Here is a 55534-nt window from a genome sequence, read left to right on the forward strand (position 1 = left end):
ATTTGCCAGATATGAACAGCTTCATGTAAAAGCAATCCATAAACTTGAATTTGATCTTTATCCGCCGTATCACCAATTTGGACGATTGCATATGCGCCATCAGAAAAAGTACTAACTTGTGCATCCGCTCCCATATCCAAAAAATGATCGGCTTTATCCATATCTTCAAATAACAAATCCATGTGTAGTTGATTTCGAGCAAGCGTGTACTGCACATGTTGGAAAGGCGAGATATACCATTCAGGAATATAATCAGTATTAACCATTTTAGCCCCTACACTTTTCGAAGCTGACATTTCCAGATTGTACTGGCTGGATCCTGCTGAATATGAATTACCCGGAATGAGCCTAAGGCTGTTAGCCATTCATCATCAATTTTTGGGGCCATAGTCACTTCATTTTGAAGTACGGTCGCTTTTTTATCTGTGGCAAGTACTCCAAGCGTTTGTATTTCATATTGACTGTATGAGCCAAACAGAACACCACGGCCGGAATAGTTTTCTTTAACTTCAACATACGTTTCAGTTTTAGGATCCCAATTCGTTTTTGAAATCCGCTCACATGTAAAGGTATGAACGGCGTCCGCTAGATCATCATTAAATGCTTCAGCAATGTCTGCCTGAATTTCGTCACGTAAGCCCATATCATGCCCTGTAAAGTGGTATGCCAAAGCCATTAAAACTTGCATTTGGATCTTTCAAATCAAGTGAATCAATAAAATCAATTGCTATCTGTTCAAAGCTAGAGATTGCTTCAGATCCGTCTTGATATTCTTTTTCTGACTCAACAGAATCAGCTTTAACTTTCTTTCGTTTAAGCAGCTGCTCTTTACCGTTATAAATTACTTTGGCCAGAATACCCTTAATGATTTCACAAGCAGCGTCTTTAAGAAGTGAATCAATAGGATCCGGCACGAAACCTATACGTTTTTTCATCCAGACATTTGCAAGTTGAACCAGACGAGCTTTATCACTGGCTGGTGCAAAATCGCTGCCCAAAATTGAATTTGCGTCATTTACAGTAATAAAGCTCATTTCATTATTCCTTTGGGATCAACTTAAGTAGTTCTGGTTTTGTTGCAGATGGTTTGTAGCCAATGTCTTTACTAGCCAAATATTCTTTTAATTGATCATTTGACCAATTTTCAAAATCATTTGTCGCCGTTTCTGTTGTTGAATTTTCTGCCGCTTTTCCAGTTTCCAATTCAGCAATACGCGCTTGCATAGCAGTAACATCATTTTTAAAAGCATCAAATTCTGCTTGGATGCTAAATACCTTTCCTTCGGCCGTTTTAGTAGCTTTGTCAGCTTGGAGTGCAGCATCTTTTAAACGTGAGTTTTCAGAAATTAACTCTGTACTATCACCATTAGCTTGTTCCAAGATTTCGATTTTCTGTTTAAGTTGCCCGTTTTCTTCAATAACCTTTTCACAGTCAGCTTTTGCTTGATCAATGACCTCTTGCAGCTCTGGAGTAATTCCAACCGCTACATTTACAGTGGCCAAAGTTGTTTTTGCAGGTTCTTCCAATTTGCGAACTTCAACTGGAATATCCAAAGCTTCATAGTCATTTTGGATTTTTGGATAGTCACCATAAATGATTACCTCTTCAGCACTTCGATTTGGATATTCATAATAGTCAGGGTTTGCAATAGTCCCGACTTCTAAAGCTGCTGCTGCGGCAACACGTGTATAGATTAGCTTCATGACGCTTTACTCTTAATAATAAAAGAGGACTCTATGGCCCTCTCAGATTTAAATTAATGTGTTATTTAGCTTTTTAAGCACCAGATAAATCAAGCAATGTACCAGCGGTCATTTTGTTACTAGTTGCATGTTTCTTCCAGTTAGCACTTGAACCAAGTAAAGTAAGATCAGGGTTTTCACCTTTTGATGTATCCCAGCTGTAACCAAGAATATCTAGGTTAAACGCACCTTCGGCACGCATGCCAATTCCTAAGTTTTCTTCATCATTAATGTCGTACGCTCGGAAGCCAGGTACTTGTGATTCAGTGACAGTAACGGCTCCCATTTGCAAACCAAAGGCATCATCATCACCTACAGCATCAGTAACCAATACCGGCTTACCCAAAGTACCCGGTAAACCACCATAGATAACAATTTCAGATTCGCCATAAATCTGCTTAGTGATTGCATCATCAACAATATCGAAGTAGGTATCTGAGTTCATTACCCACAAACTAATACGGCCAAACTTATCACCAAACTTACGCATACCACGTGTTAGTGCTTTACGGCCATCTACAGCGATACTACCTTTTGCAACCATATCAATGTTGCTAGAAATAGCGGCTTTTAATGAGGCTAAGCTGTACTGTAAACGTCCTGCAACTAATGCATCTGCTAAATCATAACCAAGAATCATTGCGAACTCTTCAGGTGTACGGGCACGGCGCTTGAATGCCTCTTCTGTAGAAGCATAAGGACCATATTTATATGGTACTTTCACACCTACAGACTCACCAGAACCAATTTTCTCAGGAACCACTTTGGCCGTTGAATTCACATCACGATGTTTAATGCTACCACCAACTTTATAGAAGGCTTCTTTATTGAAATCACCTTCAATAATTTCGTTACGGTAGATAATTGCGCCGTTTGAAGCTTGGTTAAAGACATTCAAATTGTCTTGCAAACGCTCTAAATAAGCAGTTTGAGCCAATTGGTTGTAGATGATCATGTCGCTATTAACAGTTGTAGTCATAACTGCTTATCTCCAAAATATTTAATGATTAGTTCGGTAGTTTTAGGAAGGATTCTTGGCCATGTTCTTTGATGTAATCGGCTCTTTGAGATACTGACATCTCGCTGCGCTTCATACCTGCAGGTGCTCCACCTTTGCCCCCGCTCTGAAAGCCACCGCCATTTCCTTTACCACCTTTAAGGATTAAGTCTTTATGCTGGTATCCGCCAACCAAGGACTCTAAAGCTTCATCAACATTTGCAAGTTCACCAGGTCGAACACGTGAATAAATCTTTTCGCCATTCGGATCATATGCGACCACCTTGCCCTCTTCGATTTTGAAGTGATTACCAAAGGTTGCCTGAACCATATCAACTGGAACCGCAATGTTGTCTTGAATGTACTTAGAACGAGCAAAACCACCGCCGATAAGTTCTTTATGTAAAGAAGCTTCTAGAGCATCACGCTGCTGAACAATAGGAGCATATTTTTCTTCAACTGCTTTGATAGCTTCAGCTTTGACTTTCTCAACTTCACCAGCATCCACCAGTTTTTTATCGTCAAGGTTTTGCATTGTCTGAATTGCTTTCTTAGCTGCTGCAGGATCATCGATTCCTTCAAAAGCTTTTAATGCTTTTTCTGCAGCTTCCTTCGCTTCACGATTCGTTTTTGCTTCATTGTTTAGACGTGCAATTGTTGCTACAGAATGAGCAGCATCATGTGGCATTTCTTTGCCATCATCATGAATATAGATAGGTTTATCACCTTCTACTTCCGCATATACCTTACCGTCGATCGTTACTGTTTTAAGTTTCATTGGTCATCCAACCTATATTTTCAAAATGGGCATCCACCCGGATTCGCCGTCTGCATCCACTTTCGGCAGGCAATAAAAAAGCGCCCCGAAGGACGCTTTAATTCAATTTAAAATTTCGAAGCAAACAAACGGTAGCCTTCAAGCTCCCATAATTTGTTTTCTGCATTCTTTTCTGCATTACCTCGGGCCATACGTTCACCAATTTCTGCATCAAAGTTTTCAGCATTCACACATGCACTAAAACCCGAAGCTAGAAAAAACTTTCCATCTAAAAATGCATGAATAAAAGTAGAGGTTGAGCCTCCGGGACATTGCTCAACCGTGTAAGTAACGCGCTCCATTAATGCATCAATTTGAGATTTAGTTACTCGAGGTGCCACGGACTTTTCAACTAACTCTTGCTCTGTTACGTCTTTGGTCATTTTCTTCTCACAAAAAAAACACCCGAAGGTGCTATTGAATTAATAAATTGGTTTAATTAGAAATTGAGGTTTTAATTGTCACACCAGTTAGAAAGTATTTTTCTGAACCACCCAAGCATGTGGCACTAGAAAAATTCGCATAAACATCTTGAACATTTACGCCTGTATCTTTTTCAAATTTACTGATCAATTCAGCAATATGGCCTGTTAGTGTTCTTTCTAACTCTTCTTTTCTCTTTACATATTCAGCAACTGATATTTCAGACATTTTTACCACCTTTCGCTACGTTTACTTTGTTAAAAGTGCTCTTGGCTCATCACCTACTAAGCGGACTCCATTCTCACCATAAGCCTCGAATGTTACGCTAATCGTTGTTGGTCCATCTTGAGCATCACTATTCATATGAACCGCTTTTTGCCCTGCCAGTGGCATTCCAGTTTCTTCATCACACACAACTAAAAAGCCTTTTAAGATTGGGTGACGCTTAAGTACTAAATGTCTAACTTTTGATTCACTCATAAGCCAAACTCCATAAATGACAAAAGCGCCGTTTGGGCGCTTATATGGGTGAAAATTGTGTCTTAAGTGAGTTTAGGATTGCCTGTCATCAGCAATAATTACTCACAGTTAAATCCAGTACCAACAAGGTCTTTTTTCAAATTTGAAACGAGAGTTTGCTGTTCCTGCTGTTGCCCACTAAGATAATTTTTATCTAGAGTCTCTGCACCATCAATAGATTTATAAAGCTCTTTAGATTCCTCTAAATTGTCTTTTAAAAACGTGGTGAGGTTTAGTTTCGCCTGGGCAGCTCTACATAAATTATTTTTAGCTTCTAAATATTGAGTAGCCTGTTTTACTTGACCAGTTGTAGGATCAAAAGAATATGCATTTGCCATTGCTGACTCCAAAGCTTCAGACAAACGATCATATTCTTTAAGATATTTTTGACTTGGTTCAGCTAAACAAGTGATGGAAATTAGAGTTAGACATATAAAAGCTATTGTTTTCATATTGTATAAATTCTGATGTTTTAAAAAATATAACATAAGAAAAAATTACAGATCCAACTTTTTAATAGATTTTTCATCCAACTTTCTTAACTCAGCTAAGCTATACAAACGGCCTTCAGGATCAAAGAACTTTTCAAAATCAAACTTTCCTTCTTTATAAAGCTTGTACCTCTTTGGTCCTAGCCATTCCTTTTGAAAGAAATCATCTGTTTTCTTAAAGAACTCTTTGAATGTGGTGTTTGCGTCCAGTTGCCCTATTAATTGGCTACGCTCATCTTTCGGGATGTCCTTTACTTTGCGCTCATCCATTACAAATGGACGTTCCCCTAGGAGTTTCCCATCTTTCTCAACTGGTACCAAAATACTGCGGCAATGAGGATGCAACGGCGGTACACATTTAGCTGGGTCGTTTATTTCCCAAATTGAGCCATCCAGCGAAGCACACAACTTAGAAGTTCTTCCATCTAGAACACTAACAAATCGTACATATTCAAAGCCTAATTGATTAAAGCTATTTAAATAAGCTTGATTGGCTACATGACTGCGTACAGTTCTAACAGTGCGGTCAATATCAGTTTTGGTGCCATTTAAAATTCCATCCTCATAATTGAGCCGTTTAGTACCGCGAATACGCTGAACAATTTCCTGATTGGTTTTGCCAGAATTGATACCGTCCCGAATCGCATATTCAACTTTTTGGCGGGCACTTTCTGCAATTCGTGATAGAAGGTCGTCAACAAGAGCACCGCCTGTAAGTGGAACCTTTTTGGCAGCAGAATAAAGCTTTTCACCTTCGGGCTTATTTATTTTTTCGCCGAATAACTTTGCCATATAGCTGGCTTCATATACGGCCATTGCAGTAGCTGAAACGGCGAAAGCTTCCGGCAAGCTCGTATTTACACTACTAAACCATTGAGAAATTAAATCTCTTATTTCCCTGAGGTTTGAAGTTGTGTGTTTCCCCCCGGCTAAAGCAACCTTTTCTGAATCACTTAGTTCATCCAATAGGTCACGAAGCTTTGAAAGCATTGCGTTGGTATCATCATTGAATAAACCTAATAATTCATTTACTGATTGCGAAGAAGTACGATAAAGATAAGCCTGGTGTTGAGTGAGTACCTCCAAAAGATTTTTATTATCTTTAGCCATATCACTTTACCTATAGATTCAAGGTCCCGTCTTTTTCACCTTCGACATTGACCAGCTCTTCTTTATACTTTTGTTTTGGGAACATTCCAGTCTGGTTATATTCCCACCAAGATTTAAATGAAGAACGGCCTTGTAAAGCTGCCTCATATAATTGTCGAGCTAGTTCAGCTTGATACCCTTGTTTATTAAATTCCTGACTAATTTCGAACATCAGTTCATCTTTAGTCAGAACATCAACATTAGGCGTTACAAACTTAGCTGCCCATCTTAAAGCCATCGAAAAAGCTTCATTCATATTCACAACACATAATGAAAGAACTGAATGCTGAACGGCGTCATCACTGTTTGATTCAGTAGCTGTCTTTTTAGCTGCCGAACCCTTTTCAATTAAGCGAGCACCCATCTCTTTCATCTGTTCCCATTTATCCTTCATAGCTTCCCGAGCTAAAGTGTTTGGATCTGCTTGTACAATCCCCAAATCGCCGTTTTCAGGTAAAGGTAAAAGGACTTTTGCACCGATATAAATGCCACGCTTTTTAGCCTCGTCGTACCAAGCCCAATTGACTCCCTTTGCATAAAACTGTGGTTGGCCCATATAAAAAACGGACTCTTGAAAGTCCGCACTATCTCTATAATGAGCTAAATTAAGATTAGCTAATGGGAGCAATGGAGGCTTCTTAATCTCTTCGGAGTTATCAATAGCTCCTACAAAAGTGAAAGGAATATATGACCAGGTATCACCGTTATAATCAGTTGGTGACTTCTTTTCTCCCCCCACCCAAGTCCCTTTATCCCCTTTGGTGTAAACCTGAACTGTATAGATGTAATTTCCTTCACTATCAGGTTCTAAACGAAGAACTCGGTATTGCTCCACGTCTGTTTTACTAAAGCCATCATTGCCACGTTCAGAAGTAAATTCACGGATGACCACCAAGCAAAGCTTTTTCTGGTTATCGATCATCATTGAATCCCAATTGATCACATCAATCGCATTCAATAAGTGAATCATCGGATAGGCTTTTTGCTGTTTAAATTCTGCAAGATTTCGTGCCGGTGTAACTGCTGGGTAGTCAACATATAGCGCGCATCTATAATGCTTTAATAAGTGTCGAATACCCGTTTGTGCCAATTGATAAGCACTTAAGCCTGCGCCGTTAGCATTACGCTCTAAATGAGCGAGCTGGGATGGAAACTTAAAGCTTGGATCTGTAGCAAATGCAGCACCCACTAAACTGTTTGATGTTGTACCTGTAACTTCATAAAACACAGCACGTATCAAATAAGCTAAGTAAGCACTCTTATTTGCTGGCGTTTTGTCATGTGCATTAGGCTTAGGTAAATATTTTTCACCTTTAGCCTTAACTGCATCCTCACCTTCACAAACATCATCTAGCTTCTGCCAGTATGGCAAGTTCTTAACATACTCAGGATGTTTAAAAGTTACGTCACTCATCGAGCAAATCCCATATCAGCAAAGAAGGCTTCAAAACCTCCATTCAATTCATTAAATGCATCCGAACCAGCATCAACCTGATCGTCATGCGTTCCATTCGGAAAATTTCGAAGCTCTTCAATAAAGTCTTTATTCCAATCACCTCTCAGCATTCTGACGTTACCCACGTTAACTTGAGCCGCAAAAGGTTGTGCTCGTGTGAGTTTGTCACCCGAAACAGGTTTAGCTTTGACGTCATATCCTGCAAGAAGTTTTACGAATGAACTGGCTTGTGATTTACCAGCTTGTCCAGGATCTTGAGGAATCCTTACCGATACACCCATCCCATCTAACTCTGTGACTTGTTTTAAGCGTTTATTGACATTGTCTGGACCAAGTTGCCCTTTGGTTACATCGACAATATAAGTAAAGCCATCTGCACCTAAAGCTTCTCTCACACCTGCTGTAAAGTCGCCTTCATTCTCAGTTGCACCAAAGTCCCAAGCTCTTACTTGCTTCACAATATCAGCAGGTAAAGCATCAACAATTTCAATATTGTCAGGCTTAAAAAAACCGCCAGCTGGCGGTGAAGGCATTTGACGGTATTGCCCGGCAAAAACATACGGCGCAGCTTTCTCCATTTGCTGCAACTTTTGAATATTATGTTTAGCTGGCCATAAAGCAGAACCATCTTCTTGAATTGCTGAAAGGCAAAGATGATCCCACACCTCACCGTTACCACCCTCAACTGGTAAACCGTCTTCTCTCTTTCCTAACAACCAGCCAGCCAAATCGTCTTCATGCAATCGCTGCATAATCACAATAATCGGTGTTTCTGGTGAGTTAGTACGAGACTCGAGTGTATTTTGGAACCAGTCAATTACACCTTCACGGATAGTTTTTGATTTGGCTTCATCGGCCTTATGCGGGTCATCAATAATGATGCAACCACCAAAGCCTTCACGCATTTTGCCAGCACCAAAACCGGTAATGGTACCGCCCGTACCAGTCGCATAGCAGACACCACCAGCTGCTGTACGCCAGAAATCCTTAGCTTTACTATCATCACGCAATTTAAGATCAGGGAATACCTTTTTATAAGCCTCTTCTTGAACCATATTGCGAGTCTGAAATGCATTATTAGCAGCAAGCATTGCCGAATAGCTGATATGAATAAATTCAGAATCAGGATTCTTTCCAAAACACCAAGCCATAAAATTAATTACAGCAATTTCAGTTTTTGAATATCGAGGTGGCACATTAATAATTAACCGCTTTATCTCTCCGCGATAAACTTTCATTAAAGCTTCGCATATTTCTAAGTGATGCCAGTTCTGCATCCATTTATAGTTACGGCGCTCCTTAAACATGTACCTTGTGAAGAAATATAAATCTTCTTGCGCCTCGATCTGAATTGCTTTATCCCGAGCCGCATCAGTACTCATCTAAGACCTCCCTCCGCGCTTTTAAATACTCTTCCATTGGAACAGGCACATCTGAATTAACAGTTTGAACTGGCCCGCTATCTTTGCCTGTTATTTCTTGGCGATTAGTAAATTGTCCACCAATGTCTTTTGCAGCTTGTTCTAGAATTTTTAGCGCTGTTTTAACGTTTCTAGTTCTATCAAGCTGTCTTTGATATTGCTTCAGACGGTAGTACTTATTCACAATAGGAATATCAATTAAGCCTTCATCAAATTTATCTCTGGTCGATTCAAAAAGCTCAACAAATTTCTTACTTAAGTTTCTGCCCGAATATTTAGTTGGGTCATAGCATTCACATTGGCTACGACTAATATCAATACCAAACTCTTGCTTGACCTGTTCAACCACTTCTTGAGGGGTATCACGGCATGCAAGAGCTTGAACTATAAATATTTTCACAGGCTCTTTTAGTGCCGCCATAAATTCCCCTTCGTACAGCTACGTACAGCAAAAAGGACAAAAAAAAGAGCCATTCGGCTCAGTTGATTACGCAGTTTCCGCAGCATTTTGAAATATCAAGATTTGAAACAAACGGCGGATTCTTCGTAGCTTCAACAAGACGTTTTACGCTCTTACTTGCTCCCCACCGTTTGACAACACCAATAAACTCTTCAACATCGTGCCCAGCAAGATAGTGCTTAGGTAAGCCTGTATTGTCGCTATATAGGATCTCGCCATCTTCATCTTTCATAACGCCTATGTGATACAACTCGTGCTCAATCAAATAGCAGAATTCTGTATCATTGGCCCGCTCGCAAAAAGAAGCATCGACAGTAATTAAGTATGTTGGAACAGCCCCGAACCAATCGCGCATTTGTTGTTCCTGGCGAGCTTTCTTCCAACCACCAACATTGAACATGACTTTTTCACATTGCCCCAGCACCATCGCCTGCTTGCTTTTATATGCAGAAGAGGCCCAAGCAAATGCTAAAAATTCTTCATTATCGTGGAGCAGCTCAGCTATGTGATCATGATCGGGATTATGTAAAGGTCCACCAAGCGTAAGAAAATTAGCAACAACCCATTTTTTTAGATCTGGTGCTGGTGTTAGTCTAATTGCTTCTTCTTCATCTGCTTGATCAATAAAATCAGTCGGTGGAAATGGTCTGATCTGCTCCATCTTCAATTCTCGCTAATTCGTCTTTAATCCAGTTAATGACATATCCCGACAAAACAGAGTCTGGATGAAAGCGCTCTATTTTGTAACCCATCTCTTCAGCATGATCATATCGATCAAGACTCCATGCTTTATTTGACAGTTTTCCACCACGCCCACCAGACCAGGGACTACCCTCAATTTCAATGAGCAAACGCAATTTCACAATATGAAAGTCAAAGCGCCAGTGTTTGGTATGGATCGGTTGAAACTTCTGTTCAAATCCAATCGCCAAATCCTCAAGCTCTTCCTTAAGTGTTGCCTCAGCCTCTAAATAATTTTGTTTAGCCTTAGGCAATGGTCTGCTTTTAGGTTTAGCTTTGGGTTCTTTTTTTCTAGTAAGCCAAAAGTATTCTGTAGAATCCATTATTCTTACCCATAAAAAAACCGCCCTTAGGCGGTGGCTAAACTCACTGGTACTTAATGATGATTTTTTTTCTGTCTTTGCATCTTTCTGGGCTCACAAATTTTTCCAATAAAGTTAGTTAACCACAAAATACTTTCTTCACGATCTTCAAAATGAGGTATAAGACTTAAATCTACTTTTATCTTGCGATCAGCTAAAGGCAAACTTAAACAATGTTCAAAGTCTATTGAGCTGTACTTCAATTTGAGTCTTTTTTCTGCAGCTTGATTCTTTATCTCAGCCATAATGCGATTTAGATTAACAATCAAATTATTTGAAATTTTATTATTTTCATATACCCGTTCGTAAACTGTCTCAGCTACATCAATGTAATTTATTAGCTCTACATTCTTATTCATGACATTTGTACTCCGTTTTTTATAATTATCCGTCTAAAATAATGTTTATTTGAGTTACTAAATCCTTCGCCTAGGTAAAGATTGTTTAAATTCTGTCACCTTGATTTTAAGTAAATATTTGAATTTATTATGCAATTACTGAGTTTTATAATATTTATATACATCATTCTTCTTAACGCCCCTCTTTCTATCTTTTGCCCATCAAGTTCACCACCAACACAGATATTCATTTTATTAACCAGTTTATAATCTGACTGGACTATATAGCAAAAAATAAAAAAAATCCGCACCTTGGGGAAGGTACGGACTATAAACTGAATAACTACATAGGAAGTAGAATACCCGTTTAATATAAATAAATTTCACGTTTTTATCAAGTCATATATTAAACTAGTAACTTATAAAAACGTATTGGCAGACCTTTGTAAATCTATTTAATACAGTCATATAAAATTTAAAATAATTCTTTAATCGCATCTTTAGCAATCAAAATCCTTTGATAAAAAAATTACTTTGCTTTCTTCTACTTCGAAACAATTATCTTAGTTGATTTAAATACTCATTTAATAAATCCATTTACAATTAAAAGCTCTTGCAATAATCGATATTTAGCATGGCCATTTTGCGCAGATACGTCCAGCAAACCATAAAACTAACTTTTAGATTTACTTAGCACAAAACAAAAAAGCCCACCAAATGATGAGCTTTAATACTAGTGCATTACTTATACTTCGTCCACTATATCAAAAATATGCCATAAAGCGTCTAGACAGTCAACAAGTCTAAATTATGCTTTTCTACTAATTGAGAAGCTTTTAAACGTTCAACGATTTTAATCATTAGATCATTGGCAGTTATAACGTCGATTCCTTCAAATGCTTTTAGTGTTAATTGCAATTTATTATTAATTACATTTGTAATTATTGATATTTTACCAAAATAATCAGGGTAGTATTTCAAAGTTTCATTAACTTTCTCCCGACTAACGCCTTCATATAGTTTTACAGTGTATGTTTTCATTTGAACCTCCATTTTGTCTTAATCTTTTATCATGACCTAATAAATAAAATCTAGCGCAACTCACCATAATTGCGACCTGAGCTTTAGATTGGTTTGTTTCTTGAGCAACCTTCAACAATCCTTTATTTTCAACCTTATTTTTAATTAAACAAATTAATGCAAACTTAGTTGTAAAATCTGTTTTATCAGAATTTAATAGACTTCGTAAAAGTGCTTGAATTTGATCCGCCTCATAATCACTGATCTCACATCGAATATAAGATTTACTTTTTTGTACTTCTTTGCCAGCTTCACGCATCAACCAGTAAATTTGATTGATATGAAGCCCATCTGGCAAATCACCCCCTTTCATTCTAACTGTTTCACACCATGCGCCAAACTGCTCTAACCAACCGTCAATAGTATATTTAGACCAATCCATTTGTTGTGTTTTTAAAACTGCACTCATTTTTCACCTACCAATTGCTCAATTTGTTTAATCGCCACGCCTGCTTTCACTTGCTCTGTGCTGAACCGTAAAACTGTAAAACCCATCATTGCTGCGGAGTTGTATTTCTCCATATCCCCTATATAGCCTTTGCCCCTTGTATGACGGCCTCCACTCCAGATCCCGCCTTCCACCTCAATCAAAATCTTTGTACCCGTTATTAAAAAATCTGCTCTCCATTTACGTTCAGGATGGAATTTATATTCCTGTTCAAAACTGATCTTGCATGCTTTTAAATGTGTTGCTAATACCGTCTCGCCTTCACTCGGCTGTCTTGTACCTTGCTTTGCTGAACGGCGCTTTTTATTTTTCTGAATAGGAAATAATTCACGATATTCAGCAAGGCTCATTGATGACATTAAGCACCGCCCTTTAATAAGTGATCTAATTGATTAGCAATGCCGTTATAAACACGTGATTTATCTAGGTCACCCAAAAGCGTTAATGCATGGGCATCGTTTATAAATTTATCTCTTAACTTTGTTAAACCAGCTTTTAACTTGATTAAAGGATCTATCTCATTTCCATTAACTGCTTCGTGGTCTGCTATAGCCTCCTGAACTCTTTTTATATGAACAACAAAATCTTTATTACCTATTAAAAATTTGATCATTTTGAAATCATTGAAATCAGCAATAAATACTTTGCCTTTAGCAACTTCAACTCCACCAATTTGCTCTATTAGTTCCAACGATTGAACCAATTTTTTAAGGTCTAAAATCTTTGGGGTTACAACACCACCTACTTCAGCAGATCCAATAACAAATCGAGCCTTTTCGATTCCATGTTCCTTCATAAACTCAACTGCATTCATACATTCGCCCCATCAATTAACTGCAGAATATTTCGAGGAATAGGCATACCCTCCCGACGGCACATCTCAGCGTATTCATGCGGATTGTCAAAAGGATCTGGCCCTAACTCTTGTTTGAGTTCTGGCTCTTTTTCCTTTGCCTGTAGCTTTTGCATTGGTGCAGGTTTACGCCCATTGATTTTTAGACGGTCCATTAATGAATTGAGGTGTTTTTGTGCCTCATCATTTGAAACCGGCTTATGTACCTTCTGCTCATTTTTCTGAGCTAATAAAATTGGTTCTTGGTACCAAGCTTGGGTTTTACCCTTCAGTTGTGCTTCAGCCTTGTATTCATCATAGATCTTGATAAATTCCATTTTGGCTTTGTACATTTCACCATCTTGGATTAGTGAATAAACTTGGTCTAAAACAAATTTGGTCAAGGTGGTAATTTCTTGGTTCTGCTCTCTTCCGTCTGGCAATTTCACTTTTTTGTGTTGAGAGATCTGAGTATATTCACAAGCCTTAACCCAAGCCTTCTCGGCGCTCCACCAATCGTCACCCATGCACATAGCACGGAATTCAGCGAAGTTAGGCATGTAGGTATTTGTACTTGCGTAAAATAGCGCTAAGCCTCTTTGAAGTTGGTTAGGTGTAACCCCAACCAATGCTTTAGCAAGCTGCTGTTCAACGATTTGCATTGGAACGGCATTTTTCCCTTCTACTGGAAAATTCTTATTGAACTGAACCGCGTATTTAGTTCTGTAAGCCGTAACCAGTTCTTTCAAAAAACTTTCAAATGGTGCTAATTCATTCATGATTAATAGCCTCCAAAATCATGTGACACTGGTGTAACGTCAATCACGTTTGAACGGTTGCTTTCAGCGTACATTTGAGTGAAATAACCCGGTTCTTCAGGAACGTTGTGAGAATGTGTGTTTTCCTGAATCTGGTTTTGTCGTGGTTCAAACACACCTTGGTAATTTCCGATAATTGAGTTCTCAAGTGATTGGTTAGCCAAAGGGCCAAACGAGATAAGTTTTTTAAGGATTAGCTTTACTGCATTTTCAGAAAGTGGTTTTTTGATGCTGATACGCATATCAACAAAATTGTTCCACAGCTCTGGATCTACACATGCTGGTAGTTCAACTAAACGTGGATTAAATACAGTTGGTTTTTCTGATTTAGTTTTTTCAGAAACAGACTCTCTTTTTTTATTTATTTTTTTATTACTTTGAGAGTTGTTTTTGATAGTGATACTTTGTGTGTTAAAAATTTTTACTAGTAGCGGTAAAAAATTTTTACTAGTGTAGTTAAAATTTTTAACTAGCAGTGGTAAAGAATTTTTACTAGTTTGGCCATAAATCTCAGGTAGTAAAAATTTTTTACTAGGGAATTTAAGTACTAAACCAACGCTAGTATCGTTACCTAATTTGAATGTATTTCCATGAATTGTGCTCGGTTGTTCCACGACTAAGCCTACCTTAATTAATTCATTAAGGCACTTAACAACAGTCGGTCTACTCTTCCCTGTAATCTCTTCAAATTGAGATAAAGAGATGGAATCCATCTCCTTATTCCAACCGCGAGTTTTACGGCAAATAACCAAGTAAATTTTGCATGCAGCATCAGAGATTTTATTTAAAACCTCGTCAACGAATGCATTAGGTACTTGAAAGGAATTAGGTACAAAATTACTCATGTGATTTTGTCTCCAATTTTACAAGACCGCGCATTTCCAACTGACGAATAATTCTTGGTGGGATAAACTCGTTGTTGATTTTGTAGCGTGTACGTGACTTTTCTTTCACCTGAATTAGTTTGTGCCCATCCTCCATGAGACGGCGAACTGCTATAGCCTGCCCCCCCATATGGGTTAATTCTTCAAGTTGATAAAATCTTTCCTGAGCTTCAATTGCGGCATTCATGACTGAAAGTGGCATGGCTGCTAATTCTTTAGCCGAATAGATCTTTACTGGTTGTTCCAGTGGAATCACCACCTCTAGCGGTGTGGTGGAAACGGAAATATCCTGTTTTCTTCTTACTGCATATCTCACTTTTCACCATCCTTTGGCTTAACATAGCCTCCAAAAGAATCAACCAAATACGCCTTGGTTAAGCTAGTTACAATCTGCTGTGCTAACCACTGCGTTATGCGGAATTGACGAGCCATAGCTTCTGAAAATTCAACTTTGGTTACCGCTGCATTATTTTCGTCATAACCTTTGTTGCGTAAATTTTGCTTTTTTACCTCAAATAGGTGCCCAAGTACTCGCAATGCAGGCTCATAAAAAGATTGGATTTCACTTTGCTGACGAGAATCTTTGATTTGCTGAAAGCTATTCATGACACCTCCGCTAATGCTTGCTCAGCTTTTGTTAGGCGGCGTTTAGCGTTGAGCTCTGCTACTGTTGCTGTGCGGATTTCTTTTGAAGAAACCAGAATCAAATGATTCTCTGATTTGATGGTCCATAAACTAGTCAAAGTTTTGTTTTTAACTTCAAACAAATCATTTGATTTAAAAGTACGGCACTCTTCAGTAAGCACCACCATATCACCCACTAAAAACTCTAGATCGTTGCTATTCATTGATTGATTTGATAAATTAGTTTTATTCATTTGATTCACCTCGACTGAATGCCTAAAAGCCTGATCTTGACCATCAGGCTTTTTTAATTTCTAAAATATGTGAATCTGGGTTTAATCCAACTTTCCCGCGTATGCCCAGACGCTCCCTCTTCTGCCTATTTTTATCTGCTCTTTCAAGCATTAAGCTAACTTCATGATATTCACCCATAAGGGCTTTTTCTAAGAGGACTACAGCTTGATGCGCATACTCATTGCCACGGACATCCGCGATCAATCTCAAACGCTCCATCATGTCTGGAAGCATCTTCAATCTAAGGTCTTCTTTTTCGAGGCTCATGAAAAATTCCTTATTCAGCAACGGCTTTGTGTTTTAGTGGCACTTTTCCTTCGGCTAAATCGCGAATTTGGTACTCGCGGGCTAATGGGATTTTTTCTTCAGGCCACTGATAAACCGCAGAAGGCTCAATACCTAACAATCCGGCTAATTCAACCCCATTCACCCCAAGCAAGTTAAATGCTTCTTGTTTAGTCATAATCACACCAAAAGTAAGATTTCTTATCATTAAATCAAAGAAAACTTATGAAAGCAATATGTAAGATAACTTATATGAAGACAGATACTATTGGTCAGCGCATACGTGCGCTTAGACGTGCAAAAAAATTAACTCAAATGCAATTAGCTAAAATTGCAGGAGTAAGTTCGCCCGCTGTAACTGAATGGGAAAAAGATAGCTATTTACCGAAAGCTGCTTCATTAGAGGCTATGGCAAATGCATTTGGAGTTACGACAGAATATATATTAACTGGCAAAGGTGAATTTCCTGATCAGGAGTCAACTAATGTAGCTCCTGTACAAGCACGCATGGCCCCAGTTCTCTCATGGGTTCAAGCGGGAAACTTTACTAATGTTGAATCTGTTGATATGTCTCAAGTGACAGAATGGTTCCCTTTACCTGAAGATTGCGATAAATGCTTTTATTTAAAAGTTCGCGGTGTAAGTAATGAACCAGATTTTATTGAGGGTGATTATATTGTTGTAGACCCAACAGTTTATTATTCGGATATGCAATCTGGAGATATTATTGTTGTTCGAAAAGATAAAGATGCGACATTTAAAAAATTAGTAATTGAATCAGATGGATCTCGTTTTTTACAAGCATTAAATCCTAACTTTCATCCCAATATCATTCCCATAGATGAAGATTGTTATTTTATTGGTCAAGTTATTGACTCTATGAGATATACATATCGAGGAAAAAGAAGAGTACGTAAAAGTTAAAAATGAAAAGTTTAAAGTTATATTCAATTCTATATTTTTTGCCCATTATTAGTTTAATAGGTTGTAAAGGACCCATTAGCCAAGCTGAATATGACGCTATGGTTTTCGAAAAGGATGCAAAAATTGCTGAACTTGAAGAAAAAGTTGCACAGTTAGAAGAGCATATAGTTAATTTAGAAACAAAAACAGAGGAAGTTAATGATCAATTTGAAAGACTAGAGAATGAGAATTGGCGCGATGTAGTTCCTGATGCGGATAATGCTCTTGAAAATTTAAATAGTGAAATAGAAAACAATCCAAATTCAAATTATTAGGCTTAACAACTTTAAAATTACTAGCAAAAAATATAAGGAATTTATTTTGATACTTAATAGAGAATTGCAACTAAAGTTATTAAAAAAGATGAGTTCAGCTTATCCTAATTTCTATGATTTTAATAAAGAATATAATCGCGAAACTGTTGAATATGATGCAGCTATTGCTAATTTATACTACCTAATGCAGCACAAACTTGTAGAACCCAATAGTGTAATCGTTTCGACATCTATCGGGGATAAAGGTATTAAAAAATTTCAATTTGGCAGTTCCACAATCAACCAGAATGGGCTGGATTTTCTGGCTGATGATGGCGGCTTATCTGCAATTCTCGGGGTTGTGACTGTTAAATTTGAAGCCGTTCAACTGAAAGCTATTCTTGAATCTAAAATTATGGCAGCCGACTTACCGCCTGCTGATAAGCACAAATTGATTGATGGGCTTCGATCGCTTTCTGGCGAGAGTATAAAACACCTGACAACGAAAATTGTGGATTTGGGTTGGGATAATCTAGGGACACTAATTCGGATAATTCAAAGCAGCCTTTCCTAGCTATTTTTTTAAACTTTAGAAATCCAATTAGTTTGGTGTAATTGCCAACTGGCACATAGAACTCATCGCATTCTAAAGGTATATCTTCAAAATAAATTTGAGTAGAGTTCGAAAAGAGCCTGTTTTTAATAAATATTAAATTTTCGATTTTCATATACACCTAAACTGTGAACCCGACACAGCACTTCAAAACTTATCGGGCGGAGAAGAATCTATGACAATTTACTCAGTAACTTATGATCTTATTAAATCTAAAGACTATGCAAAAATGATAGATGGTATTAGAAAAGTTTCAGGAGACAACTGGGCTAGACCTACCAAGTCACAATGGATTATTTATTCAAATAAAACAGCTGGTCAGATCAGAGATTTCCTAAAAGATTATATGGATGCCGATGATGTTTTATTTGTAATTGAAGTTAAAACTAACAATTGGGGATCATGGAACATACCTAAAGATGTGGCTGGTTGGCTGAATTCATAAATCTAGAACCACATATTCTTATCTCCTCATCAAAGTCTTTTTGTGCTTTTAAAATATCATTAAGTTGGGATTGATATCCTTCCACATTAGCCTCTTCAATTAATGTGTAGGTGCATCCCATAATCTGCACTTTTGCGCCTTTAGGAATAAGTGCTATTTCTTTCATAACAAACTCCATCGAACCCACCGTCCAAGTGGGTTTTCTTTAAACTATTAAAACACAGGAATAAGTTTTCTTAAAATAAAATTTAAGATTACTTATTTTTATATTGACTAAAAAACTAAGTTTTCTTATATTTGTCTCACGAACAACAAAAAGCCCCGAAACTTTGGACGGCGACGGGGCTTTGCATAACGCGAGGCAAGTATGAAACAAAACCCTATTCCTAGTCAAACCACATCACGCTTATATCAACACCCTACTGTTGAAGAACAGCGCCCTTCTCGTTTCGCCACTATTAAAGCCAATGCAATCGACTTTATTAAGTTTATTGCCCTCTCATTCATTCTTTGGGTCATTGCTATAACTGCAGCATCTTGGATGATGGGAGGCTAATCATGAATGCTCAATTCAAACCACATCCAGATGGTATTAAAGCCTATATCGGCCATGACCGCTTAACAGATCTCTACTCTGTACGTATCGGGTGGACTGTTTATGCAGCTAATGCAAACGGCAGTGTGCTGTACACCGTAAAAGGCGAAGTGAAAACTCCTTTAAATGTCGAAGAGTTTAAGGCAAAGCGCCCTAAGGTTTACGCAAGCTTAATGAATGAAATTAGCTTCCAGCGCAAAAAAGCATTAGCAACTGCCCTAGAACTTAACAACATCCCTTCATATGACCGCAAAGCTTATAAGAAGAAGCGCGGCTTTACTGGTTCAAAATAAGGATAAGAAAAATGGCTCTACCGATTATTACTGCTGACCAAACTTTATTGGTTCAAGCAATTATTGTGTATCTATACGCTGATCCGGGTTTGGGTAAATCATCAATGGGCTTTACTGCGGAAAAAGCAATTTCTTTTGACTTTGACCGTGGAGCTCACCGTACTGGTGAATTACGTCGTGGCGCGGTTGTGCAGGTTCAACAATGGAGTGATGTAGCAAACCTGACTCCTCAAGAATTAACACCTTATAAAACTGTAATCATTGATACCGTTGGCGCAATGCTTGAATGCATTAAAACCCATCTATTGCTAACCGCTAATAACCGTCAAAAAGATGGCTCTTTAAAGTTAAAGGCTCAAGGTTTAGCGAATCAAACCTTCAAGCAGTACATCAACACTTTAATCAGTCTAGGTAAAGATGTCGTTTTCATTGCCCATGCTTCAGAAGATCAAAACGGTGATCAAATTATTTACCGACCAGATCTAGGAGGTAAAAACCGTAATGAGCTTTATCGTATTGCAGACATTATGGGCTATCTAACAACCGTTACGACAAGTGAAGGTAAAAATGCCCGTGTAATCAGTTTCAAACCTTCTCCTACTCACCACGCGAAAAACTCAGGTGCATTAGGTGGTGAAACTGGTGAGGTATGGGTTCCGGATCTTAAATCTCATCCAACTTTCTTAGCTGATCTTATCGCTCAAGCTAAGGACCACATCAACACTTTAACACCGGCACAACTTGCTGCAGCTAAAGCTCAAGAAGAGTTAGAAAATTGGAAACAAAGCTGTGAAGAAGCTGAACATGCTGGTGATCTAAATCAATTAACTGAGTCGCTTGATAAAGAACAAATGTATTACCAGAACATGCGACAAGCAATGTTAATGAGAGCTAAAGCATTGAATTGCACGTTTGATAAACAACGTGGCACTTGGATTAGTCCACCAGAATTTAACGGTATCTCAGATCAACAAAGAGATGAACTTCAAAACTTTATTGCTGAACGTGGCCTCGATGTGAAAACAGTATGTGAACACTTCGGTATTGATGCACTTACTCAAATTGAAGCGGCAAAACTTACGGCAGTTAAACAAGACATTGAAACTTTAGCAAAAACGGGAATGACAGCATGAATAATATAATTACAGCTTCAGAAGCTTTTGATGCTCTTCTAAATGGCTTCAAGGTTCTATGTAGACCAGTGGGTGACATGCTGGAATTTTCGGAATTAGACCAATTCCCTGCAACCATCTTTGCTAAATCTGGCTATGAATTCTGCATCAAACTTGAAACTATTGAATTGGCAGGCATTACCTTCACTAGACCATTGACAATTGATGAGTATAAAGAGGGTCAGGATGTTTTTGTAATTAATACATATTTACCTTCCATTTATATTGTTGGATTTAAAACCTCTGCACTCATTGAGGCTATTAATAGTGGTTTTGTGCAGCGTGATGCAGAAAATGCCAAGCTTCAATTAAAAGCTATTTCAAAAGCACTCGGTTATGAAATAAATAATGATCTTAGTGTTATTCGTCTTGGTGATGAGCCTAAAAAACAAAGAGGCAAAAAAACAAAAGCTGAAAAGACTAGTGAAGTTATTCCTGCAGAAACTCAGCCTGCAATTGTTATTACTGAACAAACTAATGTCACCACTTCTAAGGACAAGTTAGTTCCAGATACTAATGACCCGATATTAGATCCTGAATATCAAAAAAACCTTGATACCCTTCTGCAACGAGTTAGGGAATCAAAAACTCCTGACGAAGTGAATGCAGTTTATCGCTATACCCGTACGTGGTCAGATAAACAAATGGAACCTCTTTTATTGGCTACTCACAAACGACTTGAAGAGTTGGAAAAAGAAAAGTCTCCTTCAGGTGAACCACCTTCTCTAATGGTTCAGATCCAAAATGCCCCAGATCTTACTACCTTGGATGCACTTGAAATTGATGTGGCTGCACGAGATCCACAGATTCAACCGAAGCTTATGGGGTATGTGAGAAAACGCCGCTTCGAGTTAGAGAATCCAGCAGGTTCTCAACCAGATGCTGAACCTGATTACTTACTGGAGGAGCCTTTCTAATGTCGAAACAGACTACTCCAGAGTTTCTTTTCGAACCAAAGCTGCTACCCCAGCAGCTTTTCGAGAAATTCATTGTTTTCAATGTTAACGCTGGTTATCGCGGAAGAGGCACACCGCACGGCGTGAACCTGATTAAAGGCAATAAAGCTACCCTCACCTTGACTGATAAGGGTGTGATGAACAAAGCAGCTCAAGAGCGCTACAAGTTAATGCTGTTGAAGTATTTCAAAGAAGGTCGCTCAGCAATGGATGAGCTTAATCATGAAGTTAAACGTATTTATAAAATGGTGGCGTGAATGATTAATTTGAATAAGGAAAGAGAGGCTTTTCTAAATACCTTCCAATATTACAAAGGAAGAAGAGACATTATTTTTAGTCATGAGCATGAACTGTTTATGACTAGATCAAACAATCCTTCTGAAGTTGCTCAAAAAGAAATAAGCAACATGAATAGCCGTTGGGATGCTTGGCTTAGATGTGCAAAGCATCGTGATGCAGAGCTAGAAAAAGCCAAAGCTCAGGCGGTGCCTTCATGGATTAGTGTTAAGGATGAAGAGCCACCAATAGATACCATGGTTTTAATTTGTTGGTCTGACTCACCTGAGGTTCAACCAGAAATTGACTACATGACTTGTGATGAAGAAATTAATCACTATTGGGCAAATTTTGAGAGAGATCCACCAACTCATTGGATGTACTTTCATAAAGTGCCAAGTGAATCGGGAGCTGAGGGATGATTGACTTTATTGAGGATGCTGAACGTCAGTATGAAAACTATTGTGATCTTGCTGAGGAATATGGATTTTTAGATCGTGAAGCAGCTCGAAGTGGATTTAGATGCACATCTAAAAAAAGTGAATTTAACGCAGGTTGGATAGCTTGGAATGGTGCAATAGCGAGTTGTCGCGATGAGTTTTATAGACTTAAGGCGAGAATTGCAGAATTAGAAGTTAAAGCGGAAAGTAAGGAGAGATAAAGTGGATAAATATCTGACATCCAATAGTGTGTGTGAGATGTTTCATATTACTAAGCGCACTTTAAATCGCTGGGAAGAAAGAACCCCTTGGGGCATTCCTTTTCCTGCGCCTGCTTTTGGTTCAGAAGGCGGAACAATGAAACGATATCTCACTTCTGATGTGATTGAGTGGGAAAATGAATGCCAAAAGAAAGAACAGTTAAAGAAAGCAATATAAGTAATATAGAAGCTAACAATCAGCAAACTTGATGAAATTAGTCCAGATCAATGATTGTTAGCATATTTACGTTACTATATACTGTCCGCCGAATCACGGCTTGCTAGATAAACTCAGCAATTTCATTTATGTACATAATGGTGTACATATAATGAAACCAAGGAAGCAAGAATATACTTTTCCCGTTTAATTATAAGGGTTTAGGCGATATGGCATTAATCGTTCAAAAATATGGCGGTACTTCTATGGGTACCCCCGAGCGCATTTTAAATGTTGCTCGTCGTGTGAAGCGTTGGCATGATCACGGTCACAAGGTTGTTGTGGTCGTATCTGCAATGAGTGGTGAAACAAACCGCTTACTTGCTCTCGCTAAAGCCATTACCGAAACACCTGACCCACGTGAGTTAGACCAAATGGTTTCAACCGGTGAACAGGTGACGATTTCCATGTTAGCTATGGCACTTAATTCGATTGGTGTGGAAGCTAAATCCTATACCGGACGTCAAGTCGGTATTAAAACTGACAGTGCATTTACCAAGGCGCGTATCGAGTCTATTGATACAGATGTCATGACCAATGATCTAGATGCAGGCCGTGTTATTGTAGTTGCTGGTTTCCAAGGCTTTGATGCCAATGGAAATACTACAACACTAGGTCGAGGTGGTTCAGATACTTCTGGTGTTGCTCTTGCTGCTGCTTTAAAAGCTGACGAATGTCAGATTTATACTGACGTAGATGGCGTTTACACCACTGATCCTCGTGTTGCTCCTAAAGCCAAAAAAATCGATCGTATTTCTTTTGAAGAAATGCTAGAAATGGCATCATTAGGTTCTAAAGTTTTACAGATTCGCTCAGTAGAATTTGCCGGAAAATATCAGGTTCCTTTACGCGTATTATCAAGTTTTGATAATGATGACGACGGCGCATTTGACGACGAATTTAAAGAAAATGTAGGTACACTCATTACTACTGAGGCAGAAGACACTATGGAACAGCCAATCATTGCAGGTATCGCTTTTAACCGTGACGAAGCAAAATTAACAATTTTAGGTGTACCTGATGAGCCAGGTATTGCTTCTAAAATTTTATCACCAGTAAGTGATGCCAACATTGAAGTGGATATGATAGTCCAAAATGTTGAAGAAGATGGCACAACAGATTTTACTTTCACTGTAAACCGTGTTGATTTAGCGAAAGCTGAAAAAATCTTAAACGAAACTGCTAAAAATATTGGCGCACGTGAAGTTTCAACACGTGACGACATCGTTAAAGTGTCTATCGTTGGTGTAGGTATGCGTTCACACGCAGGTGTAGCGAGCAAAATGTTCACTGCCCTTGCTGATGAAGGTATCAACATCCTTATGATTTCAACATCTGAAATTAAGGTTTCTGTCATTATCGACGAGAAATACCTTGAGCTTGCAGTTCGTTGCCTACATACCGCTTTTGGTTTAGATCGTGAACATGGTGAAAGCAGCGCACGCGCTTAAATTTACCGAACGGTCAAGAATTCATTAAAAAATGTTTACTTGTCCGACAATAATCAAAGAAAACACAGAGCCGCTATAGTTTTTTTTATAGCGGCTCTGTTATATTAAACGGAAAGTTTTTTGGCAGAGATTATCAAAATATGACTTTGTTCTCATATTTCTGTTAGAATCTGACTGAAAACTGAGGTTGAGCTTTTTATTTGGGTACCAATATTGCAGTTTTAAGCGTTTAGCAAGGAGATAAACATGCTGATTCTGACCCGCCGTGTCGGGGAAACATTAATGATTGGGGATCAAGTCAGTGTTACTGTGCTTGGCGTCAAAGGAAACCAAGTTCGAATTGGTGTGAATGCACCAAAAGAGGTTTCTGTTCATCGCGAAGAAATTTATCAACGTATTCAACATGAACGTGCAATGCATGAACACCTTCAACATCTTGATCAAGATTATCAAGTTTCTTATGAAGATGATAATTATGCACAGAAAAACTTCAATCGTTAGTATGAAGTTGTTCTCTCCCTAATTAAAGCGACTTTATAGTCGCTTTAAATTTTTTAAGTGTTTGTATTTATAGACCTAAAGCACGTTTAACAGGTGCATAACTACGGCGATGCTGATCAATCACACCATGCACAGCAATCGCTTCAAAGTGCGCTTTGGTTGGATATCCTTTATGTTTGGCAAAACCAAATAACGGATATTGCTGATCTAATTCTGCCATTTGTCGATCTCGTGTCACTTTTGCCAAGATACTCGCCGCACTAATCTCGGCATGGCTTGCGTCTCCACCAACAATGGCTTCACAAGGAATAATAATTCCTTTAGGAATTTGGTTGCCATCGACAATCACTTTTTGTGGTTGGGTTTTCAAACCATCAACAGCACGCTGCATAGCCAAAAAAGTTGCCTGTAAAATATTTAGTTCATCAATTTCAGCATGTGTTGCTTCGGCAATTGACCAAGCTAAAGCTTTTTCTTGTATTTCAATAAACAACTTTTCACGTTTCTTTTCAGTTAATTTTTTAGAATCATTTAATCCTAAAATTGGATTATTCGGATCTAAAATCACAGCTGCTGCCACAACCGAACCTACTAAAGGCCCCCGTCCTGCCTCATCTACACCAGCAATAAACATCGACTCACTACCTTTAAATAAAAGAGGCTGATCAATAGTAATCAGCCTTCTTTAACACATAATTTATTAATTACTTTTGTAAAGCTTCTGCCACACAAGCGTTTACAGTTTTAGAAACCACTTGGTTTACGATTGTAGCACGTGTGTTTACATCAAGTGCAGCTGCTGCTAATTCTACTGCAGTCACACTGTTTGGAGCTTTTTCGCTCACACAACCACACACATTGGTTTGGATGCTATCACGTTGCTCAGCAGTCATATATTTTGTTGCTGTTTTCCAAGCCGCAACATTATTAATCTCTGTAATACATTTTGCATTTACAGCAACCTTTAACGCAGCAACGCCTAATTGTTGAGTTGTCGTTTGCGCAGAAGCAGCACCTGTACCAGTGCCTGTAGTTGTTGCACATGCTGTTAAAGCTAAAACAACTGGTGCTAGAGCGAGCATCAATTTTTTCATCATTTTTTCCTTTGATTGAACCTTGGCAGCGCGTATTGTGCCTAAACTCGACTTTAGAAGAAACAAATAATTTGATGCATTTATGCAAACTGTTTTACGGAACAAAACTCAGCTCATCAATTGCTTTTTTAGCTTAATACGTTCTGTTTTTAGCACGCTCCGTTACATTTAAAATATTTCTCAAAATCTACGATTTCACCTAAAATCACGAATCAAAACGACAAAAAAAGGGCCTTCTATGCCTGCTGTTTCCTCTCAGTATTACACCCGTACCGCACAAATCCTGCATTGGGTGATGGCAATCATTTTCATCGTCGCATGGGTTATTGGCTTTTATAGTGGAAATTTTTTAAGCTATGACGTTGATGGCACCTTTAAAGGTGATGTGATTACGTTGCACAAGAACATTGCAACCACAATTATCTTTTTAGTCATTATCCGGATTTTATGGCGCTATACTCATCCAGCTCCAAAACTACCTGACACCATGTCTCCAATGATGAAAACTCTGGCACACGTGGGTCATCTATTCCTTTATGTAATTTTGGTGGCTTTACCTGTCACTGGTTGTTTGTTTAGTTGGAGTGCTGGTCACCCTGCTCCAGTTTTATATTTATTTGAAATTCCACGTTTAGTGCAAGATAATCCAGAACTTTTAGCTGTTGTTAAACCATTACATATTTATATTTCTTGGTTTGCAGGTTTTCTTATTGTTGGGCACGTACTTGCAGCTTTGAAACATCACTTTATTGATAAAGACAATATTTTAAATAGTATGACCAAACAACCTAAATAAACCTTATGTATAAAAAAACCGCCTGAGATAGGCGGTTTTTTATTTAGATCTTTTGGATTTCTGCAATCCACTTTTGTTTCTCTTCATCTGAAATGAAAGAAGCTTCAAAAGAGTTAATTGCAAGTTGCTTCAACTCATCATTGTTTAAGTCTAAAGCTTGCTGAATGGCAAAGAAATTGTCATTCATATACCCACCGAAATATGAAGGGTCATCTGAGTTAACCGTCACGTGTACGCCTTTTTGCAATAGACGACGGATATTATGATCTTTCATATCCTTAACAACACGTAGCTTTAAGTTACTTAAAGGACAAACCGTTAAAGGCATTTTTTCATTAATTAAACGCGCCATTAATTGTTCATCTTCTTCAGAACGCACACCATGATCAATACGATTCACTTTAAGTAGATCTAAAGCTTCCCATACATATTCAGGCGGACCTTCTTCGCCAGCGTGAGCAACGATTAAAAAGCCTTCTTCACGTGCTTTAGCAAACACACGTTCAAATTTAGCTGGTGGATGCCCTACTTCACTTGAATCAAGTCCTATAGCAATAATATCTTGCTTAAATGGCAACGCTTGCTCAAGTGTTTCAAATGCAGCTTCTTCACTTAAATGACGTAAGAAACACATAATCAATTGAGAGCTGATACCAAACTTAGCTTTGGCATCTGCACAAGCACGTTTTAAACCATTAATCACAGTTGAGAACGCAACACCACGGTCAGTGTGGGTTTGTGGATCAAAGAACATTTCTGTGTGAACAACATGATCTTCGGCACATTTCTCAAAATAAGCCCATGCTAAATCATAAAAGTCTTGTTCATGTACAAGAACATTCGCACCAGCATAATAAATATCTAAGAATGATTGAAGATTATGAAAGTTATAAGCTTGCTTTACTTCTTCAACAGATTTGTAAGGAATCTGAATCTGATTGCGCTGGGCAATTGCAAACATTAATTCAGGTTCAAAAGTCCCTTCAATATGTACATGCAATTCGGCTTTTGGTAAGGCGCGAATCAGCTCGACTTGATTCATATTAACTCCACGTCTAAAGAAAAAAGGGTGTGGTCAAAATCACACCCTTTTATAATTTTCTTCTTATTGAAAACTATGTCTAAGATAGCTCAAGAAGAAAATTATAAAAATCATATTAACCGCCAAACGCGATAAATTTAAATACCCAAAGCGCAGCAATAATCCATACCATGTACGGTACAGTTTTTGCCTTACCTGTGAATAATTTAACTAATGCATAGCTAATAAAGCCCATTGCAATACCATCAGCAATTGAATAGGCAAATGGCATAAATACAATGGTTAAAAATGCTGGAACAGCTTCAGTAATATCGTCCCAATCAATGTGAGTGATTCCTTGAATCATCAACACACCAATGAACAATAAAGCTGGCGCAGTTGCAAAACCTGGTACAGATTGAGCAAGAGGTGCTAAAAATAAACAGCAGATAAATAAAACTGCAACCACAACAGCAGTTAAACCAGTACGTCCGCCTGCTGCTACACCTGAAGCTGATTCAATATATGGCGTAGTTGAAGATGTACCTAATGCAGCACCAGCAACAATTGCAGTAGAGTCTGCAAATAATGCCTTTTTCAAACGTGGTAATTTACCATCTTTTAAAAGACCGGCGCGATGTGAAACCCCAACTAAAGTACCTGTACTATCAAACAAGTCGACAATAAAGAATACGAAAATGACGCCTATCATACTTGCAGTAAATAGACCTTCAAAGTCCATTTGCATAAAGGTTGGAGCAATTGATGGAATTTCTCCAACAACACCTTTAAACTCGTTCAAGCCTAAAACAGTAGCAATTGCAGTAACAACCAAAATACTAATAATGATTGCGCCTCGAACTTTTAAATGGTGTAAAACCACAATCATTAAAAATCCAAATAACGCTAACAATACTGTAGGTTGTTTGATATCACCTAAGCCCACTAAGGTTGCTTGATTGGCAACAATAATGCCAGCATTTTTTAAAGCAACAAGTGCGAGGAATAAGCCAATGCCCCCACCAATGGCAAATTTAAGCGACATTGGGATTGCATTGACAATCGCTTCACGAATTTTAAAGAAGCTAATTGCAAGAAAAACAAGGCCTGAAACAAAAACAGCCGCTAAAGCTGTTTGCCATGGCACGCCCATCCCCATACAAACCGAGTAGGTAAAGTAAGCGTTTAAACCCATACCAGGGGCCAGTGCGATTGGATAATTAGCAATGATCCCCATTACTAGACATCCGATTGCTGCTGCCAAACAGGTCGCAACGAATACGGCACCATGATCCATGCCGGTTTCAGATAAAATGAGTGGATTGACAATAATGATGTAACACATCGTTAGGAATGTAGTTACACCAGCAAGAACTTCAGTTCGGAAAGTGGTTTTATTGTCGCTTAACTTAAATAAACGCTCTAACCAGCCTGCCGAAGAATTGGGCGCCGCCATAAGTAGCCTCTATGCAAAATCTGAACTGTGGAATATTTACGCCTATGTAGGTCGCTGAACAATATTGTTTTTCTGTTCAGCCCTATAAACAAGAATCTCAAACTTATGAAGCAACAAATATGCCACTCATTTGCTTTCTACTTTTATGCATAGAAAATAACCACAGCCCCTATTGAAACACAAAAAAGCTGCATAACCCCTATGCAGCTTTTTTACTATACGTTCAATAAGTTTAACAGATTCAACAGAAACATGATCAAAATTTATGAAAAGATATGACCAATGACACTGTAAAACTTAGAAATTTATAGCTCAATACTACTAGAAAATAATTTTTTATCACCGATATATTCTTGCATATTATAGGAAGCTAAATTGCTGTGATGAGCATGATTTGGATTACGTTCGATACTTTGTAGGTTTCTTTCAGCTTCTTGTATGATCCGCATGAGCTCTTGATGTCTTTTATTTTGACTATCTAAATAGGCCCAATACCCTAATACAAAGACAATACTCACACACAACACTATTAATACTTTATTGATCATTATTATTATCTCTATGTTTTTAATGTTAATGATCTTAACAAAAAAAATTAGCTTTGTGAATATTTTCACATTTATTTACAATAACACACTCTCACTCAAATATTTGAAAAGAAAGGTGATTTTTTAATTATTTATGAGAAAATTAATAATTATTAAACTTTTCCATTGAAAAGTATCTTTATTTTATAACAGCTTATTTTAGTTATTTTTAATATTAGCTTTTTATCAGTTTTAATTATTAAGTTATTTTAAAGATAGAGCATAGACAAATGTGTATAGAGCTTAAAATTTCTTTGTATTTATTAAGATTTAAATAAAATAAAAAGAATTTATTTTTGTCGATGAAGTTTTCTTAAAAATTGTTTATTTAGCGACTAATTTTTGTGCTCCTGTTTAGCTTATAAACAAAAAACTTCTCTCCAAAGAATTCTTCATTTTTATTTAAGAAATAATTCTTTGTTTTTTTACTTTTCTATTTATAAGCAAAACTATGTCTCATTTTGATCGTTCTATAAATCGCACCAAGCTTTCTATTTTCAGAGCTTCAATCCTATAAACGCTACGATAAACTGTGCTCAGATAAAAAATTAAATGAGGAGAATACATCATGTTTGATATGCGTTTATCTCACGAGCGTGGTGCAGCACATCATGGTTGGTTACAATCAAAACACAGCTTTTCATTTGCTAACTATTGGGACCCTAAACAAGTTGGCTTTTCAGACTTACTTGTAATTAATGATGATAACGTTGCTCCATCTAAAGGCTTTGGTACTCACCCTCACCGTAATATGGAAATTATTTCCTATGTGCTTGAAGGTGCATTAGAGCATAAAGACTCGATGGGTACAGGTTCGGTGATTGTACCGGGTGACATTCAGCTAATGAGTGCAGGTCGTGGTGTTGCCCATAGTGAATTTAACCATTCAGCTCAAGAAGGCGTTCATTTCTTACAAATTTGGGTTGTTCCAAATGAAGTGAATACAGATCCGGGCTATCAACAAGTTCATATTGATGAAGTAGACAAACGCGGTAAATTGCATTTGATCATCTCACCAAAAGGTGGGGAAAAAACTTTATCAATCAAACAAGATATTAATATTTACTCAGGTCTTTTTGATGGTGAAGAAACTGCTGAATTTACGATTCCTGATGGCCGATATGTGTACCTACACGTTGCCAGAGGTCGTGTTGATGTAAATGGTAAAACCTTTAACACTGGCGATGCGGCACGTATTCGCGATGGTGGAAGCTTATCGTTTACCAATGGTGATCATGCTGAAATTTTGATTTTCGATATGCGTCCAGAAGAAGTTCCAACCATGCCATAATGCAACTAAGCCCTCGCATAAAAATTATGTGAGGGCTTTTTATTGTTGATCGGACTTATAAAAATTCTAACTCAGCTCAATGTTCTTCTGAACGTGCCATCTCTGTATTGATATAGCTCATAATCATCGTGGTTAGCCCCTGTACCATTTCATCAAAACTAATATAAGGGTTTGGCAAAATAAGATGCCGCGCTACATTAAAAATTCCACTATTGATACAAATATAGGTAATTACAGGCAAATTATTGATTTTTAGATATTTAGGATTATGCATCATATATTTCATGATGACTTCCATTAAAGCCTGCTCAATTTTGGGAATGTATTTGTCGTACTGTAACTCTCCTGCATAACGCAAAACAGTCAAATAGCGGTCGTTATTTTTCTTTAATAAATCACTAAAAGTATAAAAAATCATTTCAATAACAGGCTCTAACTCCAACTGTAAAATCGTCGGTGTAAGCTCTGTAATCATGTCCAGAATTTCCCGAACAAAAAAGTGATTCATCGCATCATAAATTTCTTCTTTATTTTTAAAATATTCATATAAAGACCCGACACTCACCCCTGCAATTTCTGCAATATGACGTGTCGTGGTTCCACTCGGTCCATGAAGTGCCACGGCAATAAAACCTGCTTCAATAATCGTGTCGACAGTGACTTTAGCTCGAGTTTGACGAGGTTTACGCGTAGTCATACGATCTAATCAATAATCCGAACATAAAGTCAGATTAGCATGTAATTTGACTGGGTAGAAATAAAAAAACAAAATCCGAATAGTTGTCAAACTTAAGTGAAAAAATTCAGAAAAGCAGAGCTTAATTTCTCAATCAATGCATGGGTTAATTTATTACTTTTTTAGAATCATTATAGATTTAAATCATTATTTTTCAGTAATATAAAACCAAATAAATTAAAAATTATATTGCAAAAAATGTCTATAAAATACTTTTATATATTTAAAAATTTACCCGAATTGAATCCGAACATAATGTCAGATTAATATGAAAAAATTAAAGAAGAGTCATTCAGCAGCTCTTGCCTGCCTCGGTTCTTCTTCCGTTATTCAGCCAAATAATCAAACAAATAACGGAGCAACAACACCGTAGTCAATGCAGAGAATCATCTGTTTTTGAAAATGGAATTTTACAGTGCTTTGTTGATCATTGAGTTTATTGATTTTCATCAAAATGCACCACTACTTTGCCTCAGGGTGTCGCCATGATCTCGACCGCAGTTAAAAAATCATTCAACAAACTTAAATTTCAGCGTGAAATTGAGCTACCCGATTTTGCTAGCAAAAGCTCAATTCCAATCAGACATTTAAATATTGGTTTTGATGGTAAAGAAATTGATGTCAGATTCTATATGGACAATCAATTTGCTACTTTGTTTTTTGCCACACTTTCGGTGTTTTTAACTTACGGTGAAGATCTAGTGATTGAAACCGCTCGCCATCACCGTGAATTTATTAAAGATCCAATATTAAAGCAGCGAGTAACGTCGTTGATTGGCCAAGAAGCAATTCATTCAAAATTGCACAATGAATATAACGATGCCCTTCAAGATGCTGAATATCCCGTTGCGCTATATCGTTTTCTTGGCTCAAACTTCTTTAAGTATGTTTTCTTAAAGTTTCCACAGCCACTCAAATTATCAATGATGGCAGGTATTGAGCATTTTACTGCAGTACTTGCTGAATACATGATGAAGCATGAAAAGAATTTCTATTATTCAAATGACGAAAAAAGCCGTGCATTGTGGATGTGGCATATGCTTGAAGAGTCTGAGCATAAAGATATTGCCTACGATGTCTATCAACTTTTAAATGGTAGCTATGCACTACGCGCGTCTGGTTTCTTCCTCGCGCTATTTACAATCTTAGGATTAATCCCTGCGACTACATTATTTGTCCCTGTTTTAAGAAAGCCACAAGAGATGCTGACTTTGAAATTCTGGAAAGATGCTCGTCGCGGTGTAGGCTTAATCTTTGGTCCAAAAGACGGAGTTTTCGGCAGTACGATTGGTCAAATTCTTGACTACTTACGCCCAGATTTTCATCCAAATGATCATGATACAACTGAATATCTTGAGTATTACAAAAAGAAATTGCTGACCGAAGGCGGTGCAATTGCTCCTTACTTTGTTAAAGAATTTACCCCACCAGTACGCATGTCTTAATCGTCCTGTATTTCCAGCTATCAAAAAGGTAGCTGGTATCTCTTCAAGCTATTTATGGATGAATCATGATTTTATTTGGCAAAAAGAAAGTTAAACCAAGCCAAAAAGCTTATGCCGTAGTGACGGGTGCAGGCAGTGGGATTGGTCGAAGTTTTGCACTTGAACTTGCAAAACGTGGTGGCAGCGTAGTGTGTGCAGATATTAATCTGGAAGCTGCTGAAGAAACTGTAAAACTTCTTGAACAAGAAGGCGCCAAAGCTTTTGCTATGCGTTGTGATGTGGGTAATGCTGAACAGGTTAATCATCTAGCTGAAACTGCTGAAATCTTACTTGGGCACCCTGTGACTCTTGTCATTAATAATGCTGGTGTGGGTTTAGGTGGCAAGTTTGACGAGCTAAGCCTAGAAGACTGGAACTGGGTCATGAATATTAACCTTTGGGGTGTTATTCACGGTTGCCATGCATTTGTTCCCAAGTTTAAAAAGCTAGGTTACGGCGCGATTATTAATGTGGCATCTGCTGCATCTTACACTGCTGCACCAGAAATGACTGCTTATAACGTGACTAAAGCGGGTGTACGCGCGCTTTCCGAAACGCTTTCTGCCGAACTGCGTAAGTTTAACATTAAGGTAAACGTACTCTGCCCGACGCTGGTCCCTACCAATATCATTAAAAATGGTCGAATTCCCGGACGCTATTCAAAGCTAGCAGACCATGCGCTGATGAACTATGCGCTCACCACAAGTGACGATGTTGCAAGATTAACCCTTAATCGCCTTGATCAGGATGAGATGTATACCATTCCTCAAATTGATGCGAAGTTATTCTGGCTTATGAAACGCGCATCCCCAAGCTTGTATACCAAGTTCCTTGGTACATCGTACAAATTATTTAAATAAAAAATTTATAGGTAGTACACATATGACTGCGCAAATGAAAACAAATGCATCAGCAAAAAAAGCTGTCAAATCACCAAGCCATATTTTCGATACTTTTATTGTGGGTGCGGGCATTTCAGGGATCGCTGCTGCCATTCGCCTAGATCAAGTTGGTTATACCAATTATAAAATTATTGAAAAAGCTGGCCGCGTGGGTGGAACATGGCGTGAAAATACCTATCCAGGTTGTGGTTGCGATGTACCGTCTGCTCTTTATTCTTACTCATTTGCACCAAGTGCAAAATGGAGCCATTTATTTGCGCGCCAACCAGAAATCTTAAGTTATCTGGAAGATGTGAGTAACGAATTTAATGTGACCTCTAAAATCGAATTTAATAATGAATTGCTGAATGCCGCATGGGATGACTCACGTCACGTGTGGGTACTGGATACCACGACTGGTCAATATTTGTCTAAAACCGTTATTTTTGCCACAGGTCCAATTACCGAAGCTCAAATCCCACGTCTTGAAGGACTAGAAACATTTAAAGGCGAAATGTTCCATTCGGCTAAATGGAACCATGATTATGATTTGACAGGTAAACGCATTGCCGTGATTGGTACTGGCGCATCTGCCATTCAGTTTGTGCCACAAATTCAACCAAAAGCGAAAGAGCTTTTTGTATTCCAACGTACAGCACCTTGGGTACTACCAAAACCAGATACGGACTTGGGCGAATTTAGTAAATCAGTCATTGCGAAATATCCAGCTATTCAGGCGAGCTGGCGTAAAAGTGTAGCGTTAACACTCAATGCAATTAACTTTGGTTTACGTAACCCCCTTGCCCTAAAACCAGTAAATGTTTTGGGTAAGCAATTACTTAAATTGCAGATTAATGATCCTGTGCTACGTAAAAATGTCACACCAAACTTTGATATTGGCTGTAAACGTATTTTATTCGCTAACAATTACTACCCTGCGCTACAAGCACCAAACACGACTCTCATTCCTCATGGTTTAGTGAAAGTTGAAGGGAATACGGTGGTTGCTGCGAATGGTGAACGCCACGAAGTTGATGTGATTATTTGGGGTACAGGCTTTGAAGTGTCTCACCCACCCATTGGTAAACGTGTCCACAATGAAAAAGGTCAATGTTTACAAGATATCTGGAAAAATAGTTCGCCAGAGGCTTACTTAGGCACCAACATTGAAAATGTACCTAATGCATTTTTAGTTTTAGGGCCTAACGTACTGGTTTATGACTCTTTCATTGGTTTGGCAGAAGCGCAGCTCGACTATATCGTAGATGGCTTATTGAAAATTAAAAACAAAGGAATTAGCAAATTAAATGTTAAATCTGATGTGATTAAAAAGCATAACGATTTAGTGCAAAAACACTTGCAAACGACCGTATTTAATAGCGGCGGCTGTAAGAGTTACTACCTTGATGCCAATGGGCGTAACTTTGCTGCATGGCCTTGGTCATTGAAAAAACTTAAACAACGTTTGAAAAAAGTAGATTTGAAAGATTATGAAGTGACGTATCAAACGACAAAAACTCACTAATTTGTATTTTCGATCAAATCAGTTGTAAGAAATAGGCAGTGTATTTTAGGTTTTTATGAAATACACTGCCTTCTTCGTTGAATATCTTCAAGAAATAAAAAAATAGGATAAAGATGAAAGAAGGACAATCAAGTCGTACTGCTGAAGCTGCTGCTGCCTTACGAGCCAATCATTTTCAAAATACGAAGAACCCTGTATTTTCTGACCCTTATGCTTTTGAGCTGACCAGTAAAGGCTGGAAAAAACTTCTCTCTAATTCACTGATTGTTAAAGTGATGAATTCTGCGGTTTTAAACCGTACTTTAGGTCTACTTACTGGACAAGTGGTCGGTCGCTCTCGCTATGCCGAAGATTTACTTGCTCAGGCAGTTCAACACAATATTGAGCAATATGTATTAGTGGGTGCTGGCCTAGACTCTTTTGCACTACGTGAATCACACCATTATCCTACTTTGAAAATTTTTGAAGTGGATCATCCTGATACTCAAGCGGCCAAACAGACTAAGCTAAAAAAGTTAGGGAATATTCCTGCTAACGTTGAGTTTGTTGCTATTAACTTTGAGAAAGAGTCTATTTCAGAAGCATTAAACAGAAGTCTCTACGATTCATCTGCTCCTGCATTTTTTTCATGGTTAGGCACAACTCATTATTTAAATCCGCAAACGACCTTACAAACTTTAAAAAGTATTGCCAACTTTGCTGCAAACGGTAGTGAAGTGGTACTCGACTATTCGACTGATTTTCAGGAATTAAAAGGTATTGAGCGACTTGGGAGTATGGGCGTTGCACAGTTTACCCATTTGCTGAAAGAGCCTTTATTGGGCCAATTTAAACCAAGAGATTTACATCAGGCCGTGGAGCAGATGGGATTTAAAGTGGTCGAAGATCTTTCCGGTGAAGCCATCACTGAACGATATTTTAATGCACGTATCGATGAAATTCGCCACACCTCAGCAACACGGTTATTGCATTTGCGTTTAAATAAATAAAGATACTTTGATCATTGGTTACTTAGCCGCATGGCATGAGGTGTTTTCCCATGCCATCTTTTATAAGCATGAATAAAACTGGCAGGTTCGGCATAACCTAACCACTCGGCAATTTGCTCAACCGAAGCTTTTGGTAATGCCAAATATTGCTCAGCTAGAACTTGCCTGACCTCTTCACGAATTTGTATAAAAGTCATTCCCTCTAATGCCAAGTGACGGCGTAGGGTCCGCATATTTAAATGCAATCGGTCAGCGACTATTTCCATAGAAGGCATTTCCCCTCGCACATTCATAAGTTGCTGTTGCACTAAGGTTGTAAATTTATTTTGTGATTGGCGTTTTTCTAATATTTGACGGCACTGTTCTTCGGCTGTATGTAAAACCAAATCATTTGCCATAAGCAACTTTTGGTCTACTTTTTGCGGGTCAAGAATTACAAAGCTTTTCGCAGCACCAAATTCAGGCCTCACGCCAAATAAATTCTGATAAGGCTCGGCATCACCCTTGAGTTGGAAAGAAAAAGCCAAATACTGGCAAAAGTTATCCTGCACCAAATCTCGTTGTACCGTAATGAGCGCAGCGGCATCGCGTTCAATAATGAATTGACGCACTGAAGATGGAATATCTTGCTCATCAATTTCTATGCGAATTCCTTGCGGTGTATCCGACACATCAAAGCGGGTAAAAGCAAAGGTTAAAGTAAAATAGGTCAAGGCCAAATCCAGTGCTTCGCGAATGCTTGCACTGCTCATCAGAGCCATACCTAATGGTCCAAATGTGGTGAAATGATAACGCGTGCCCACTTCTAAACCTAATGTAGATCTGTCTCCTAGTTGCTCAACCAAGTTATGAATGAGCTGTAATTCCTGATGGCCTGTCACCACCATATTAGGGTCAAGTAATTGTTGTTGGCTAAGCCCAGTCCCTTTTAAAATCGTCTCATAAGAAATGCCTGATTCCACCGCAAAATCAGCCATTAACCGAACACTATGTACACTGCGTTCAAAAGCCCATGCATACTTCACTGTATTGCTCAGAATGTCCTAGAATCACAATATTTTGTCCTCATCCATCCTCTAAATCAAGTTAATAAACGTCTATTCTGCATACAGGAAATTGCGATTTTTTCGCTCACTGTTTTTAAGGATTTAGAGCAGCCCATGTTTAATTCGACGTCTAATTCAAATAAAAATGTACGTATCGCTATTATAGGTACTGGTTTCGGTGGCTTAGGTTTAGCCATTCGTCTCAAACAAGCAGGTTTTGAACAATTTACGCTCTTTGAAAAAGCTGCCGATGTCGGTGGTGTCTGGCGTGATAACACTTATCCGGGCGCTGCTTGTGATGTGCCTTCTCATCTATATTCTTTTTCTTTTGAGCAAGAGCTAGGCTGGAAAAATCGTTTTGGTACCTCTCAAGAGATTTATCAATATTTACGTCACTGTGCCGATAAATATGATATTCGTCCACATGTTCAATTTAATACCGAAATAGCCAGTGCCGAATTTGATGCACTACAAGGGGTATGGCACATTCAAAGCACAACTGGTGAACAGTTTGAAGCTGAGTTTCTAGTCGGTGCTGTAGGCCAACTCAACCGCCCTGCCTATCCAAAACTTAAAGGTATTGAAAACTTTAAAGGTAAGGCATTCCACTCAGCTCGTTGGGATCATGACTATGACTTAACTGGTAAACGTGTTGCAGTGATCGGTACAGGTGCAAGCGCAATTCAGTTTGTACCTGAAATTGCAAAACAAGTAGCACATCTAGACGTTTATCAACGTTCAGCACCGTATGTTATTCCAAAACCAGATCGTGTTTACCAACCTTTAGAGAAAAAAGCGTTCCGTAAACTGCCAATTTTGCAAAGTCTAGATCGTGCTTTGCAATATGGGCACCATGAAATTCGCCTACTTGCTTTTACAACTTCACTCAATGAAATGCCTTTGGTGGAATATTTATTCCAGCGTCACATCCGTAAAGTTGTTAAAGATGGGAAGTTGCGCCACCGCCTAATGCCGGATTACCCAATTGGCTGTAAACGTATTTTAATTTCTAACCATTGGTATGAAACACTGACCCAACCTCATGTCGATGTGATTAATACTGGCATTCAAGAAATTACCGAAAATGGCATTTTAGATACGGAAGGAAATCTGCGTGAAGTCGATACCATTATTTATGGTACGGGCTTTGCCGCAACGGAATTTATGGCGCCCATGCAGATTACAGGTCTTGATGGTCGCACCTTAAAAGACACATGGAAAGATGGTGCAGAAGCTTATCTCGGTTTAACTGTTAGCGGCTTTCCAAACTTCTTTATGCTTTATGGTCCAAATACCAATCTTGGGCACAACTCAATTGTGTATATGATTGAAAGCCAAGTGAATTATATTTTAGATGCCATTCAAACAACCCTACAAAACAAACTTCTGTTCACCAATGTTCGTGCAGAAGTTCAACACGAGTTCAATCAAAGCATTCAAGAAAAAATGAAAAAAACTGTCTGGGCACAAGGTTGTACCAGTTGGTATCAGACTGCTGACGGCAAAAATACCAATAACTGGCCAGGTTTTACCCTTGAATATCGACAACGCACTCGCCGCTTCGATATTGAAAACTACACTCAGGTATCGGCTATTTCTTAAACAAGCTTCACCATAGGAAATGAGAAAAATAAACGGAGAATTTTATGAAGTCTTTTAAAAATAAAGTCGCAGCTGTGACAGGTGCGGGTTCTGGTATTGGACAAGCACTTGCCATAGCACTCGCAAAACAAGGTTGCCATCTGGCACTCTCTGATATCAGTGAAGCTGGATTAACTAAAACAGTCGAGCTATTAGCACCCTATTCTGTCAAAGTCACCACTCAAAAAGTTGATGTAGCTAAACGTGATGAGGTTGCAACTTGGGCAAAGGCAGTGGTAGATGAACATGGCCAAGTTAACCTGATTTTTAATAATGCTGGTGTCGCAATAGGTAGTACGGCTGAAGGTGTGAGCTATGAAGATCTTGAATGGCTGATTGGTATTAATTTTTGGGGCGTGGTTTATGGCACCAAAGAATTTTTACCATACTTAAAGCAAAGTGGTGATGGGCATATTATTAATATTTCTAGTATGTTTGGCTTAACAGCTCAACCAACCCAAAGTGCTTATAACGCCAGTAAATTTGCCGTTCGTGGTTTTACTGAATCATTGCGCCAAGAACTCGATCTACAAAATGCTGGAGTGAGTGCGACCTGTGTGCATCCGGGTGGTATTCGTACCAATATTGCCAAAGCTGCCCGCATGAATAATAGCGTCCAGTCTTTAGGAATGGATCCTTTAAAAAGTCAGGATGCTTTCGATAAATTACTTCGCACCCCTGCTGACGATGCCGCTCAACAAATTTTAGAAGCTGTTCGTAAAGATCGTCGCCGCTTACTGATCGGAGCCGATGCGAAAGCCGTTGATGTGATTCAGCGAATTCTTCCACAGGGTTACCAAAAGATTTTTGCCACCGCAACTGCGTTGCAAACCCGCCTACTCAACAAATCAGCAAAATAAAAACAGTGGTCAGCATGCTCTTCATTTTAAGAGATGCTGACTGACATTAAATGCTTAGTATGAGTCCTTATTATGAAGCAGCTTCTTGCATGGACTATCCGTACCACGCTACGTCCAGCTTTATCCCCTAAAACACCACTAAAGCTACAACGTTTTTGTAGCGATGCAGCCAGTGCAATTGTGCTTGGGCCACGTGGCTATAAAACAAAAAAGCAAATCATCGCTCAAGTACCGACAGTCCATATTCAGCCCAAAACGACTCAATCAGGACGCGGCATCTTATATTTACATGGCGGTGGCTATGTGGTTGGTAGCTCAAAAAGTCATACCAAGCTTGCGGCACAAATCGGACATGCGGCTCAAGCCCAAGTCTGGTTACCTGAATATCGCCTAGCCCCTGAACACCCAAGCCCGGCTGCTCTTGAAGATGTAATTGCAGTTTATAAAGCCTTACTTGCTCAAGGACAAAACCCGAAAAAACTTATGATTGCTGGCGACTCCGCTGGTGGTGGATTAAGCTTAAGCACGGCAATTGCTTTACGGGATGCAGGTTTACCGTTACCAGCGGCATTAGTTTTACTTTCCCCTTGGGTAGACTTAAGCCTCTCTGGAAGCACGATGAAAACTCATGCTACTCAAGATGCGATGCTTTCCAAAGACTGGTTAGCGTGGTGTGCAAATAACTACTGCGGCGAAAAATCGGTAACCGATCCAACCTGTTCACCACTTTATGCTGACTTAACTGGTCTACCGCCTATTTTAATTCATGTCGGTACTGAAGAAGTTTTATTAGATGATGCAAAACGCCTCGCTGAACAGGCTAAAAAGTACGACATTTCGACGAACTTACGGGTTTATGACAAAGTCGGTCACGTTTTTCAATTTCACGCGCGTATACTAAAAGAATCCGATGACTCAATTGAGCGCATTGGGCAATTCATTGATAAACATATGCAGTCAATATAAAAAATATCACTAGACAGGAGCCTTTGGCATGGCATCAAACAGTTATGATTATGATTATTTAATCATTGGTTCAGGCTTTGGCGGCAGTGTTTCTGCCTGCCGACTAACCGAAAAAGGCTACTCAGTTGCTGTAATGGAAATGGGGCGACGCTGGAAAGCTGAAGATTTTGCTAAAAACAACTGGAATACCCGCCGCTGGATCTGGCGCCCGGGCATGAAACTTTTCGGTTATTTCAATATGCGTTTTTTTCGCCATGTCACCATTATTTGCGGTAATGCTGTAGGCGGCGGCTCAATTACTTATGCTAATACTCTACTTGTCCCACCCGAACATATTTGGGATGAAGGTACATGGGCAGATGCAGCAGACTGGAAAAATGAAATGCCGCAGCACTATGCTGAAGCAGAACGTATGCTTGGAGTGACTGATAATAAAATTTTAGGTCCTGCCGACCATATGTTAAAGAAAATGGGTGAAGCAGTCGGTGTCGGCCATACATTTAAACCCACTCGTGTTGCAACGTTCTTTCCACCCGAAGGTGAAGAAGGTGGCAAGACCTACCCTGACCCTTATTTTAACGGTGAAGGACCAGACCGCGGAACCTGTACCGCATGTGGCGGCTGTATGACAGGTTGCAAACACAACGCAAAAAATACCTTAGATAAAAACTATTTGTACTTTGCCGAAAAAAATGGCGCCAAGGTTTACGAAGAAACCAAAGTTGTTGATGTTAAACCCCTCAATGGTAAAGCAGATGGCAGCGATGGCTATGAAGTCACTACCGAATGCTCAAGCTCATGGTTCAATAAACAACGTCGTACATGGCGTGTTCGCAACGTCATTTTCTCGGCTTCCTCTTTGGGCACCCAAGAGATGTTGTTTCGCTTAAAGCAATCGGGTTCTCTGCCAAATATTTCCGATGATTTAGGTAATCGGGTACGTACCAATGCCGAGTCGATTTTAGGGGTTCGTTTCTTTGATAAAGATGTCGACATGAGTAAGGGCGTTGCGATTGGCTCAAGTATTTACATTGACCATGATACTCATATTGAAGCGACTCGCTATCAGGGTGGTTCCGATGCCATGGGCCTTATGTGTACTTATATGGCAAAAGGTAAACCGGGTTGGACCCGTATTTTTTATTGGTTATGGATACTCATTAGCCACCCACTTATATTTTTACGCATGAGCAACCCTGTTGGCTTTGCACGGCAAACCTTAATTTTCTTAGTGATGCAAACTGCCGATGCTTCCATTAACATGCGTTTAAAACGAAATTGGTTCTGGCCTTTTGGCAAGGTTTTATCTAGTGAAGGTAAAAAACTTCCTGTTTATATTCCACAGGCCAACACCTTTACTGAAAAAGTCGCAAAAATGTTTAATGGTCACCCGATAACCACCATTACTGAAATTTTGTTTAACGTGCCTTTTACTGCTCACTGCATGGGTGGCTGCGCGATTGCATCTAGCCCAGAGCAAGGTGTTGTCGATGGAAAAAATCGTGTGTTTAACTATAAAAACTTATATGTTGTAGATGGTTCAATGTTAGGTGCCAATTTAGGCGTTAACCCAAGTCTCACCATTACAGCTCTTGCAGAACGTGCAATGTCTTATATTCCAGCTAAACATACTTTGGATGAGCAGCAAGATCATAGAGTAGAGGCTGATACCATAGAGATCACAAAAGCCTCTGCTTAACATAGCAATTTGTTTATAAAAAAAGCCTATTTTAAAATAGGCTTTTTTCTTTCGCTTTTTTAATTACATCGCTACGGCTTTAGCACGAGCTGCATGCAACTTTTTATAGCTTTCGATTAGACGTAAATGGCGATCAAGTCCTTCTAGTTTCATGCTTGTTGGTGTTAAACCATAGAAACGAACGCTACCATCGATAGAACCTAATACTGCATCCATTCGCGTGTCACCAAACATACGACGGAAATTAGTCAAGTAATCTTCAAGCTCGAGTTCTTCATCTAACATCACTTCAAGCACCACGTTCATGCACTGATAGAACAATCCGCGCTCAACGGTGTTGGTGTTATATTGCAAGTAAGTTTCGACAAGCTCTTTTGCTTCTTCAAATTGTTGTAAAGCAACATAAATCAGCAATTTCAGCTCTAAAATTGTGAGTTGACCCCAAACTGTATTGTCATCAAACTCAATACCAATCAGCGTGGTGATTTCTGTGTAATCGTCTAGCTCACATTCTTCTAAGCGCTCAACCAATGCTTCAAGCTGTTCATCATCTAAACGGTGCAGATTTAGAATATCTTCACGGAATGAAAGTGCTTTATTGGTATTGTCCCAAATCAAATCTTCAACAAGATAAATTTCTGAATAATCTGGTACTAAAATACGGCAAGCAGTCGCACCTAAGTGCTCGTACACTGCCATATACACTTCTTTGCCCATCTCTTCGAGAATGCCGAACAATGTTGCAGCTTCTTCTGCATTCGACTCTTCCCCTTCGCCAGAAAAATCCCATTCAACAAAGTCATAGTCAGATTTAGAACTAAAGAAGCGCCAAGAGACCAAACCGCTTGAGTCAATAAAGTGCTCAACAAAGTTGTTCGGTTCAGTAACCGCATTACTTTGGAAAGTCGGTTGAGGTAAATCATTTAAGCCTTCAAAACTACGGCCTTGAAGTAATTCAGTCAGACTACGTTCCAACGCAACTTCAAAACTTGGATGCGCACCGAAAGACGCAAACACCCCACCCGTACGCGGGTTCATTAAAGTTACACACATTACAGGGAACTGGCCACCTAACGATGCATCTTTGACTAATACAGGGAAACCTTGCTCTTCTAGACCTTTAATACCAGCAACAATACTTGGGTATTTTGCTAATACTTCTTCAGGAACATCTGGAAGTGCAATTTCACCTTCTAAAATTTCACGTTTAACGGCACGTTCAAAAATTTCTGACAAGCATTGAACTTGGGCTTCTGCCAGAGTGTTGCCTGCACTCATACCATTACTTAAGTATAAGTTTTCAATTAAATTTGATGGGAAATAGACAATTTCACCGTCAGACTGGCGCACAAAAGGTAGCGAGCAAATACCACGCTCTACGTTGCCTGAGTTGGTGTCATATAAATGTGTACCAAGTAACTCATCATCTGGGTTATAAATCTCAAGACAATATTCATCTAAGATTTCTTTAGGTAATTCACCATTTGGACCCGGTTTAAACCATTTTTCATCTGGGTAATGCACAAATTCAGCATTGGCAATTTCTTCACCCCAGAACTGGTCGTTATAGAAGAAGTTACAGTTTAAACGCTCAATAAATTCGCCTAATGCAGATGCTAAAGCACTTTCTTTGGTGGCACCTTTACCATTGGTAAAACACATCGGAGACTGGGCATCACGAATATGTAGCGACCATACATTTGGAACAATATTACGCCAAGACGCAATTTCGATCTTCATGCCCAAATTTGCCAAAATGGCAGACATATTGGCAATGGTTTCTTCTAATGGCAGGTCTTTACCTTGAATATAGGTATGGTTTTCAGAAGTTAAGCTTGGCAATAACAATGCTTGTGCATCTGCATCAATGCTTTCCACTTCTTCAATAATAAATTCGGGACCCGTTTGAATCACTTTTTTAACAGTACAACGGTCAATCGAACGTAAAATCCCTTGGCGATCTTTCTCTGAAATATCGGCTGGTAATTCAATTTGAATTTTAAAGGTCTGCTTATAGCGGTTTTCAGGATCAACAATATTATTTTGCGATAAACGAATATTATCGGTTGGGATATCTCGAGCGGCACAATACACTTTTACAAAGTACGCTGCACACAATGCTGACGATGCTAAAAAATAGTCAAATGGGCCCGGTGCCGAACCGTCACCCTTATAGCGAATTGGTTGATCGGCAATTACCGTAAAGTCATCGAACTTAGCTTCCTGTCGAAGATTGTCGAGATAATTAACCTTGATTTCCATGCTGGCACCTAAATATTTTTATGTGTCAGCACAGACACATAAAATTCTAAATATTGAAAAATAAGCCGAATCACAGCGAAGAAATTGACTTAAAAAAATGAGAGATTAAAGCCATGTGTTTAATGAACGACTCAAGTGGCTTTAATAAGATTGGCGGTATTATAGAGGGATTTTGTGCAGTTGATAACTAAAGTTAAAACATTGCTGCTCACAATGTTTTAACTGGTCTTTAATTTAATAAATATTGAACATTAAAATTTAAAGGTGTAATCGACATTTAACCGCGTTTCATTTGTCGAATGAAATGTCATATTACTTGGCATATCGTTGCGATAGTGAGAAAAACGAGCTCGCACTCCCAAACCTTTTAATTTACCTTCAGGAATTTTATAGCCTAAATCAAATTCCATCGACTCTTCTTTAAAACGCTGATCGCCATATTGCAATAAATCAATGTCTTCACCTTTTGCGTAGCGAGTCATAAAACGCAGTCCGTTTAATGAAACATCACCTACCCGCGCATTTTTAAAGTCATATTCATAACGAATCGAATAGACTTTTTCTTCTTTATTTGAATAGTCCGAACTCATAAAATCAAGTACGACTGGACTTTCAGTTCCCGACAAAAATGGTAAACCGGTCGAGCCAAATGACTGCATGTAGCCCAAAGAAACTGTATGGTTTTGATAGTTCAAGCCAAATAAGCCACTAATATGTCGGTTATCGACCTCTCCTATTTTTTTACTTCCAGTTTCTTCACTATTAAAAAACCGCACATCACTTAAAAAGTTAAGCTGATCATTTAAAGGTTGTTTGCCGTTAAAACCTAAAAATTGTTGCTGGTAAATGTCTTTCAGTTCAGCATGATAAGCACGCAAACGGTAATCCTTTAACTGATAGCTTCCACCTAATGTATAAAAAGAATCGGTAGTTGCCGCTTTGTTAAAACGATGGTTGATATTGTCTGTTCCAACATCGGTATAACGAATCGAATCACGTTGATGTACTTCGTCGACGTAAAACCCTTCAAGTTGAAGATTTGGAATTTCATTTGAAACAAAGCGAATACCACGATAAGTCTGAGGGAACAAACGCGCTGGAGATGAAAATATGGTTGGTAACTGCGGAACCAAGTCCCCCACAAAAAGCTCATTTTTTCTAAATTTAGCCTTCCCAGTAATGCCTATTTTTCCATAATAATCATCACGCGAGTTATCGGTATTCACTGGAAGTAAGCCACTACGTGCATAGTCATCAGCACGGCTTCCCATCAAGTTAAAACCTGCCATTGCCAATACATCGACACCAAACCCAACTGTCCCTTCGGTATAACCAGACTGTCCTTTAAAAATTAAACCCTGCGCCCAATCTCTGGCTGCTGTATAGGGATATGGATCTTTTTTATAGTCTCGGTCGAAGTAAAAATTACGCAGTGTCAGCTCAGCTTTACTGTCTGCAATAAACTCGGCATGCACAACTTGACTAAATAATGGGCACAAGCATACCCCCACCCATAATGGTGTCTTTTTCATTTTTTATCTCAACTATTTAATTTTTAATGGATTAAGGTGCTGTTTTAAGAGAGTAGTTTTGCTCTTTCTTACTTCGGTAAAAAGCACTACCCAAACTTAAAATCAGGAAAATAGCCAAAATAAACACCACACCGTAATAAGCATATAGCGTTGCGGGTGCTATACCTTTATCCAGAAAAATGCCTGCGACCGTTGGCGATAAAATTGCCCCAATTCTTCCAAAACCAATTGCATACCCCACGCCACGACTACGAATTTCGGCATCGTAAATTGTTGGAGAAATCGAATATAAACCTGCTACACAGCCATTAATAAGTGTGCCAAGTAATAAACCCACCATGAGTGCAATGCTGACTTGAGATGAAACGGCAACAAATAGGAAAACACATGCAGACGTTAGTCCTAAAAACAGGCTTAAGGCATAGAAGATTTTCATACGTGATGCCAATAAACCGATAATGGCTGCCCCGAAAATCCCGCCAATACTAATTAAAATGCCGGTACTTACGCCTTGCTCTGGTGACATCCCCATTGAAATAAGAATTTTTGGTGTCCAGCTCATCACGAAGTAAAAGCCAAACATCACTAAAAAGAATGCAAACCATAAACAAAGTGTTTGAAATCCAAGTTGTCCAGCAAATAACTTGCCCAGTTCACTACCATTTTGCGTGTTGATTTTTTCATAACGTGGCATAACTGGTAATTTGTTTAGCCCCATACGATTTACAGTTGCATTAATTCGTTCTAGTGCCTGTTTTGGTCGTTTCGCGAGTAAGTAATCTAAAGACTCCGGTAGTAACCACGCACTGATCAGCAGCATTGCAATGGTAGTAACTCCACCTGCTAAAAAGATTGAGCGCCAACCTAAATGCTCAATCAATGCCAGTGATAGTACTCCGCCAAGTGTCGCGCCAATTCCATAACCTGTAGACATTAAGCTCACTGCGAGACTACGCCAACGAGCGTTGGCATATTCACTTGCCAGTACATTACTACTCGCAAGGATGCCACCCACCCCAATTCCAGTAATAAACCGAAGTGCTGCTAACATGCCGTGACTTTGTACAAAAGCACAGCCCAACATGCTCAGACCTGCAATTACAAGACAAACTAAGATGAGTAAACGGCGACCGATTTTATCGGCTAAAGGTGCAAGAAAAATGGAACCGGCAGCCATCCCAAAAAGACCTGCACTTAACAACAAACCAATTTGTGCGCCTGAAAGTGACCATTCTGCTGACACCGATGGCGCGGTAAATGCCATTACCATCACGTCAAAGCCATCAATAATATTGAGACAAATACAGATCAAAATGATGAACCATTGATAGCGGCTCATGTTGTTTTGATTGATCTCACTTAAAACGTCTCTTTCCATTTGTGTATCTCCAATGTGGATAAGAGATACACACGACATTGCCGATAAGAGCGATTGGGTGGTTATGCATATCCGTATCCATAATGACCTAGAGGAATATTTGTTTTGGAGCATCCTGCTCTTTTTCTATACTGAATATTTGGATCCAAAAAATCAACTAAAATTATAAACGTATTATCAAAAACTCTATAAACACATAAATTATATAAGTATAAAATTATTAAAAACATAAAATTAGAATGCTTTAATATTTTTATGGATCCATATTAAAAAATCTATTATGATCGATTCCAGAGCATTTTTTAGCCAAAAAAGCTCAGTTCATTTTTATGGAATGCAAGATGCATTTTTAAAACTTCAAAGGATTGTTGTTATGAAACTCAAAAGAGTAAGCCAGCTTACATTGGGACTTTTTTTTGCCAGCCACTTGTTTTACACAGCGCAAGCAGCACCTCCAAAAAATCAACAACCACCTAATATCATGATTATTTTGGCCGATGATCTTGGATTTTCAGATATTGGTGCTTATGGTGGCGAAATTAAAACTCCTCATATTGATAGCCTGTTAAAGCAAGGAAAAATGCTTTTTAATTTTCATGCTTCATCAATGTGCTCACCCACTCGTGCGCAACTTATGACAGGTGCAGATAACCACTTGGTAGGTTTAGGTGCGATGTATGAAACTTCAAAACGACAAGAAAAATTGGTTGGCGCCGATAGCCCACGCGCACTCCTCAAAATTGATGGATATTCAGGTCACTTAACGCAAAATGCGTATACACTCGCAGAAATTTTAAAGACAAAAGATTATTACACTTTCATGGTCGGTAAATGGCACTTAGGCTATGCTCCCGACCAAAACCCTAGAGCCCGTGGTTTCGATCAATCTTTTGCTCTGCTCGATGGCTTCGATTTACATTTTAAAGACCAACCTAAAAACTATCCGCGCAATACTCAATACACAGAAAATGGTCAAAAGACTACTTTGCCTGACAACTACTACTCGACCGACTTTTTTACACAAAAAGCGTTTGAGTACTTAGACAAAAATAAAGCGCAAAAACCATTTTTTGCCTACCTCGCCTATACCGCTCCACACTGGCCACTACAAGCACCCGCTCATTATAGAGACTTATATAAAGGTAAATATGATCAAGGCTATGATGCAATTCGCAAACAACGCTTTCTTAGACAAAAGAAATTAGGATTAATTCCTGCAAATGCAGAATATCCAGTCGAGCGTGGCAATCAAGCTTTAGGGACCAAAAGCTGGAATGAACTCACCCCACAAGAGCGCAAATATGAAGCGCGTAAAATGGAAGTTTATGCGGGCATGGTTACCCAGTTAGACGACCGCGTGGGTGATGTCATTCAATATCTTAAAAAGCATCATTTATATGACAATACTTTTATTGTGTTTATGTCAGATAACGGCGCTGAAGGTGGTGATCATAATTTCCCAATGGGTGATGCCGACAATCGCTATGAAAATATAGGCAATGCCAGCTCATATGTTTACATGGGACCACGCTGGGCCGAAGTGAGCAGCACTCCATTTACCCACTGGAAGTCAGCCGCTTCAGAAGGTGGAGTACGAGTTCCTTTTATTGTTAAATCGCCTGTTCAGATTTCTAAACAACGTGGAATTAATAATAACTTTGCGACAGTCAGAGATATATTCCCAACTGTGATGGAGCTAGCTGGTATTCAAAATAGTCAGGTTTATCCAACTTCAAGCACCAAAATTAAACCATCTGGTTTTAGTCTAATTCCTGCTTTTAAAAATAATAATGCCCGCATTCGGCCAGTCAATTATTATGACTTCAAAGAATTACATGGCAGCCGCTACGCCAAAACTGACGAATGGAAACTCATTGAAAACTCACCTTCTAAATTTAAAAGCCACGGTTGGGAACTCTACAATTTAAAAACAGATTTTAATGAGCAACATAATGTTTATGCAGCCCATCCTGAGATCGTCAAAGTCTTAAATGATAAATATTTAAGATATGCCGATGAAAATGGTGTTGTGGATTTTGAGCAATACAATAAAAAGTAGAGAAAACCAGATGAAACAGATCATGATGCTTTCGTCGTTCCTCTTACTTTGTGCGTGCCAAAAAACCACACATCAACTTAAACAAACCACCTTGCCCGACTTAGGTACTCAAGCTAAATGTTCTTCTTATTCTGGCCTCCCTTCGGGTTGGCCTAAAAATAAAGAAGCCGGCATGGTCAAACTTCCTCAAGGAAAAATTGTTTTAGGCACCACACAAGGTTATGAAGATGAACGCCCATTAAACTTACAGGCAACTTCAGTTCCCGCTTTTTTAATTGATGCAACTGAAGTCACCAATGCTCAATTTCAAGAGTTTGTTAAAGAAACGGGTTATGTCACCGATGCAGAGAAGCAAGGCGGCGCAGCTATGTTTATACAACCAGATCATCCAGTTGAAGAATTACAATGGTGGAAATTCGAAAAAGGGGCCAATTGGAAACATCCATGGGGCCCAAACAACTCTAAACAACCCGCACCTCATGAGCCTGTTCGTATGGTGACATGGAATGATGCCTACGCTTATGCAAACTGGCTAGGTCATGACTTACCGACTGAGCTTGAGTGGGAATATGCAGCCAAAGGTTTTCAGCAAAATTCCGATATTGGCCCGACCCACGAAGGCCATATTGTAGCCAATTTCTGGCAAGGCGAATTTCCTTATAAAAACATTCAGGAAGATGGTTTTAAGGATGTGGCCCCTGTTGGTTGTTTTAGCAAAAACCCATTTGGGCTATATGACTTGATTGGCAATGTATGGGAATGGACACAAACACCCTACACAGGACCAAGAGATCATCATATGGGAGATCCATCGAAATATCGGCAAAGTCACGAACAGATTTTGCAATACACGATTAAAGGTGGGTCTTATTTATGCGCTACCAACTATTGCGCGCGTTATCGTGCTGCCGCGAGGCATCCACAGGAACTCGACCTTGCAACTAGCCATGTCGGATTTAGAACAGTAAAACGCTTTTAAACGGATTTAAAAATGAAGCATATTTTTATTTATGGGATTTTCTTCTCAGGGATACCCCTTGCCTGCTGTTTAGCTCATAGTGAAGCAGATGTTAATTTTCAAAATACACTCACACTCAAAACATTTAACTTCGACAGACAATATGAAAATGGCATTAGCCCCGATACTCATAGCTTGAGCCAAGGCTTAATTTATAGTGGCGACTGGTCAACCAAACTTAATGAGGTTCAACTACACCTCAATCCAAGCATCCAATATGCCTATCGCCTAAGTAACGACCAACACACCAATGATATGGTCATACCCTTTAACCCTAACACCAAGAAACAAGCGCAAGACCAAGTTAAATATGGATTAGGTGCTGGAGTTGAATATCAAAACTTTCGCATGAATGTAGGTGAAATCACTCCCGATTCACCACTTACACCACAAGTGGATACACATCAATTACGGGTGAACTATAAAGGCTTGGAATTAAAATATAAGACGTCGCAACAAAATTTCGAGCTGGGTTTGATTAACCGTTATTCACCAAAAAATGAGGAGGACTACCACAAACTAGCCATTTCAAAACATGAATCTGACGGACTCTATTTCTTTCAATGGGATGGCAAAACGCCTAGATATCATTGGAAATTTTATAATGGCTATTTAACTGACCTCATCAATCAAAGTTACTTAGCTTTTGATTATCAATGGACAAAGCAGCACACCACAAAATTACGTGTGTTTCGCCATGATGATGTCGGCAAATCAAAACTTGGAGAATATGACAATACATCTGTAGGCGCTATGCATTTTATCAAACATGGCAACTTTACAACTGGAATTGGCTACCAAGAAAACTTTGGCAAAGATGGTATTCCAAAACTCGACAATATGCCGATCCCCCATATGGTGAACTGGACCTTAGGCGCGTTTACCAAAGCAGATGAAAAGTCTTATCATTTCGTTGCCTCGTATGACTTTAAAGACTATATCAAGGGTTTAAAAATCACCTATAAATACATTTATGGCGATTCATTTCAGACCATGAACCAAAATGATTTCGAGCAAGAAAGTGACGTGTTGATTCAATACGACCTAAATGCTTGGGTTAAAAATCTTAAGTTTCTTTTCTTAAATATAAATTACGACACCAAACACGGTAAAAGTTTGGATGAACAGCGCATGATGCTTCACTACACGGTTAATTTCTAAATTTTCACACGCCATAATGGCTATAACCACAGCCATTATGGATCCAAATTAAGATGAATAAAAATTTAGCCTCTAAAATTCAAAGTAATCACAAAAGTCTTTAATAGCAATTAAAAATATACAAAAACAACCAAATCAAAAGATCAATATTTTTTAAAAAATATACTGCTTATCAATTGACCAATATTTTTATTTATTATAAATTGGATCCAATAAGTGATAAGGAGTCGTCACAATGTTTATTAAAAATGCTTGGTATGTTGCCTGCCGCCCAGAAGAAATCCAAGACAAACCATTAGGTCGCACCATCTGTGGTGAAAAAATCGTTTTTTATCGTGGTAAAGAAAACCAAGTTGCAGCCGTTGAAGATTTTTGCCCACATCGCGGCGCCCCACTTTCACTTGGCTATGTAGAAGATGGCAACCTTGTCTGTGGATATCATGGCTTAGTTATGGGCTGTGACGGAAAGACTGTTTCAATGCCAGCCCAACGTGTAAATGGTTTCCCTTGCAACAAAGCATATGCAGTTGTCGAAAAATTCGGCTTTATTTGGGTATGGCCAGGCGAGAAAGCTTTAGCAGATGAAGCAAAACTGCCAACTTTAGAATGGGCAGATCATCCTGAATGGAGCTATGGCGGAGGCCTGTTTCACATTCAGTGTGACTATCGCCTGATGGTCGACAACCTGATGGATTTAACCCACGAGACCTATGTTCACTCAAGCAGTATTGGGCAAAAAGAGATTGATGAATCATTACCAGTCACTAAAGTTGATGGTGACCATGTGATTACCGAACGCTATATGGAAAATGTGATCGCACCTCCATTTTGGCAAATGGCGCTTCGTGGTAACCACTTAGCAGATGATGTACCTGTTGACCGTTGGCAACGTTGTCACTTCTTTGCGCCAAGCAATGTGCATATTGAAGTAGGTGTAGCACATGCTGGACATGGTGGTTATCACGCACCAAGTGACAAAAAAGTTTCCTCAATTGTGGTTGATTTTATTACACCAGAAACTGAAACCTCACACTGGTATTTCTGGGGAATGGCGCGTAACTTCCAGCCAGATAATGCTGAACTCACCGATCAAATTCGTGAAGGCCAAGGCAAAATCTTTACTGAAGATTTAGAAATGCTGGAGCAACAGCAGCAAAACATTTTAAACAATCCACATCGCAAGTTACTGATGCTCAATATCGACGCAGGCGGTGTCCAGTCCCGCAAGGTGATTGAGCGACTACTTGCCGAAGAAAATAAAACACCTCCCGAAACGTCCGCACAAAAGTTTCCAAACATTCGGATTATTTAAAGGAGCATGAACATGGACGTTATTATTCAAAAAATTCACCAGCTTACCCCGACCATCCGTGCGTTTGAATTGGTTGCAGCAAATGGTACAGAGCTACCGAGTTTTGAAGCAGGTGCGCATATTGATGTGCACCTAAAAAACGGCCTCACCCGTCAATATTCACTTTCAAACTGCTGCACTGAAAAGCATCGCTATGTCATTGGTGTTTTACATGATGCCAATTCACGCGGTGGCTCACGTTGCATCCACACCGAATATCGTGAAGGCGATCATTTAAAAATTGGTGAGCCGCGTAATTTATTTGAAATTCATCCTCAAACCAAACAAGCGGTTTTATTTGCGGGTGGTATCGGTATTACCCCTATTTTGTCGATGGCGTATCGGCATAAGTCGGCCAATATTCCTTTTGAATTACATTACTTCGTTCGTAGTCATGAAATGATTGCCTTCTATGGCAATTTAACCGAGCACTTTGGTGACCAAGTTCATTTTCATATTCAAGATCAGCCAGATACCGAATGTAATATGGCTGAGGTTTTAGGCCAATCTTCACCTGATAAACACTTATATGTATGTGGACCTACAGGGTTTATGCAGTTTGTCATGAGCTCGGCCGAACAAGCGGGTTGGCATAGCGAACAGTTACATCAAGAGCATTTTGTTGCTCAAAAGATAGATACATCCAACGATGAAGCTTTCACGATTGAAGTGAAAGGTACGGGCCGCCGAATTGAAGTGTTACCAGAGCAGACTGCTACTGAAGCATTAATTGCAAATGGTTTTGATATTCCTGTTTCGTGTGAACAAGGTATTTGTGGCACGTGTATTACACGCGTTGTAGAAGGCACTCCAGATCATCGAGATATGTTTATGACCGATGAGGAACATGCACTAAATAACCAGTTTACGCCCTGCTGTTCTCGTGCAAAAACTAAAAATCTTGTGATTGAGCTTTAATACTTAAGTTCCTTTATTTAGAAATAAAGGAACTTCTTTCACCTTAAGCGCTGAGAACATTTCTTAGCGTTTCACCCAAAATCACCACACTACTGTGCTCACGCATTAAAGTTTCAGCACGCCCTGCCTGACGATGTACCAATGCATCAAAAATCGAACAATGCTGTAAATGTGCATAGTGCAAACGGCGATATTCAGACAAAGCTTGGTTCTGGTCATAGGTAATGGCTTGAGCAGAAGCCATCGGCAATTGATTGTTTTTTGCTAAGGCTTGTATAAGTGCGACGTTTTGTGCGCCTTCAATAATCGTGTCATGAAAAATGACATTAAAATGGTGATAACGTTCTAATTCAGCATCACCAAACTCGTCTGTTTCATTAAATAGTTTTTCAGTTTCTTGAATACAATGTTGCAGTGTCTTTTTCTGCTCTTCGCTTAAGCCTTGTTCTGCCAAAGTTTTCGCAGCTAATCCTTCCAGCACACCGCGTACCTCGAGCGCATCATGAACCAGTTGTTCTGAAATTTCACGAACCGTGTAACCACGAGTTGGGTTTTTAATGAGGAGACCTTCTTGCTCGAGCAACCTAAAAGCAATACGAACAGGCTGCCTTGAAACACCAAGTAACTCGGCAGTCGGAATTTCGGCAATTCTGGCACCGCCTTCAAGTTCCCCTGAAATAATCATTTTTCTTAGTTTAAGTAAAACTTGTTGTCCTGAAGACATTCGCTGCCACACATCACCAAAAACGTCTCTTCGATGCTAGCAAGTTCATTTGTAAAATGAAATAAATTTTCTGTGTGAATCAGTGCTTAAGCATTTCTGTAGATTTTAATAAATTAATTTACAAACCACATTCAATTAAAGATTTTTAAGATTATTGACCATAATATCGAGGTTATTACGGATTAAATAAGCCAAGTTAATATCAATGCCTTCAAGCATTTTTTCTTCAACTTTCAAAACCACTTCATTACATTTATTTAGCTTATCAATACCACTGTCTGTCAGTGTAATTAAAATACGGCGGCCATGTGTTGGGTCAGGTTTTTTCTCAATCCAGCCATTCACCAGTAAATCTTGCAAAATTTTGTTGGCAGATTGCGGCTTAATGAAAGAGCGCTCAGCAAGCTTGGCATTGGATAAATTACTTTTTGAAGCTAAAAC

General features: G+C 38.9%; 70 protein-coding genes (2 of these 70 cut by a window edge). 29 read left to right on the forward strand and 41 right to left on the reverse strand.

All coding sequences use genetic code 11. The features are described from left to right. The 28 genes from KTI79_RS06440 to KTI79_RS06575 all read right to left on the reverse strand — a co-directional run. A protein-coding gene (locus tag KTI79_RS06440; RefSeq protein ID WP_032054766.1) for a hypothetical protein crosses the window boundary here: on the reverse strand, window positions 1-266 show its 5' portion. Its footprint begins 139 nt before the window's first position; the window shows 266 of its 405 coding nt (coding positions 1-266); it begins with the start codon at window positions 264-266; its stop codon lies beyond the left edge, outside the window. 8 nt (window positions 267-274) lie between these two features. Continuing rightward, window positions 275-643 carry a hypothetical protein gene (locus KTI79_RS06445; RefSeq protein ID WP_025464826.1) on the reverse strand — a complete coding sequence of 123 codons (369 nt, stop codon included), beginning with the start codon at window positions 641-643 and terminating at the stop codon, window positions 275-277. 1 nt (window position 644) lies between these two features. After that, window positions 645-1034, reverse strand: a complete 390-nt coding sequence (locus KTI79_RS06450) for a hypothetical protein (RefSeq protein ID WP_032054767.1) — start codon at window positions 1032-1034, stop codon at window positions 645-647. 4 nt (window positions 1035-1038) lie between these two features. Then, window positions 1039-1704, reverse strand: coding sequence for an Ish1 domain-containing protein (locus tag KTI79_RS06455; RefSeq protein ID WP_032054768.1), 666 nt, complete (start codon window positions 1702-1704; stop codon window positions 1039-1041). 73 nt (window positions 1705-1777) lie between these two features. Then, complete coding sequence (locus KTI79_RS06460) at window positions 1778-2722, reverse strand: major capsid protein (RefSeq protein ID WP_032054769.1); 945 nt, start codon at window positions 2720-2722, stop codon at window positions 1778-1780. Between the two features lie 28 nt (window positions 2723-2750). Further along, the gene (locus tag KTI79_RS06465) at window positions 2751-3518 is read right to left on the reverse strand and encodes a DUF6651 domain-containing protein (protein ID WP_032054770.1); all 768 of its coding nucleotides are present in this window, start codon (window positions 3516-3518) and stop codon (window positions 2751-2753) included. 107 nt (window positions 3519-3625) lie between these two features. Further along, the gene (locus KTI79_RS06470) at window positions 3626-3940 is read right to left on the reverse strand and encodes a Gp49 family protein (RefSeq protein ID WP_032054771.1); all 315 of its coding nucleotides are present in this window, start codon (window positions 3938-3940) and stop codon (window positions 3626-3628) included. A 52-nt stretch (window positions 3941-3992) separates the two neighbouring features. Further along, complete coding sequence (locus KTI79_RS06475; RefSeq protein WP_032054772.1) at window positions 3993-4208, reverse strand: hypothetical protein; 216 nt, start codon at window positions 4206-4208, stop codon at window positions 3993-3995. A gap of 21 nt (window positions 4209-4229) precedes the next feature. Continuing rightward, window positions 4230-4460, reverse strand: coding sequence for a hypothetical protein (locus KTI79_RS06480; protein ID WP_000004359.1), 231 nt, complete (start codon window positions 4458-4460; stop codon window positions 4230-4232). A 98-nt stretch (window positions 4461-4558) separates the two neighbouring features. Further along, window positions 4559-4987 carry a hypothetical protein gene (locus KTI79_RS06485; RefSeq protein ID WP_050679113.1) on the reverse strand — a complete coding sequence of 143 codons (429 nt, stop codon included), beginning with the start codon at window positions 4985-4987 and terminating at the stop codon, window positions 4559-4561. Between the two features lie 9 nt (window positions 4988-4996). Beyond that, window positions 4997-6100, reverse strand: a complete 1104-nt coding sequence (locus KTI79_RS06490; RefSeq protein WP_032054773.1) for a minor capsid protein — start codon at window positions 6098-6100, stop codon at window positions 4997-4999. 10 nt (window positions 6101-6110) lie between these two features. After that, window positions 6111-7553, reverse strand: a complete 1443-nt coding sequence (locus KTI79_RS06495) for a DUF4055 domain-containing protein (RefSeq protein WP_032054774.1) — start codon at window positions 7551-7553, stop codon at window positions 6111-6113. Then, window positions 7550-8977: a phage terminase large subunit gene (terL, locus tag KTI79_RS06500; RefSeq protein ID WP_032054775.1), complete on the reverse strand. Its 1428-nt coding sequence runs from the start codon at window positions 8975-8977 to the stop codon at window positions 7550-7552. The genes KTI79_RS06495 and terL overlap by 4 nt, the downstream gene beginning before the upstream one ends. Further along, a complete protein-coding gene (locus tag KTI79_RS06505) occupies window positions 8967-9437 on the reverse strand; it encodes a DUF2280 domain-containing protein (protein ID WP_032054776.1) in 471 nt (156 codons plus the stop codon). Before KTI79_RS06505 ends, terL begins: the two co-directional genes overlap by 11 nt. Window positions 9438-9495: 58 nt before the next feature. Continuing rightward, window positions 9496-10137: a putative metallopeptidase gene (locus KTI79_RS06510; protein ID WP_032054778.1), complete on the reverse strand. Its 642-nt coding sequence runs from the start codon at window positions 10135-10137 to the stop codon at window positions 9496-9498. Then, complete coding sequence (locus KTI79_RS06515; protein WP_032054779.1) at window positions 10106-10540, reverse strand: hypothetical protein; 435 nt, start codon at window positions 10538-10540, stop codon at window positions 10106-10108. The genes KTI79_RS06510 and KTI79_RS06515 overlap by 32 nt, the downstream gene beginning before the upstream one ends. 53 nt (window positions 10541-10593) lie before the next feature. Beyond that, window positions 10594-10938, reverse strand: coding sequence for a hypothetical protein (locus KTI79_RS06520; protein ID WP_032054780.1), 345 nt, complete (start codon window positions 10936-10938; stop codon window positions 10594-10596). Window positions 10939-11703: 765 nt separating this feature from the next. Then, window positions 11704-11958, reverse strand: coding sequence for a hypothetical protein (locus KTI79_RS06525; protein ID WP_000861102.1), 255 nt, complete (start codon window positions 11956-11958; stop codon window positions 11704-11706). Beyond that, window positions 11930-12406, reverse strand: coding sequence for a hypothetical protein (locus KTI79_RS06530; RefSeq protein ID WP_001277128.1), 477 nt, complete (start codon window positions 12404-12406; stop codon window positions 11930-11932). Before KTI79_RS06530 ends, KTI79_RS06525 begins: the two co-directional genes overlap by 29 nt. Then, complete coding sequence (locus tag KTI79_RS06535; protein WP_000097329.1) at window positions 12403-12804, reverse strand: DUF559 domain-containing protein; 402 nt, start codon at window positions 12802-12804, stop codon at window positions 12403-12405. The genes KTI79_RS06530 and KTI79_RS06535 overlap by 4 nt, the downstream gene beginning before the upstream one ends. Then, complete coding sequence (locus KTI79_RS06540) at window positions 12804-13259, reverse strand: hypothetical protein (RefSeq protein WP_005124477.1); 456 nt, start codon at window positions 13257-13259, stop codon at window positions 12804-12806. Before KTI79_RS06540 ends, KTI79_RS06535 begins: the two co-directional genes overlap by 1 nt. Continuing rightward, the gene (locus tag KTI79_RS06545) at window positions 13256-14056 is read right to left on the reverse strand and encodes a hypothetical protein (protein WP_033853069.1); all 801 of its coding nucleotides are present in this window, start codon (window positions 14054-14056) and stop codon (window positions 13256-13258) included. The genes KTI79_RS06540 and KTI79_RS06545 overlap by 4 nt, the downstream gene beginning before the upstream one ends. A gap of 2 nt (window positions 14057-14058) precedes the next feature. After that, window positions 14059-14940: a replication protein gene (locus tag KTI79_RS06550; RefSeq protein WP_086375980.1), complete on the reverse strand. Its 882-nt coding sequence runs from the start codon at window positions 14938-14940 to the stop codon at window positions 14059-14061. Continuing rightward, the gene (locus KTI79_RS06555) at window positions 14933-15295 is read right to left on the reverse strand and encodes a hypothetical protein (RefSeq protein ID WP_046693271.1); all 363 of its coding nucleotides are present in this window, start codon (window positions 15293-15295) and stop codon (window positions 14933-14935) included. The genes KTI79_RS06550 and KTI79_RS06555 overlap by 8 nt, the downstream gene beginning before the upstream one ends. Beyond that, on the reverse strand, window positions 15292-15585 hold the full coding sequence (locus KTI79_RS06560; RefSeq protein ID WP_086375979.1) for a hypothetical protein: 294 nt from the start codon (window positions 15583-15585) through the stop codon (window positions 15292-15294). Before KTI79_RS06560 ends, KTI79_RS06555 begins: the two co-directional genes overlap by 4 nt. Beyond that, window positions 15582-15857 (reverse strand): hypothetical protein, encoded by a 276-nt coding sequence (locus KTI79_RS06565; RefSeq protein WP_086375978.1) that lies wholly within the window; start codon window positions 15855-15857, stop codon window positions 15582-15584. The genes KTI79_RS06560 and KTI79_RS06565 overlap by 4 nt, the downstream gene beginning before the upstream one ends. A 43-nt stretch (window positions 15858-15900) precedes the next feature. Beyond that, window positions 15901-16164, reverse strand: coding sequence for a hypothetical protein (locus tag KTI79_RS06570; RefSeq protein ID WP_086375977.1), 264 nt, complete (start codon window positions 16162-16164; stop codon window positions 15901-15903). A 10-nt stretch (window positions 16165-16174) separates the two neighbouring features. After that, on the reverse strand, window positions 16175-16360 hold the full coding sequence (locus KTI79_RS06575) for a Cro/CI family transcriptional regulator (RefSeq protein WP_086375976.1): 186 nt from the start codon (window positions 16358-16360) through the stop codon (window positions 16175-16177). A 74-nt stretch (window positions 16361-16434) separates the two neighbouring features. Between KTI79_RS06575 and KTI79_RS06580 the strand changes: the two genes are divergently transcribed. The 4 genes from KTI79_RS06580 to KTI79_RS06595 all read left to right on the forward strand — a co-directional run bounded on the left by KTI79_RS06580 (window position 16435) and on the right by KTI79_RS06595 (window position 18457). Beyond that, window positions 16435-17106: a LexA family protein gene (locus KTI79_RS06580; protein WP_086375975.1), complete on the forward strand. Its 672-nt coding sequence runs from the start codon at window positions 16435-16437 to the stop codon at window positions 17104-17106. Between the two features lie 2 nt (window positions 17107-17108). Next, complete coding sequence (locus tag KTI79_RS06585; protein ID WP_086375974.1) at window positions 17109-17420, forward strand: bZIP transcription factor; 312 nt, start codon at window positions 17109-17111, stop codon at window positions 17418-17420. Between the two features lie 46 nt (window positions 17421-17466). Next, on the forward strand, window positions 17467-17973 hold the full coding sequence (locus KTI79_RS06590; protein WP_171304908.1) for a hypothetical protein: 507 nt from the start codon (window positions 17467-17469) through the stop codon (window positions 17971-17973). Between the two features lie 214 nt (window positions 17974-18187). Further along, the gene (locus KTI79_RS06595) at window positions 18188-18457 is read left to right on the forward strand and encodes a hypothetical protein (RefSeq protein ID WP_086375972.1); all 270 of its coding nucleotides are present in this window, start codon (window positions 18188-18190) and stop codon (window positions 18455-18457) included. Here the strand turns inward: KTI79_RS06595 and KTI79_RS06600 are convergent. Next, on the reverse strand, window positions 18426-18623 hold the full coding sequence (locus KTI79_RS06600; RefSeq protein ID WP_228148541.1) for a hypothetical protein: 198 nt from the start codon (window positions 18621-18623) through the stop codon (window positions 18426-18428). The genes KTI79_RS06595 and KTI79_RS06600 overlap by 32 nt on opposite strands. Before the next feature lie 201 nt (window positions 18624-18824). Between KTI79_RS06600 and KTI79_RS06605 the strand changes: the two genes are divergently transcribed. From KTI79_RS06605 to csrA, 10 genes are all read left to right on the forward strand, one after another. Beyond that, window positions 18825-19013 (forward strand): hypothetical protein, encoded by a 189-nt coding sequence (locus KTI79_RS06605; RefSeq protein ID WP_086375970.1) that lies wholly within the window; start codon window positions 18825-18827, stop codon window positions 19011-19013. 2 nt (window positions 19014-19015) lie between these two features. Further along, entirely contained in the window at window positions 19016-19345 is a 330-nt protein-coding gene (locus KTI79_RS06610) for a hypothetical protein (protein WP_086375969.1), read from the forward strand. Window positions 19346-19356: 11 nt separating this feature from the next. Continuing rightward, window positions 19357-20478, forward strand: coding sequence for an ATP-binding protein (locus KTI79_RS06615; protein WP_086375968.1), 1122 nt, complete (start codon window positions 19357-19359; stop codon window positions 20476-20478). After that, window positions 20475-21434 (forward strand): hypothetical protein, encoded by a 960-nt coding sequence (locus tag KTI79_RS06620; RefSeq protein WP_086375967.1) that lies wholly within the window; start codon window positions 20475-20477, stop codon window positions 21432-21434. Before KTI79_RS06615 ends, KTI79_RS06620 begins: the two co-directional genes overlap by 4 nt. Next, window positions 21434-21730: a hypothetical protein gene (locus tag KTI79_RS06625; RefSeq protein WP_034677459.1), complete on the forward strand. Its 297-nt coding sequence runs from the start codon at window positions 21434-21436 to the stop codon at window positions 21728-21730. The genes KTI79_RS06620 and KTI79_RS06625 overlap by 1 nt, the downstream gene beginning before the upstream one ends. Next, window positions 21731-22171 (forward strand): DUF551 domain-containing protein, encoded by a 441-nt coding sequence (locus KTI79_RS06630; RefSeq protein ID WP_009387724.1) that lies wholly within the window; start codon window positions 21731-21733, stop codon window positions 22169-22171. Continuing rightward, the gene (locus KTI79_RS06635) at window positions 22168-22410 is read left to right on the forward strand and encodes a hypothetical protein (protein ID WP_009387730.1); all 243 of its coding nucleotides are present in this window, start codon (window positions 22168-22170) and stop codon (window positions 22408-22410) included. Before KTI79_RS06630 ends, KTI79_RS06635 begins: the two co-directional genes overlap by 4 nt. Window position 22411: 1 nt before the next feature. Then, on the forward strand, window positions 22412-22627 hold the full coding sequence (locus tag KTI79_RS06640; RefSeq protein ID WP_009387837.1) for a hypothetical protein: 216 nt from the start codon (window positions 22412-22414) through the stop codon (window positions 22625-22627). A 209-nt stretch (window positions 22628-22836) separates the two neighbouring features. Continuing rightward, a complete protein-coding gene (locus tag KTI79_RS06645; RefSeq protein ID WP_016141772.1) occupies window positions 22837-24117 on the forward strand; it encodes an aspartate kinase in 1281 nt (426 codons plus the stop codon). A gap of 246 nt (window positions 24118-24363) precedes the next feature. Continuing rightward, on the forward strand, window positions 24364-24618 hold the full coding sequence (csrA, locus tag KTI79_RS06650) for a carbon storage regulator CsrA (protein WP_000906487.1): 255 nt from the start codon (window positions 24364-24366) through the stop codon (window positions 24616-24618). Window positions 24619-24685: 67 nt separating this feature from the next. On the opposite strand, the gene rnhB is transcribed toward csrA, so the two are convergent. Both rnhB and KTI79_RS06660 read right to left on the reverse strand, forming a co-directional pair. After that, a complete protein-coding gene (rnhB, locus tag KTI79_RS06655; protein WP_002163155.1) occupies window positions 24686-25252 on the reverse strand; it encodes a ribonuclease HII in 567 nt (188 codons plus the stop codon). Between the two features lie 70 nt (window positions 25253-25322). Further along, complete coding sequence (locus KTI79_RS06660) at window positions 25323-25712, reverse strand: hypothetical protein (protein WP_005076998.1); 390 nt, start codon at window positions 25710-25712, stop codon at window positions 25323-25325. A gap of 238 nt (window positions 25713-25950) precedes the next feature. Between KTI79_RS06660 and KTI79_RS06665 the strand changes: the two genes are divergently transcribed. Next, window positions 25951-26508, forward strand: a complete 558-nt coding sequence (locus KTI79_RS06665) for a cytochrome b (protein WP_032054798.1) — start codon at window positions 25951-25953, stop codon at window positions 26506-26508. Window positions 26509-26551: 43 nt separating this feature from the next. Here KTI79_RS06665 and KTI79_RS06670 read toward each other — a convergent pair whose 3' ends face one another. From KTI79_RS06670 to KTI79_RS06680, 3 genes are all read right to left on the reverse strand, one after another. After that, a complete protein-coding gene (locus KTI79_RS06670; RefSeq protein ID WP_032054799.1) occupies window positions 26552-27550 on the reverse strand; it encodes an adenosine deaminase in 999 nt (332 codons plus the stop codon). A gap of 115 nt (window positions 27551-27665) precedes the next feature. After that, a complete protein-coding gene (locus KTI79_RS06675) occupies window positions 27666-28985 on the reverse strand; it encodes an NCS2 family permease (RefSeq protein WP_009387763.1) in 1320 nt (439 codons plus the stop codon). Window positions 28986-29290: 305 nt separating this feature from the next. Next, on the reverse strand, window positions 29291-29533 hold the full coding sequence (locus KTI79_RS06680; protein WP_016141777.1) for a hypothetical protein: 243 nt from the start codon (window positions 29531-29533) through the stop codon (window positions 29291-29293). Between the two features lie 607 nt (window positions 29534-30140). Between KTI79_RS06680 and KTI79_RS06685 the strand changes: the two genes are divergently transcribed. Beyond that, window positions 30141-30863, forward strand: coding sequence for a pirin family protein (locus KTI79_RS06685; RefSeq protein WP_032054800.1), 723 nt, complete (start codon window positions 30141-30143; stop codon window positions 30861-30863). A gap of 76 nt (window positions 30864-30939) precedes the next feature. Here KTI79_RS06685 and KTI79_RS06690 read toward each other — a convergent pair whose 3' ends face one another. Continuing rightward, window positions 30940-31560 (reverse strand): TetR/AcrR family transcriptional regulator, encoded by a 621-nt coding sequence (locus KTI79_RS06690; RefSeq protein ID WP_002163161.1) that lies wholly within the window; start codon window positions 31558-31560, stop codon window positions 30940-30942. 524 nt (window positions 31561-32084) lie between these two features. Here KTI79_RS06690 and KTI79_RS06695 point away from each other — a divergent pair. The 4 genes from KTI79_RS06695 to KTI79_RS06710 all read left to right on the forward strand — a co-directional run bounded on the left by KTI79_RS06695 (window position 32085) and on the right by KTI79_RS06710 (window position 36478). Continuing rightward, a complete protein-coding gene (locus KTI79_RS06695) occupies window positions 32085-33044 on the forward strand; it encodes a metal-dependent hydrolase (RefSeq protein ID WP_002163169.1) in 960 nt (319 codons plus the stop codon). Window positions 33045-33109: 65 nt separating this feature from the next. Continuing rightward, window positions 33110-33943 carry an SDR family NAD(P)-dependent oxidoreductase gene (locus KTI79_RS06700; protein ID WP_032054802.1) on the forward strand — a complete coding sequence of 278 codons (834 nt, stop codon included), beginning with the start codon at window positions 33110-33112 and terminating at the stop codon, window positions 33941-33943. Window positions 33944-33965: 22 nt separating this feature from the next. Further along, window positions 33966-35489 carry a flavin-containing monooxygenase gene (locus KTI79_RS06705; RefSeq protein ID WP_032054803.1) on the forward strand — a complete coding sequence of 508 codons (1524 nt, stop codon included), beginning with the start codon at window positions 33966-33968 and terminating at the stop codon, window positions 35487-35489. Window positions 35490-35602: 113 nt separating this feature from the next. Further along, window positions 35603-36478 (forward strand): class I SAM-dependent methyltransferase, encoded by an 876-nt coding sequence (locus KTI79_RS06710; RefSeq protein ID WP_032054804.1) that lies wholly within the window; start codon window positions 35603-35605, stop codon window positions 36476-36478. Window positions 36479-36489: 11 nt separating this feature from the next. Here KTI79_RS06710 and KTI79_RS06715 read toward each other — a convergent pair whose 3' ends face one another. After that, a complete protein-coding gene (locus KTI79_RS06715) occupies window positions 36490-37503 on the reverse strand; it encodes an AraC family transcriptional regulator (protein WP_032054805.1) in 1014 nt (337 codons plus the stop codon). 135 nt (window positions 37504-37638) lie between these two features. On the opposite strand from KTI79_RS06715, the gene KTI79_RS06720 reads away from it, so the two are divergent. From KTI79_RS06720 to KTI79_RS06735, 4 genes are all read left to right on the forward strand, one after another. Beyond that, window positions 37639-39126 (forward strand): flavin-containing monooxygenase, encoded by a 1488-nt coding sequence (locus KTI79_RS06720; RefSeq protein ID WP_032054807.1) that lies wholly within the window; start codon window positions 37639-37641, stop codon window positions 39124-39126. A 44-nt stretch (window positions 39127-39170) separates the two neighbouring features. Further along, on the forward strand, window positions 39171-40025 hold the full coding sequence (locus KTI79_RS06725; RefSeq protein WP_032054808.1) for an SDR family NAD(P)-dependent oxidoreductase: 855 nt from the start codon (window positions 39171-39173) through the stop codon (window positions 40023-40025). A 72-nt stretch (window positions 40026-40097) separates the two neighbouring features. Then, window positions 40098-40991: an alpha/beta hydrolase gene (locus tag KTI79_RS06730; protein ID WP_032054809.1), complete on the forward strand. Its 894-nt coding sequence runs from the start codon at window positions 40098-40100 to the stop codon at window positions 40989-40991. A 28-nt stretch (window positions 40992-41019) separates the two neighbouring features. Then, window positions 41020-42690 carry a GMC family oxidoreductase gene (locus KTI79_RS06735; RefSeq protein ID WP_086375966.1) on the forward strand — a complete coding sequence of 557 codons (1671 nt, stop codon included), beginning with the start codon at window positions 41020-41022 and terminating at the stop codon, window positions 42688-42690. A gap of 63 nt (window positions 42691-42753) precedes the next feature. Here the strand turns inward: KTI79_RS06735 and KTI79_RS06740 are convergent, their stop codons facing one another. From KTI79_RS06740 to KTI79_RS06750, 3 genes are all read right to left on the reverse strand, one after another. Then, window positions 42754-44952 (reverse strand): OsmC domain/YcaO domain-containing protein, encoded by a 2199-nt coding sequence (locus KTI79_RS06740; RefSeq protein ID WP_086375965.1) that lies wholly within the window; start codon window positions 44950-44952, stop codon window positions 42754-42756. 251 nt (window positions 44953-45203) lie between these two features. Then, window positions 45204-46484 (reverse strand): OprD family outer membrane porin, encoded by a 1281-nt coding sequence (locus KTI79_RS06745; RefSeq protein ID WP_032054812.1) that lies wholly within the window; start codon window positions 46482-46484, stop codon window positions 45204-45206. Between the two features lie 31 nt (window positions 46485-46515). Then, a complete protein-coding gene (locus KTI79_RS06750; protein ID WP_032054813.1) occupies window positions 46516-47862 on the reverse strand; it encodes an MFS transporter in 1347 nt (448 codons plus the stop codon). 373 nt (window positions 47863-48235) lie between these two features. On the opposite strand from KTI79_RS06750, the gene KTI79_RS06755 reads away from it, so the two are divergent. The 5 genes from KTI79_RS06755 (at window position 48236) to KTI79_RS06775 (ending at window position 54369) form a co-directional block, all read left to right on the forward strand. Beyond that, window positions 48236-49921 (forward strand): arylsulfatase, encoded by a 1686-nt coding sequence (locus tag KTI79_RS06755; protein WP_032054814.1) that lies wholly within the window; start codon window positions 48236-48238, stop codon window positions 49919-49921. Between the two features lie 25 nt (window positions 49922-49946). After that, on the forward strand, window positions 49947-50900 hold the full coding sequence (locus KTI79_RS06760) for a formylglycine-generating enzyme family protein (protein ID WP_079284314.1): 954 nt from the start codon (window positions 49947-49949) through the stop codon (window positions 50898-50900). 12 nt (window positions 50901-50912) lie between these two features. Continuing rightward, window positions 50913-52100 carry an OprD family outer membrane porin gene (locus tag KTI79_RS06765; RefSeq protein WP_032054817.1) on the forward strand — a complete coding sequence of 396 codons (1188 nt, stop codon included), beginning with the start codon at window positions 50913-50915 and terminating at the stop codon, window positions 52098-52100. Between the two features lie 235 nt (window positions 52101-52335). Further along, window positions 52336-53412, forward strand: coding sequence for an aromatic ring-hydroxylating oxygenase subunit alpha (locus tag KTI79_RS06770; RefSeq protein WP_032054818.1), 1077 nt, complete (start codon window positions 52336-52338; stop codon window positions 53410-53412). Window positions 53413-53424: 12 nt separating this feature from the next. Further along, a complete protein-coding gene (locus tag KTI79_RS06775; RefSeq protein WP_032054819.1) occupies window positions 53425-54369 on the forward strand; it encodes a PDR/VanB family oxidoreductase in 945 nt (314 codons plus the stop codon). 43 nt (window positions 54370-54412) lie between these two features. On the opposite strand, the gene KTI79_RS06780 is transcribed toward KTI79_RS06775, so the two are convergent. Both KTI79_RS06780 and KTI79_RS06785 read right to left on the reverse strand, forming a co-directional pair. Beyond that, window positions 54413-55105, reverse strand: coding sequence for a GntR family transcriptional regulator (locus tag KTI79_RS06780; protein ID WP_005802836.1), 693 nt, complete (start codon window positions 55103-55105; stop codon window positions 54413-54415). A gap of 123 nt (window positions 55106-55228) precedes the next feature. Further along, window positions 55229-55534 carry the 3' portion of a MarR family winged helix-turn-helix transcriptional regulator gene (locus KTI79_RS06785; RefSeq protein ID WP_017386391.1) on the reverse strand. 150 nt of this gene lie beyond the right edge of the window, so the window shows 306 of its 456 coding nt (coding positions 151-456); its start codon lies beyond the right edge, outside the window; it ends in the stop codon at window positions 55229-55231.

The sequence above is a fragment of the Acinetobacter sp. WU_MDCI_Abxd143 genome, from assembly GCF_025514195.1.
GTDB lineage: Bacteria > Pseudomonadota > Gammaproteobacteria > Pseudomonadales > Moraxellaceae > Acinetobacter > Acinetobacter pittii_H.

Bases quoted from the DNA above. Each gene is read 5' to 3' on its own strand.
- KTI79_RS06445 (WP_025464826.1), bottom strand. From the start codon at position 643: ATGGGCTTACGTGACGAAATTCAGGCAGACATTGCTGAAGCATTTAAT.
- KTI79_RS06450 (WP_032054767.1), bottom strand. From the start codon at position 1,034: ATGAGCTTTATTACTGTAAATGACGCAAATTCAATTTTGGGCAGCGAT.
- KTI79_RS06455 (WP_032054768.1), bottom strand. From the start codon at position 1,704: ATGAAGCTAATCTATACACGTGTTGCCGCAGCAGCAGCTTTAGAAGTC.
- KTI79_RS06460 (WP_032054769.1), bottom strand. From the start codon at position 2,722: ATGACTACAACTGTTAATAGCGACATGATCATCTACAACCAATTGGCT.
- KTI79_RS06465 (WP_032054770.1), bottom strand. From the start codon at position 3,518: ATGAAACTTAAAACAGTAACGATCGACGGTAAGGTATATGCGGAAGTA.
- KTI79_RS06470 (WP_032054771.1), bottom strand. From the start codon at position 3,940: ATGACCAAAGACGTAACAGAGCAAGAGTTAGTTGAAAAGTCCGTGGCA.
- KTI79_RS06475 (WP_032054772.1), bottom strand. From the start codon at position 4,208: ATGTCTGAAATATCAGTTGCTGAATATGTAAAGAGAAAAGAAGAGTTA.
- KTI79_RS06480 (WP_000004359.1), bottom strand. From the start codon at position 4,460: ATGAGTGAATCAAAAGTTAGACATTTAGTACTTAAGCGTCACCCAATC.
- KTI79_RS06485 (WP_050679113.1), bottom strand. From the start codon at position 4,987: ATGTTATATTTTTTAAAACATCAGAATTTATACAATATGAAAACAATA.
- KTI79_RS06490 (WP_032054773.1), bottom strand. From the start codon at position 6,100: ATGGCTAAAGATAATAAAAATCTTTTGGAGGTACTCACTCAACACCAG.
- KTI79_RS06495 (WP_032054774.1), bottom strand. From the start codon at position 7,553: ATGAGTGACGTAACTTTTAAACATCCTGAGTATGTTAAGAACTTGCCA.
- terL (WP_032054775.1), bottom strand. From the start codon at position 8,977: ATGAGTACTGATGCGGCTCGGGATAAAGCAATTCAGATCGAGGCGCAA.
- KTI79_RS06505 (WP_032054776.1), bottom strand. From the start codon at position 9,437: ATGGCGGCACTAAAAGAGCCTGTGAAAATATTTATAGTTCAAGCTCTT.
- KTI79_RS06510 (WP_032054778.1), bottom strand. From the start codon at position 10,137: ATGGAGCAGATCAGACCATTTCCACCGACTGATTTTATTGATCAAGCA.
- KTI79_RS06515 (WP_032054779.1), bottom strand. From the start codon at position 10,540: ATGGATTCTACAGAATACTTTTGGCTTACTAGAAAAAAAGAACCCAAA.
- KTI79_RS06520 (WP_032054780.1), bottom strand. From the start codon at position 10,938: ATGAATAAGAATGTAGAGCTAATAAATTACATTGATGTAGCTGAGACA.
- KTI79_RS06525 (WP_000861102.1), bottom strand. From the start codon at position 11,958: ATGAAAACATACACTGTAAAACTATATGAAGGCGTTAGTCGGGAGAAA.
- KTI79_RS06530 (WP_001277128.1), bottom strand. From the start codon at position 12,406: ATGAGTGCAGTTTTAAAAACACAACAAATGGATTGGTCTAAATATACT.
- KTI79_RS06535 (WP_000097329.1), bottom strand. From the start codon at position 12,804: ATGTCATCAATGAGCCTTGCTGAATATCGTGAATTATTTCCTATTCAG.
- KTI79_RS06540 (WP_005124477.1), bottom strand. From the start codon at position 13,259: ATGAATGCAGTTGAGTTTATGAAGGAACATGGAATCGAAAAGGCTCGA.
- KTI79_RS06545 (WP_033853069.1), bottom strand. From the start codon at position 14,056: ATGAATGAATTAGCACCATTTGAAAGTTTTTTGAAAGAACTGGTTACG.
- KTI79_RS06550 (WP_086375980.1), bottom strand. From the start codon at position 14,940: ATGAGTAATTTTGTACCTAATTCCTTTCAAGTACCTAATGCATTCGTT.
- KTI79_RS06560 (WP_086375979.1), bottom strand. From the start codon at position 15,585: ATGAATAGCTTTCAGCAAATCAAAGATTCTCGTCAGCAAAGTGAAATC.
- KTI79_RS06565 (WP_086375978.1), bottom strand. From the start codon at position 15,857: ATGAATAAAACTAATTTATCAAATCAATCAATGAATAGCAACGATCTA.
- KTI79_RS06570 (WP_086375977.1), bottom strand. From the start codon at position 16,164: ATGAGCCTCGAAAAAGAAGACCTTAGATTGAAGATGCTTCCAGACATG.
- KTI79_RS06575 (WP_086375976.1), bottom strand. From the start codon at position 16,360: ATGACTAAACAAGAAGCATTTAACTTGCTTGGGGTGAATGGGGTTGAA.
- KTI79_RS06580 (WP_086375975.1), top strand. From the start codon at position 16,435: ATGAAGACAGATACTATTGGTCAGCGCATACGTGCGCTTAGACGTGCA.
- KTI79_RS06585 (WP_086375974.1), top strand. From the start codon at position 17,109: ATGAAAAGTTTAAAGTTATATTCAATTCTATATTTTTTGCCCATTATT.
- KTI79_RS06595 (WP_086375972.1), top strand. From the start codon at position 18,188: ATGACAATTTACTCAGTAACTTATGATCTTATTAAATCTAAAGACTAT.
- KTI79_RS06600 (WP_228148541.1), bottom strand. From the start codon at position 18,623: ATGAAAGAAATAGCACTTATTCCTAAAGGCGCAAAAGTGCAGATTATG.
- KTI79_RS06605 (WP_086375970.1), top strand. From the start codon at position 18,825: ATGAAACAAAACCCTATTCCTAGTCAAACCACATCACGCTTATATCAA.
- KTI79_RS06610 (WP_086375969.1), top strand. From the start codon at position 19,016: ATGAATGCTCAATTCAAACCACATCCAGATGGTATTAAAGCCTATATC.
- KTI79_RS06615 (WP_086375968.1), top strand. From the start codon at position 19,357: ATGGCTCTACCGATTATTACTGCTGACCAAACTTTATTGGTTCAAGCA.
- KTI79_RS06620 (WP_086375967.1), top strand. From the start codon at position 20,475: ATGAATAATATAATTACAGCTTCAGAAGCTTTTGATGCTCTTCTAAAT.
- KTI79_RS06625 (WP_034677459.1), top strand. From the start codon at position 21,434: ATGTCGAAACAGACTACTCCAGAGTTTCTTTTCGAACCAAAGCTGCTA.
- KTI79_RS06630 (WP_009387724.1), top strand. From the start codon at position 21,731: ATGATTAATTTGAATAAGGAAAGAGAGGCTTTTCTAAATACCTTCCAA.
- KTI79_RS06635 (WP_009387730.1), top strand. From the start codon at position 22,168: ATGATTGACTTTATTGAGGATGCTGAACGTCAGTATGAAAACTATTGT.
- KTI79_RS06645 (WP_016141772.1), top strand. From the start codon at position 22,837: ATGGCATTAATCGTTCAAAAATATGGCGGTACTTCTATGGGTACCCCC.
- csrA (WP_000906487.1), top strand. From the start codon at position 24,364: ATGCTGATTCTGACCCGCCGTGTCGGGGAAACATTAATGATTGGGGAT.
- rnhB (WP_002163155.1), bottom strand. From the start codon at position 25,252: ATGTTTATTGCTGGTGTAGATGAGGCAGGACGGGGGCCTTTAGTAGGT.
- KTI79_RS06660 (WP_005076998.1), bottom strand. From the start codon at position 25,712: ATGAAAAAATTGATGCTCGCTCTAGCACCAGTTGTTTTAGCTTTAACA.
- KTI79_RS06665 (WP_032054798.1), top strand. From the start codon at position 25,951: ATGCCTGCTGTTTCCTCTCAGTATTACACCCGTACCGCACAAATCCTG.
- KTI79_RS06670 (WP_032054799.1), bottom strand. From the start codon at position 27,550: ATGAATCAAGTCGAGCTGATTCGCGCCTTACCAAAAGCCGAATTGCAT.
- KTI79_RS06675 (WP_009387763.1), bottom strand. From the start codon at position 28,985: ATGGCGGCGCCCAATTCTTCGGCAGGCTGGTTAGAGCGTTTATTTAAG.
- KTI79_RS06680 (WP_016141777.1), bottom strand. From the start codon at position 29,533: ATGATCAATAAAGTATTAATAGTGTTGTGTGTGAGTATTGTCTTTGTA.
- KTI79_RS06685 (WP_032054800.1), top strand. From the start codon at position 30,141: ATGTTTGATATGCGTTTATCTCACGAGCGTGGTGCAGCACATCATGGT.
- KTI79_RS06690 (WP_002163161.1), bottom strand. From the start codon at position 31,560: ATGACTACGCGTAAACCTCGTCAAACTCGAGCTAAAGTCACTGTCGAC.
- KTI79_RS06695 (WP_002163169.1), top strand. From the start codon at position 32,085: ATGATCTCGACCGCAGTTAAAAAATCATTCAACAAACTTAAATTTCAG.
- KTI79_RS06700 (WP_032054802.1), top strand. From the start codon at position 33,110: ATGATTTTATTTGGCAAAAAGAAAGTTAAACCAAGCCAAAAAGCTTAT.
- KTI79_RS06705 (WP_032054803.1), top strand. From the start codon at position 33,966: ATGACTGCGCAAATGAAAACAAATGCATCAGCAAAAAAAGCTGTCAAA.
- KTI79_RS06710 (WP_032054804.1), top strand. From the start codon at position 35,603: ATGAAAGAAGGACAATCAAGTCGTACTGCTGAAGCTGCTGCTGCCTTA.
- KTI79_RS06720 (WP_032054807.1), top strand. From the start codon at position 37,639: ATGTTTAATTCGACGTCTAATTCAAATAAAAATGTACGTATCGCTATT.
- KTI79_RS06725 (WP_032054808.1), top strand. From the start codon at position 39,171: ATGAAGTCTTTTAAAAATAAAGTCGCAGCTGTGACAGGTGCGGGTTCT.
- KTI79_RS06730 (WP_032054809.1), top strand. From the start codon at position 40,098: ATGAAGCAGCTTCTTGCATGGACTATCCGTACCACGCTACGTCCAGCT.
- KTI79_RS06735 (WP_086375966.1), top strand. From the start codon at position 41,020: ATGGCATCAAACAGTTATGATTATGATTATTTAATCATTGGTTCAGGC.
- KTI79_RS06740 (WP_086375965.1), bottom strand. From the start codon at position 44,952: ATGGAAATCAAGGTTAATTATCTCGACAATCTTCGACAGGAAGCTAAG.
- KTI79_RS06745 (WP_032054812.1), bottom strand. From the start codon at position 46,484: ATGAAAAAGACACCATTATGGGTGGGGGTATGCTTGTGCCCATTATTT.
- KTI79_RS06750 (WP_032054813.1), bottom strand. From the start codon at position 47,862: ATGGAAAGAGACGTTTTAAGTGAGATCAATCAAAACAACATGAGCCGC.
- KTI79_RS06755 (WP_032054814.1), top strand. From the start codon at position 48,236: ATGAAACTCAAAAGAGTAAGCCAGCTTACATTGGGACTTTTTTTTGCC.
- KTI79_RS06760 (WP_079284314.1), top strand. From the start codon at position 49,947: ATGCTTTCGTCGTTCCTCTTACTTTGTGCGTGCCAAAAAACCACACAT.
- KTI79_RS06765 (WP_032054817.1), top strand. From the start codon at position 50,913: ATGAAGCATATTTTTATTTATGGGATTTTCTTCTCAGGGATACCCCTT.
- KTI79_RS06770 (WP_032054818.1), top strand. From the start codon at position 52,336: ATGTTTATTAAAAATGCTTGGTATGTTGCCTGCCGCCCAGAAGAAATC.
- KTI79_RS06775 (WP_032054819.1), top strand. From the start codon at position 53,425: ATGGACGTTATTATTCAAAAAATTCACCAGCTTACCCCGACCATCCGT.